The organism is Rahnella sp. CFA14(1/10), assembly GCF_004195095.1.
GTDB classification, from domain to species: Bacteria; Pseudomonadota; Gammaproteobacteria; order Enterobacterales; family Enterobacteriaceae; genus Rahnella; species Rahnella perminowiae.
Genome location: NZ_SEWS01000007.1, coordinates 114,676 through 172,346, shown reverse-complemented (window position 1 = coordinate 172,346; position 57,671 = coordinate 114,676). Strand labels below are relative to the sequence as shown.

43 protein-coding genes, 1 tRNA gene and 4 pseudogenes (2 of these 48 only partly in view) are annotated in these 57,671 nt (G+C 51.2%); 30 read left to right on the top strand and 18 right to left on the bottom strand.

What is annotated here, in order from left to right:
* Positions 1–492, top strand: the 3' portion of a protein-coding gene (locus tag EVX52_RS15435; RefSeq protein ID WP_129954423.1) for a crotonase/enoyl-CoA hydratase family protein. Its footprint begins 375 nt before the window's first position; only the last 492 of its 867 coding nucleotides appear in the window; the start codon falls outside the window, past its left edge; it ends in the stop codon at positions 490–492.
* A gap of 25 nt (positions 493–517) precedes the next feature.
* Here the strand turns inward: EVX52_RS15435 and pdeR are convergent, their stop codons facing one another.
* From pdeR to malT, 4 genes are all read right to left on the bottom strand, one after another.
* Complete coding sequence (pdeR, locus tag EVX52_RS15430; protein ID WP_129991620.1) at positions 518–2,536, bottom strand: cyclic di-GMP phosphodiesterase; 2,019 nt, start codon at positions 2,534–2,536, stop codon at positions 518–520.
* 282 nt (positions 2,537–2,818) lie between these two features.
* Positions 2,819–5,116, bottom strand: a complete 2,298-nt coding sequence (gene bglX / locus EVX52_RS15425) for a beta-glucosidase BglX (RefSeq protein ID WP_129954427.1) — start codon at positions 5,114–5,116, stop codon at positions 2,819–2,821.
* 380 nt (positions 5,117–5,496) lie between these two features.
* The gene (locus tag EVX52_RS15420) at positions 5,497–5,781 is read right to left on the bottom strand and encodes a YjcB family protein (protein WP_129954429.1); all 285 of its coding nucleotides are present in this window, start codon (positions 5,779–5,781) and stop codon (positions 5,497–5,499) included.
* 252 nt (positions 5,782–6,033) lie between these two features.
* Positions 6,034–8,760: an HTH-type transcriptional regulator MalT gene (gene malT / locus EVX52_RS15415; protein WP_129954431.1), complete on the bottom strand. Its 2,727-nt coding sequence runs from the start codon at positions 8,758–8,760 to the stop codon at positions 6,034–6,036.
* Between the two features lie 323 nt (positions 8,761–9,083).
* On the opposite strand from malT, the gene malP reads away from it, so the two are divergent.
* The 3 genes from malP to EVX52_RS15400 all read left to right on the top strand — a co-directional run bounded on the left by malP (position 9,084) and on the right by EVX52_RS15400 (position 16,065).
* Positions 9,084–11,486: a maltodextrin phosphorylase gene (gene malP / locus EVX52_RS15410; protein WP_129954433.1), complete on the top strand. Its 2,403-nt coding sequence runs from the start codon at positions 9,084–9,086 to the stop codon at positions 11,484–11,486.
* 9 nt (positions 11,487–11,495) lie between these two features.
* The gene (malQ, locus tag EVX52_RS15405) at positions 11,496–13,586 is read left to right on the top strand and encodes a 4-alpha-glucanotransferase (protein WP_129954435.1); all 2,091 of its coding nucleotides are present in this window, start codon (positions 11,496–11,498) and stop codon (positions 13,584–13,586) included.
* A 298-nt stretch (positions 13,587–13,884) separates the two neighbouring features.
* A complete protein-coding gene (locus tag EVX52_RS15400; protein WP_129954437.1) occupies positions 13,885–16,065 on the top strand; it encodes a glycosyl hydrolase family 18 protein in 2,181 nt (726 codons plus the stop codon).
* 92 nt (positions 16,066–16,157) lie between these two features.
* On the opposite strand, the gene malG is transcribed toward EVX52_RS15400, so the two are convergent.
* The 3 genes from malG to malE all read right to left on the bottom strand — a co-directional run bounded on the left by malG (position 16,158) and on the right by malE (position 19,877).
* Positions 16,158–17,048, bottom strand: coding sequence for a maltose ABC transporter permease MalG (gene malG / locus EVX52_RS15395; protein WP_129991619.1), 891 nt, complete (start codon positions 17,046–17,048; stop codon positions 16,158–16,160).
* Positions 17,049–17,061: 13 nt separating this feature from the next.
* Positions 17,062–18,606, bottom strand: coding sequence for a maltose ABC transporter permease MalF (malF, locus tag EVX52_RS15390; RefSeq protein ID WP_129991618.1), 1,545 nt, complete (start codon positions 18,604–18,606; stop codon positions 17,062–17,064).
* Between the two features lie 71 nt (positions 18,607–18,677).
* Positions 18,678–19,877: a maltose/maltodextrin ABC transporter substrate-binding protein MalE gene (malE, locus tag EVX52_RS15385; RefSeq protein ID WP_129954441.1), complete on the bottom strand. Its 1,200-nt coding sequence runs from the start codon at positions 19,875–19,877 to the stop codon at positions 18,678–18,680.
* Positions 19,878–20,243: 366 nt separating this feature from the next.
* On the opposite strand from malE, the gene malK reads away from it, so the two are divergent.
* From malK to gdhA, 8 genes are all read left to right on the top strand, one after another.
* On the top strand, positions 20,244–21,353 hold the full coding sequence (gene malK / locus EVX52_RS15380) for a maltose/maltodextrin ABC transporter ATP-binding protein MalK (RefSeq protein ID WP_129954443.1): 1,110 nt from the start codon (positions 20,244–20,246) through the stop codon (positions 21,351–21,353).
* Positions 21,354–21,379: 26 nt separating this feature from the next.
* Complete coding sequence (locus tag EVX52_RS15375) at positions 21,380–22,678, top strand: maltoporin (RefSeq protein WP_165383756.1); 1,299 nt, start codon at positions 21,380–21,382, stop codon at positions 22,676–22,678.
* A gap of 229 nt (positions 22,679–22,907) precedes the next feature.
* Positions 22,908–23,804, top strand: a complete 897-nt coding sequence (gene malM, locus EVX52_RS15365) for a maltose operon protein MalM (RefSeq protein WP_129991616.1) — start codon at positions 22,908–22,910, stop codon at positions 23,802–23,804.
* 168 nt (positions 23,805–23,972) lie between these two features.
* Positions 23,973–24,812 (top strand): AraC family transcriptional regulator, encoded by an 840-nt coding sequence (locus tag EVX52_RS15360; protein WP_129991615.1) that lies wholly within the window; start codon positions 23,973–23,975, stop codon positions 24,810–24,812.
* Positions 24,813–24,863: 51 nt separating this feature from the next.
* Positions 24,864–25,301 (top strand): DUF2000 domain-containing protein, encoded by a 438-nt coding sequence (locus EVX52_RS15355; RefSeq protein ID WP_129954450.1) that lies wholly within the window; start codon positions 24,864–24,866, stop codon positions 25,299–25,301.
* 70 nt (positions 25,302–25,371) lie between these two features.
* Positions 25,372–26,070, top strand: a complete 699-nt coding sequence (locus tag EVX52_RS15350; protein WP_129954452.1) for a phosphatase PAP2 family protein — start codon at positions 25,372–25,374, stop codon at positions 26,068–26,070.
* 63 nt (positions 26,071–26,133) lie between these two features.
* The gene (locus tag EVX52_RS15345; RefSeq protein WP_129954454.1) at positions 26,134–26,619 is read left to right on the top strand and encodes a methylated-DNA--[protein]-cysteine S-methyltransferase; all 486 of its coding nucleotides are present in this window, start codon (positions 26,134–26,136) and stop codon (positions 26,617–26,619) included.
* A 112-nt stretch (positions 26,620–26,731) separates the two neighbouring features.
* Positions 26,732–28,075 (top strand): NADP-specific glutamate dehydrogenase, encoded by a 1,344-nt coding sequence (gene gdhA / locus EVX52_RS15340; RefSeq protein ID WP_129954456.1) that lies wholly within the window; start codon positions 26,732–26,734, stop codon positions 28,073–28,075.
* 697 nt (positions 28,076–28,772) lie between these two features.
* Here gdhA and EVX52_RS15335 read toward each other — a convergent pair.
* The 4 genes and pseudogenes from EVX52_RS15335 to EVX52_RS15320 all read right to left on the bottom strand — a co-directional run bounded on the left by EVX52_RS15335 (position 28,773) and on the right by EVX52_RS15320 (position 32,371).
* Positions 28,773–30,212, bottom strand: coding sequence for a hypothetical protein (locus EVX52_RS15335; protein WP_129954458.1), 1,440 nt, complete (start codon positions 30,210–30,212; stop codon positions 28,773–28,775).
* Positions 30,213–30,575: 363 nt separating this feature from the next.
* Entirely contained in the window at positions 30,576–31,583 is a 1,008-nt protein-coding gene (locus tag EVX52_RS15330; protein ID WP_129991614.1) for a DUF4238 domain-containing protein, read from the bottom strand.
* A gap of 73 nt (positions 31,584–31,656) precedes the next feature.
* A pseudogene (locus EVX52_RS15325) lies at positions 31,657–32,094 on the bottom strand (tyrosine-type recombinase/integrase); the annotation flags it as partial.
* 88 nt (positions 32,095–32,182) lie between these two features.
* Entirely contained in the window at positions 32,183–32,371 is a 189-nt protein-coding gene (locus tag EVX52_RS15320) for a hypothetical protein (protein ID WP_129954461.1), read from the bottom strand.
* A 212-nt stretch (positions 32,372–32,583) separates the two neighbouring features.
* Here EVX52_RS15320 and EVX52_RS15315 point away from each other — a divergent pair, with 212 nt between their 5' ends.
* The 9 genes and pseudogenes from EVX52_RS15315 (at position 32,584) to EVX52_RS15275 (ending at position 38,565) form a co-directional block, all read left to right on the top strand.
* Positions 32,584–33,075: an Hcp family type VI secretion system effector gene (locus tag EVX52_RS15315; RefSeq protein ID WP_129954463.1), complete on the top strand. Its 492-nt coding sequence runs from the start codon at positions 32,584–32,586 to the stop codon at positions 33,073–33,075.
* Positions 33,076–33,087: 12 nt separating this feature from the next.
* Entirely contained in the window at positions 33,088–33,444 is a 357-nt protein-coding gene (locus EVX52_RS15310) for a tlde1 domain-containing protein (RefSeq protein WP_129991656.1), read from the top strand.
* Complete coding sequence (locus tag EVX52_RS15305) at positions 33,441–33,947, top strand: hypothetical protein (protein WP_129954467.1); 507 nt, start codon at positions 33,441–33,443, stop codon at positions 33,945–33,947. The genes EVX52_RS15310 and EVX52_RS15305 overlap by 4 nt, the downstream gene beginning before the upstream one ends.
* Positions 33,948–34,012: 65 nt before the next feature.
* Positions 34,013–34,276 (top strand): hypothetical protein, encoded by a 264-nt coding sequence (locus EVX52_RS15300; protein ID WP_129954469.1) that lies wholly within the window; start codon positions 34,013–34,015, stop codon positions 34,274–34,276.
* A 443-nt stretch (positions 34,277–34,719) separates the two neighbouring features.
* Positions 34,720–34,869: pseudogene (locus tag EVX52_RS25590) on the top strand (hypothetical protein); the annotation flags it as partial.
* 72 nt (positions 34,870–34,941) lie between these two features.
* A pseudogene (locus EVX52_RS25310) lies at positions 34,942–35,091 on the top strand (phage late control D family protein); the annotation flags it as partial.
* A gap of 250 nt (positions 35,092–35,341) precedes the next feature.
* Positions 35,342–37,321 (top strand): alkyl/aryl-sulfatase, encoded by a 1,980-nt coding sequence (locus tag EVX52_RS15285; RefSeq protein ID WP_129991613.1) that lies wholly within the window; start codon positions 35,342–35,344, stop codon positions 37,319–37,321.
* 54 nt (positions 37,322–37,375) lie between these two features.
* Positions 37,376–38,158 (top strand): hypothetical protein, encoded by a 783-nt coding sequence (locus EVX52_RS15280; RefSeq protein WP_129954473.1) that lies wholly within the window; start codon positions 37,376–37,378, stop codon positions 38,156–38,158.
* A gap of 186 nt (positions 38,159–38,344) precedes the next feature.
* A pseudogene (locus tag EVX52_RS15275) lies at positions 38,345–38,565 on the top strand (ogr/Delta-like zinc finger family protein).
* A gap of 207 nt (positions 38,566–38,772) precedes the next feature.
* On the opposite strand, the gene EVX52_RS15270 reads toward EVX52_RS15275, so the two are convergent.
* A tRNA-Ile gene (locus tag EVX52_RS15270) sits at positions 38,773–38,849 on the bottom strand.
* Positions 38,850–38,991: 142 nt separating this feature from the next.
* Here EVX52_RS15270 and mug point away from each other — a divergent pair.
* Together mug and EVX52_RS25385 are read left to right on the top strand one after the other, a co-directional pair.
* Positions 38,992–39,495 (top strand): G/U mismatch-specific DNA glycosylase, encoded by a 504-nt coding sequence (mug, locus tag EVX52_RS15265; RefSeq protein ID WP_129954475.1) that lies wholly within the window; start codon positions 38,992–38,994, stop codon positions 39,493–39,495.
* Positions 39,496–39,771: 276 nt separating this feature from the next.
* On the top strand, positions 39,772–40,407 hold the full coding sequence (locus EVX52_RS25385; protein WP_205952668.1) for a hypothetical protein: 636 nt from the start codon (positions 39,772–39,774) through the stop codon (positions 40,405–40,407).
* Positions 40,408–40,510: 103 nt separating this feature from the next.
* Here EVX52_RS25385 and rpoD read toward each other — a convergent pair whose 3' ends face one another.
* The 3 genes from rpoD to rpsU form a co-directional block, all read right to left on the bottom strand.
* The gene (gene rpoD / locus EVX52_RS15255; RefSeq protein ID WP_129954477.1) at positions 40,511–42,349 is read right to left on the bottom strand and encodes an RNA polymerase sigma factor RpoD; all 1,839 of its coding nucleotides are present in this window, start codon (positions 42,347–42,349) and stop codon (positions 40,511–40,513) included.
* Positions 42,350–42,643: 294 nt separating this feature from the next.
* Entirely contained in the window at positions 42,644–44,392 is a 1,749-nt protein-coding gene (gene dnaG / locus EVX52_RS15250) for a DNA primase (RefSeq protein WP_129954479.1), read from the bottom strand.
* Between the two features lie 135 nt (positions 44,393–44,527).
* Positions 44,528–44,743, bottom strand: coding sequence for a 30S ribosomal protein S21 (gene rpsU, locus EVX52_RS15245; RefSeq protein ID WP_001144069.1), 216 nt, complete (start codon positions 44,741–44,743; stop codon positions 44,528–44,530).
* A 316-nt stretch (positions 44,744–45,059) separates the two neighbouring features.
* Here rpsU and tsaD point away from each other — a divergent pair, with 316 nt between their 5' ends.
* A complete protein-coding gene (tsaD, locus tag EVX52_RS15240; RefSeq protein ID WP_129954481.1) occupies positions 45,060–46,073 on the top strand; it encodes a tRNA (adenosine(37)-N6)-threonylcarbamoyltransferase complex transferase subunit TsaD in 1,014 nt (337 codons plus the stop codon).
* Positions 46,074–46,275: 202 nt separating this feature from the next.
* Here the strand turns inward: tsaD and plsY are convergent, their stop codons facing one another.
* Positions 46,276–46,905 (bottom strand): glycerol-3-phosphate 1-O-acyltransferase PlsY, encoded by a 630-nt coding sequence (gene plsY, locus EVX52_RS15235; RefSeq protein WP_129991612.1) that lies wholly within the window; start codon positions 46,903–46,905, stop codon positions 46,276–46,278.
* Between the two features lie 107 nt (positions 46,906–47,012).
* On the opposite strand from plsY, the gene folB reads away from it, so the two are divergent.
* Both folB and bacA read left to right on the top strand, forming a co-directional pair.
* Positions 47,013–47,369 (top strand): bifunctional dihydroneopterin aldolase/7,8-dihydroneopterin epimerase, encoded by a 357-nt coding sequence (folB, locus tag EVX52_RS15230; protein WP_129954485.1) that lies wholly within the window; start codon positions 47,013–47,015, stop codon positions 47,367–47,369.
* A 185-nt stretch (positions 47,370–47,554) separates the two neighbouring features.
* Positions 47,555–48,379 (top strand): undecaprenyl-diphosphate phosphatase, encoded by an 825-nt coding sequence (gene bacA / locus EVX52_RS15225; RefSeq protein WP_129991655.1) that lies wholly within the window; start codon positions 47,555–47,557, stop codon positions 48,377–48,379.
* Positions 48,380–48,458: 79 nt separating this feature from the next.
* On the opposite strand, the gene EVX52_RS15220 is transcribed toward bacA, so the two are convergent.
* Together EVX52_RS15220 and EVX52_RS15215 are read right to left on the bottom strand one after the other, a co-directional pair.
* Positions 48,459–49,694, bottom strand: a complete 1,236-nt coding sequence (locus EVX52_RS15220) for a multifunctional CCA addition/repair protein (RefSeq protein WP_129954487.1) — start codon at positions 49,692–49,694, stop codon at positions 48,459–48,461.
* A 190-nt stretch (positions 49,695–49,884) separates the two neighbouring features.
* Positions 49,885–50,505: a TIGR04211 family SH3 domain-containing protein gene (locus EVX52_RS15215; protein ID WP_129954489.1), complete on the bottom strand. Its 621-nt coding sequence runs from the start codon at positions 50,503–50,505 to the stop codon at positions 49,885–49,887.
* A gap of 279 nt (positions 50,506–50,784) precedes the next feature.
* Between EVX52_RS15215 and EVX52_RS15210 the strand changes: the two genes are divergently transcribed.
* From EVX52_RS15210 to yjeH, 4 genes are all read left to right on the top strand, one after another.
* Positions 50,785–52,092: an inorganic triphosphatase gene (locus EVX52_RS15210; protein ID WP_129991611.1), complete on the top strand. Its 1,308-nt coding sequence runs from the start codon at positions 50,785–50,787 to the stop codon at positions 52,090–52,092.
* 57 nt (positions 52,093–52,149) lie between these two features.
* Positions 52,150–54,987: a bifunctional [glutamate--ammonia ligase]-adenylyl-L-tyrosine phosphorylase/[glutamate--ammonia-ligase] adenylyltransferase gene (gene glnE / locus EVX52_RS15205; RefSeq protein WP_129991610.1), complete on the top strand. Its 2,838-nt coding sequence runs from the start codon at positions 52,150–52,152 to the stop codon at positions 54,985–54,987.
* Positions 54,988–55,074: 87 nt separating this feature from the next.
* Positions 55,075–56,502, top strand: a complete 1,428-nt coding sequence (hldE, locus tag EVX52_RS15200) for a bifunctional D-glycero-beta-D-manno-heptose-7-phosphate kinase/D-glycero-beta-D-manno-heptose 1-phosphate adenylyltransferase HldE (RefSeq protein WP_129954495.1) — start codon at positions 55,075–55,077, stop codon at positions 56,500–56,502.
* Between the two features lie 101 nt (positions 56,503–56,603).
* Positions 56,604–57,671, top strand: partial view of an L-methionine/branched-chain amino acid transporter gene (gene yjeH / locus EVX52_RS15195; protein ID WP_129991609.1) — the 5' portion only. Its footprint extends 183 nt past the window's final position; the window shows 1,068 of its 1,251 coding nt (coding positions 1–1,068); it begins with the start codon at positions 56,604–56,606; its stop codon lies off the right edge, out of view.

The window sequence follows — 57,671 nt, the reverse complement described above, 5'->3', positions numbered from 1 at the left end:
TCGATGATCGAAGGTACAGCCCTTGGCGGTGGCTTTGAAGCCGCGCTGGCGCACCATTATGTGCTGGCGCAGAATACGGCCCGGATGGGGTTCCCCGAGATCGCGTTTAACCTTTTCCCGGGAATGGGCGGTTACTCACTGGTGTCACGTAAGGCGGGGATGAAGCTGGCGGAGGAACTGATTTCCACCGGCGAGTCGCATACTGCCGAATGGTTTGAAAGCCGCGGACTGGTGGATGTGTTATTCCAGCCGGGGGAAGCCTTCAACGCCACGCGTACATTTATGGATGTTTTGCGGCCAAAGCTCAACGGTATCCGGGCGATGATCCGCGCACGCCAGCGTGTATTGCAATTATCACGTTCAGAACTGATGGATATTACAGAGGATTGGGTGGATGCCGCATTTACTCTGGAGGAGAAAGATCTGAGTTATATGGAGCGTCTGGTCATGCTGCAAAACCGGCATACGGCATCATTGCGTAAAACCGGCTAGCAACAGAGACAGCCCGTCACTGGCGCTATTTCTGTTTTGCTTTATGTTTAAAAATATGGGGTGAAGCACCTGTTTTTTCCTCAAGCCAGTGCTCCAGCTCATTCGCGGGCATTGGCTTGGCGTACAAAAAGCCCTGTTTGCTGTCCACACCGATTTCGTCAATCAACTTTTCTTCTTCCGCCGTTTCCACCCCCTCCGCGACCACCGTCAGTTGCAGCGTTTTTGCCACCGCCACAATCGCCCGCACCAGTGCCTGAGACACCGTATTGTCATTGATGCCACGGATAAAGCTTTGATCCAGTTTGATGCAGTCAAGGGGGATCCTCGCCAGTTGTGACAGTGAAGAATAGCCGGTGCCGAAATCATCCAGATGCACCTGCGCGCCCAGTTTATGCAATTGGTTAATCATGGCGACTGCTGCACTTTCGTCTTCCACCAGGCAGCTTTCTGTCAGTTCGAAATCCAGCAGACAGCCTTTCATACCTGCATTTTTCATGGCATCCGACAATGTGGTGATGAATGAACCGTTGTTGAGCTGGCGTCCGGAAAGGTTTACCGCCACACGCAAATTTAGCCCTTTTTTCTGCCATTCAGTGGCCTGACGGGTTGCCGTTTCAATCACCCATTTACCGATTGGCGTGATGAGCCCCGATTCTTCGGCATAGGAAATAAAGCTCTGAGGCTGGATCAGGCCGCGTTCCGGAGAATTCCAGCGCAGCAGCGCTTCCACGCTTTGCACGTTGCCGTAAAGCGACACTTTTGGCTGATAGTATAAAACCAGCTGGTCTTTCTCAGACAGGGCTTTGCGTAAGTGTGTATCTAACCACATGTATTCAGAGGCTTTTTCATTCATGCCTGATGAGAATACACAGTGTACATTTTTGCCTTTTTCCTTGGCCGCGTACATGGCGGTATCGGCGTTTTGTAACAGTGTGTCGCCGTCAGTACCGTGTTCCGGGCAAATCGCAATACCGGCTGAACAGGCGGTGTACACTTCAATCAGTCCAATACGGAACGGCAAACTGAGCCTGCGCAGCACCCGCTGACTCAGTGCTTCCAGCATTTTTATCTCAGCATGGGTGCTGAGAATAATAAATTCATCGCCACCGAGTCGCGCCAGTTTATCGTTGGGCGACAGGCAATCCTGAATGGCGTCAGAGACAGCCCGCAGCAGATGATCACCAAACATATGTCCGTAGGCATCGTTAACTTTTTTGAAGTTATCCAGATCCAGATAAATCAACCCGACTTTGTTTTCACCACGATCGAGAAGTGCTCTGGCAAGGGATTCCTGCAAGGCATTACGGTTAGCGAAACCGGTGACCAGATCGGTGTTTGCCAGCACGCGTAAACGCTCCTGCGCCTTACGTTCGTCTGTGATGTCAGAGCCGGAGCAAATCAAATATTTTTGTTGTTTACCGCTGCCGCTGTGGACGAATTTATTACGAAACAGGAACAGGCGCTGGCCCTTGACGGTGTTGATCCAGCGTTCCACTTCGTAAGACTGCTGATGCTGGAAAAAACCCGTGATGTTCTGGCGTGAAGCCAGACCTTCTTCCATGGACATGAATAAGTCATAGGCGCTTCGCCCGATAACATCTTCTTCGCGCAGGCCGGTATATTCCTCACTCAGACGGTTAAAACGGTGGACTTTGCCTTCCTGATCGATAATGACAATCACGGAATTGGCTTCGGAAACCACCTGTTCAGCAAAGGTCAGACCGACTTCAAGATCATGGGCGACAGACGCGGTGTCCTGATAGGCGGAGGCCGTACCGGCCCAGGCTTTGCTGTCGGTTTTGCGCCCGACAAGATACAGACATACAGGTGATCCGAACAGGGTGATATCCAGCGTAAAACTTGAGGTGATTCCGGTCAGTTGCCTTATTTTCCCGGCCTGCCATTGTGTCAGGGGGATAGTAATATTGACGACGCCTTTCTCTGCAGATAACTCAAGGGCATTGCTGTCTGAACCCAGTCGCCAATAAGGGCGTGGTGTACCAAAATGCAGGTACAGAAGGGAAGCATCTTGAGAGTCGGCCATGAATGTTTCTCCGCAAAGAACGCTATACGCCGCCAGTGTGGCGACAGGCGACAGTCAGCACAGACGGAGCTTACTCTGTTCAGCTCACCCGCAACACGCCATAAAAAACGGATAGGCGCGGAATGGCGTAACACATTGAATTAAAGGTTAGCAACTGTCGGTTATATATCCAGTAACCGGACAGATATTACTGCTCAGAACAGGCGGCCTCCGTTGCCGGACTACCGCCTGAAAGAGGAAGCTTTGCGATTGTGTTCCGGGCCCGGTTACAGGCCCGGAAAGTTATTTCAGCAGGAAACTGGTTTTTTTCACATCCTGCGAATCTAACCCCACAAATACATTGAATTTTCCTGGCTCTGAAGCCCATTTCAACTTGTCGTTGTAGAAACGTAAATCTTTTTCGTTGATCGCAAATGTAACGGTTTTTTCTTCACCCGGCTGCAGGTTGATTTTCTCAAAGTTTTTCAACTCCTTAACCGGACGGCTGATCGACGCCGTCACATCCTGCAGGTACATCTGAACGATAGTGGCACCACTGACTTTACCGGTGTTTTTCACCGTCACGCTGGCCGTCAGCGGGTGGCTGGCATCCATCGTCGTGGACGACAAACTCACGTCAGACACACTGAAACGGGTGTAGCTCAGACCATAACCGAACGGGAACAGCGGGCCGTTGGTGATATCAAAATAACGGGTGGTGTATTTATCCGGATGTTGCGGATTAAACGGACGGCCGGTATTGAGCACGCTGTTATACAAAGGAATTTGCCCGACAGAGCGCGGGAAGGTCATCGGCAGTTTGCCTGACGGATTGTAATCACCAAACAGAACGTCGGCAATCGCATGTCCCCCTTCGGTGCCGCTGAACCAGGTTTCCAGCATAGCGTCAGAAATTTCGTTTTCCCACGTCAGGGTCAGAGGGCGGCCATTCATTAACACGATAACCAGCGGCTTACCGGTGGCTTTCAATGCCTTGAGCAGGTCCCGCTGGCTTTGAGGAATGTTGATATCTGAACGACTGGACGCTTCGTGTGCCATGCCTTGTGCTTCACCGACGACGGCGACCACAACGTCAGCTTTTTCGGCCGTTTTCACCGCTTCGTCAATCATATCCTGCGGTTTGCGCGGATCGTTGATTACCTGTTTCTCGTAAGAGTTCAGAAAATCGACCATAGCCTGATCGTTAGTGACGTTGGCTCCCCGGGCATACAGGATGGTGCCTTTATCGCCGAGTACATCTTTCATGCCTTGCAATACCGTCACAGCCTGCGCCGCTTTACCGGCTGCAGACCAGCTGCCCATTACGTCACGTTTGCTGTCAGCCAGGGCGCCAACGACGGCAATCGTGCCTTTTTTCTGTAACGGCAACGTTTGATTGTTATTTTTCAGCAGTACCAGCGACGTTCGCGCCACTTCGCGTGCCTCCTGGCGATGCAGACGGCTCTCGGCATTGGTGTCCGCCGGGTCGCTCGACTGCGGGCCTAAATGACGATATTCATCGACAAACAGCCCCATATCCCATTTTGCGGCCAGAACATCGCGAACGGCGCGATCAATATCTTTTTGGCTGACCAGACCGTCGGCGAGTAAGCCTTTCAGGTATTTACCGTACATATTGTCGGCCATGTCCATATCGACACCGGCTTTCAGCGCCATCGCGGCAGCCTGACGATCATCTTCGGCCACGCCGTGTTTGACCAGCCCGCCAATAGCCCCGTGATCACTGACGGTCAGGCCCCTGAACTGCCAGTCGTCGCGCAGAATATCTTTCAGTAACCAGGTATTCGAGGTGGCGGGAATGCCGTTAACGCTGTTGAGCGCCACCATTACACCGCCGGCACCGGCATCCACTGCCGCTTTATACGGCGGCATGTAATCATTGAACATGCGGGTCAGGCTCATATCGACGGTGTTGTATTCACGACCGCCTTCGACAGCACCGTACAACGCATAGTGCTTGACGTTTGCCATGACGGCATCAGGAGCAGACGGATCTTTGCCCTGATAACCGGTAACCATTTCATGCGCGAGGCGCGAGGTCAGATAGGTATCTTCGCCGAAACCTTCTGAGACACGCCCCCAGCGCGGATCACGGGTAATATCGACCATCGGTGAGAACGTCATGTTCAGGCCATCGGCTGCCGTTTCCAGTGCCGAAATGCGTGCGCTGGTGGCAACTGCCTGCATGTCCCAACTCGCCGCCAGACCGAGGCTGATAGGAAAAATGGTGCGCTGACCATGCACCACATCATAGGCATAAAACGGTGGGATTTTCAGGCGGCTGTACTGCACCTGATCCTGCATACGGCGAATATCAGGTTTCGTTACAGTATTAAACACGCCACCGACTTTACCGGCGCGGATGTCAGCCATAATCGCTTCTTTTTGGTACTCAGGCCCCACAGTGACCAGATTCAGCTGACCGATTTTTTCATCAAGGGTCATTTTTTTCATCAGGTCAGCAATGAACGCGTTGCGTTCTTTCACCTGATCCTGAGGTATGCCCGTTGTTTCAACGGCGAGAGAAGAAGCAGAACTTACCAGTAACACTAACGCGCCAAGCATGTGATGCGTATTCATCGGAATTCCTTCAGCCATAAACAGGGGAGCTAAATCAGAGAAAATTCAGCAGCCTGAAGCAAACAAAGCAATGATCATTCTAAGAAAAGTATAGAGTGAGAATCTAATACGTCCGTTCAACTATTAGCAATGAATAGTTTAGACGCCAACACAATATCTTTTTACCTTTCGGGACATCCCGCAATTTACAGGTAATCAGAATGATAGATACAAAAAGACCTTTGATGCATCACGCAAATTTTTATATTTAGGATTACATGACATCTGGCTGAACAAATAAGCATCAAAAGTCTGGCGGGGGAAGCGCGTGGATAATACAAAAGGGCAGCACATACGGCTCTGCCCTTTAATATTCAGGAATATCCGCTAAGGACATCAGACTAATAGTAGTAAGACATATCGGTCGGGGTTTTACTCATGACATCAAAGAAAACGTCTTTGGTGTTTGCCCAGAACTGCGCGATGGCAACGGCGTTGTAGCTCATGCCCATCAGGCTCATGACAAAAAAACAGGTCACGGTCAGACCGATACCGCTGCAAACGAATGCCATGGTATTGCGGCTGGACTGGCGACAAACAATATTAAGCTGGCTGGTGCAGAACATCAAAAAGGCGCTCAGCAATTCCCAGCGCATCATTAAAATCCCGGCAGTTAATGTACCCATCGATAAAATCCTTACTCACTACAGCCGCTTGCACGAAGCCAAAAAACAGCCGGAGGACTGCTACAACAGGCGGGCAATGGGCTTTACTGAAGAAATGGTGAATTACAATTATGTGACGACGGTCACATTATATCACCGGATTTTATTTTTGAGTAAAAAATGTGCGCTAATGAAAAATAGGCATAACACATCAACTTATTTTGATGATGTGTTATGAAAGCGGCTAAATCGCGATGTCTGCCGACGGGATAATTACGCGCCGTAGCCCATGACTTGTAACAGATGCTGAGCCTGCTGTACCGCTTCCTGCCGGTGTGCGACGCCCAGTTTCTGGTAGAGATTACGGATATGCGTTTTGATCGTCGTCGAGGCTACATCCAGCTCACCGGCAATCTGGTCATTACTGTAGCCGGAGTAAATCAGCCCCAGAACCTGCCATTCGCGCTGAGTCAGCGGGCTGGTGCGGATAAGTTCCGGCACCTGCGGATGGGTCAGTAGTTTGTTCACAAAGCCTTCGTCGAAATGGGCAAACTTATGGCGGTGATGCTGGTTAATTTCGCGCAAAATCTGTTGGGCGCGACGCTGTTCCAGCTCCGGCAACAGATTAAGCTGGATCAGCTGGCGCAGTTGTTGCGCCATCATTTCCCCTTCAATGACGAAATGGCTGATAAAACCGGTGCGGTTCGCCAGTGACAGCGCTTCGATCAATACCTTTTGGGCGTCACTTCTGCGCCCGGTTTGCCAGTAAAGTAAGTTACTCAGCAGTAAATTGCGGTTGAGATCGCTGGTCAGGCGCAGCTGCCGGGCATTCAGATTCAGTTCATCCAGCACCACTTCTGCTTCATCAAACTTTTCCAGCAAAATTTGTACACGGGCGATGTTGCGCCACTGACCTTGCTGAAAATGGTTATCCGCCATATCCGGTTTACGCGCCTGTTGCAGCCACTGACGTGCCGCGTTTTTATCGCCAATCATCTGCCAGTAAATCACACGTGGCTTATCGGTATTGGTCAGCCAGTCGATGTGATACTGACCCGTTTTCAGCAACGCTTCACAGCGCTGCAAATGGTGATGGGCATTGTCGAGCTGGCCGCGTGCCAGCGAACATTTCGCCAGCATCGCCAGACATTGCAACTGCTGCTGTGGCTGGAAGTTGGTCAGCACATTAAGCCCTTCACGCGCGGCTTCTTCCGCATCATCGAGCCGCGACCACGACCACAAAAGTTGTGAACGTAAACGCAGTAAAAATTCGTGCATCGGCAATTGTTCCAGATGCTGTTCGCGTACCAGTTCAAAAGCGCGATCCTGCATCTCAAACGCGGCCTGCAAAAAACCCTGAGCAATCAGGATCTCACTCTGTTGCAGCAGCGCCCATAAAGCGTAGTGATAGGCTTCGTAACGGCGTGCGATTTGTTCGGTCTGTTGCATCAGCGGCAGTGCGCGGGTGAGATCCCCTTTGCAGTGCTGGATTTCACCGGTGACGGATGTCGCCACAATGCGGCTGTAATAGCTTTCATAAGGCAGATAACGCAGGGCCTCAGCGGCCAGTTTTTCCGCTTCATCCTGTCGTCCGTCGTTGATGGCCACCTGTGCACGCAGCGCATCAAACTCGGCTGCCTGCGCCTGTTCCATCACAATATTACGCTGTTTCATTTCGTTTTCAGCGCGAGCCAGCAGCACGTCGACTTCAGCATAACGGTGCTGGCTTTGTGCCAGCCATGCCTGTAACAGCACCAGCTTAGGATTCTGAATCAGCCGGTCGTAAGGCAGGGCGGCCAGACATTCTTCCAGCAACGCCAGTTCGCTTTGATTAAACAGCGCCCAGGCGTGTTGCAGCAGAATATCGCGCAGCAGATGAGTGTCTTCGGCACCCAGCGCATGATGAATCGCTTCGGCAGGGAAACCTTGTGCCAGCCAGCCTTCGGCGGCAGCGCGATGAATAGCGGGCAGCTCAGACGCCAGTTCCCACTGACAGCGCTGCCGCAGGAAGGTGGCAAACAGCGGGTGGAAGTTAAACCATTCGCCGCTGTCATCCATGCGATTAATGAATAACCCCTGGCGCTCCAGCTCCTCCAGACGTTGCTGACCATTTTCACTGCCGGTCAGGCGCACAATCAGCGCATCGTTCATCGAGCGCAACAGCGAGCAGCGCAGGAGAAAATCACGCGTCGGTGCATCAACGCGATTCAGAACTTCATCCACCAGATATTCAGAAAGATGGCTGGCATTCAACCCGGCCAGCTTACGTGCGGACTGCTGGGTCGAATGCTGGGAAGAGTGCGAAGACTGCCGTGCCGATAGGGCAATCAGTTGCAACGCGGTGGCCCATCCTGCGACTTCGTCACATAACCGGCTACTGTCCGCCTGCTCAATCGGGTCTTTCAGCCGGTTATCGAAAAATTGCTGTGTTTCCGGATGCGTAAAGGCCAGATGCGAAGCGTTGAGCTCCAGCAGTTGCTCGCGTACACGCATATTGGCGATGCCCAGCGGCGGCAGGGTGCGTGAAAGCACCACCAGTGAAAGATTTTCCGGCTGATGGCGCAGGAAAAAACGCATCCCTTCATGAATGGCATCATTGGAAATCAGATGATAATCATCGATGACCAGCAGCAACGGGCTGTGCCAGTCGGAAAGTTCCACAAAAAGCTGGGCAAACAGCGCCGGCAGACTGGCGTACTGATGCTTCAGACTCAGCGCTTCGCTTTTGACGCAATGTCCGCCGCAGGCCTGCTGCACAGCAGCAATCAGATAGCAGGCAAAGCGCTCCGGCTGATTGTCGCTTTCATCAAGAGAATACCAGCCCAGATCGCTTTTGCCTGCTGCCCAGTGCGCCACCAGCGTCGTTTTCCCATAGCCCGCCGGACTGGCGACCAGGGTCAGACGATAATTCGGCGCAGTCGAGAGCTTCGTCAGCAGACGTTCCCGAACTACTGTATTTTGCTGCCGCACCGGGCGGCTTAATTTTGAAGGGATCAGCATTTTTTTCGATTCTTTTGACAGAAAGGGACAGAGGGGTGTTATTTATTTCACAGCGTGTAATTAATCACTTTTTCTAAAGTCCTCCTTTGAAACATTGATTGCAAGAATGTTACGTTTTTACATGCCGTTAAGTTGCTCTGCATCACACTTCTTAATACAAATTTTCAGGCGTTTGCCCTGAACCTCCGTCTCCTCCGGCTACGCCCCGTTTCTCCTCCCTGCCTAATCTTTACCGGGATGATGCCGCTGACCGATACACACGTCAGCATAGTGATAATCAACATCAGGCTTTCCCTACAAATTCCCCGATAAAGAGGCATGAAATGCAGGTGACTTTAGATAAGACGCAATTTTTAGCCGCGCTGAAACGCCAGTGGCAAGGGTTCGGTTTGCAACAGGCACAGGATATGACACCGCATCAGTGGTGGCAGGCTACCAGTGCCGCATTATCTGAACAATTGAGTGCGCAGCCTGCGGCAAAAGCGACAAAACAGCCTCAGCGCCACGTTAACTATATCTCGATGGAGTTCCTGATCGGGCGCCTGACCGCAAACAATCTGATCAATCTCGGCTGGTATGACACGGTCAGTCAGGCGCTGAAAGAGCAGGGGGTTGAACTGGCCGATGTGCTGGAGCAGGAAACCGATCCGGCACTCGGCAATGGCGGGTTAGGCCGTCTGGCTGCCTGTTTCCTCGATTCTATGGCAACCGTCGGGCAACCCGCGACCGGCTATGGTCTGAACTATCAGTATGGTCTTTTCCGCCAGTCGTTCAGCGAAGGTAAGCAACAGGAAGCGCCGGACAGCTGGCATCGCGAAAGCTATCCGTGGTTCAGCCACAATAGCTCGCTGTCTGTAGATGTCGCGTTCGGCGGCAAACTGACGAAAAACGAAAAGGGCGTTCAACGCTGGCAGCCCGCGTTTACCCTGCGGGGGGAAGCCTGGGATCTGCCGGTGGTCGGTTACAAAAATGGTGTCACCCAACCGCTGCGCCTGTGGCAGGCCACTGACGTACATCCGTTCGATCTGACGTTGTTCAATGACGGTGAATTTCTTAAAGCCGAGCAAAAAGGCATTGATGCGGCCAAACTCACCAAAGTGCTTTATCCGAATGACAATCATGACGCCGGTAAACGCCTGCGCCTGATGCAGCAATATTTCCAGTGCGCCTGCTCGGTGGCCGATATCCTGCGCCGCCATCATTTCCTTGGCCGGAAAATTGAGGATTTACCGAAATTCGAAGTCATCCAGCTCAATGATACGCACCCGACCATTGCCATTCCTGAGCTGCTGCGTATTTTGCTCGACGAACATCAGCTTGACTGGGATGCGGCCTGGGCGATCACCCGTCAGACATTCGCGTACACCAACCACACACTGATGCCGGAAGCGCTGGAATGCTGGGATGAAAAACTGGTGCGCAGCCTGCTTCCCCGCCATTTCTCGTTGATCAAAGCCATCAATGCCCGCTTTAAAAAGGTGGTCGAAAAACAGTGGCCGGGTGACAAAGCCGTATGGGAAAAACTGTCAGTTCATCAGGACAAACAAGTGCGGATGGCGAATCTGTGCGTGGTCAGTGGTTTTGCGGTGAACGGCGTGGCAGCGTTGCATTCCGAACTGGTGGTCAAAGATCTGTTCCCGGAATACCACCTGCTGTGGCCGAATAAATTCCATAACGTGACCAACGGCATCACACCGCGCCGCTGGCTGAAACAGTGTAACCCTGCGCTGTCATCGCTGATTGATGACACCCTGAAAACGGAATGGGTGAATGACCTCGACGCGCTGAAAGGGCTGGAAGGTTTTGCCGACAACAAAAAGTTCCGTCAGCGTTATCAGGCCATTAAGCGTGAGAACAAAATCAAACTGGCGCATTACGTGCAACAGACAATGGGACTGACGCTCAACCCTGATGCCATTTTCGATGTACAGATCAAACGCCTGCATGAGTACAAACGCCAGCACCTTAACCTGCTGCACATTTTGTCGCTGTACCGCCAGTTGCGTGATAACCCGGAAATGGACCTGGTGCCGCGTGTCTTCCTGTTCGGCGCGAAAGCGGCACCGGGTTATTACCTGGCGAAAAATATTATCTACGCCATCAATAAGGTGGCGGAAAAAGTGAATAACGATCCGCTGGTGCGTGACCGCATCAAAGTGGTATTTATCCCGGATTACCGCGTATCCGTGGCTGAACTGATGATCCCGGCAGCCGATGTATCCGAGCAGATCTCAACAGCGGGCAAAGAAGCATCTGGTACCGGCAACATGAAACTGGCACTGAACGGTGCGCTGACCGTCGGCACCCTCGACGGTGCGAACGTTGAGATTGCCGAAGAGGTGGGTGAAGACAATATCTTCATCTTTGGTCATACCGTCGATCAGGTCAAAGCTTTGCAGGCGGAGGGGTACGATCCGCTTAAAATTCGCAAGAAAGACAAGCACCTGGATAAAATTCTCAAAGAACTGGAAAACGGCTTCTTCAGCAATGGTGACAAGCAGGCGTTCAGTCTGATGCTCGACAGCTTGCTGGGCGGCGGCGACCCGTATCTGGTGCTGGCCGACTTTGCGGATTACTGTGCGGCACAGCAGAAAGTGGACGCGCTGTATCGCGATCAGGATGAATGGACGCGCAAAACTATCCTCAACACGTCCCGCGTAGGGATGTTCAGTTCCGACCGTTCGATCCGCGATTATCAGCAGCGGATCTGGCAGGCGAAGCGATAAGGAGCCGGCATGGAGAACAAAGCACTGGAGCAGGCCGCCAGGGAGGCGGGGATCGCCTCTGGTTTTATTAACGCGCACGGTAAACAGCAGGCGATCGCCCCTGAGACCAAGCGTGAGCTGTTATCGGCGATGGGCTGGGAGGCGGGACACAGCCGCCCGGTGACCACACCGGTACCGTCGGTCAAAGTATTTGTCACGGGCAGCCGTCTGGCATTACCGGTCAGCGGTGAAGGCGAATATGCCTGGACACTGAAGCTGGAAAGCGGCACGACGCAAAAGGGGCGGATCAGCGGCAAAATGACACTGGCGCTGCCGGGTAAAATTCCTGCCGGCTATCATCAGCTGACGTTGACACAGGACGCGCAACAGTGGGATTGCCGGGTCATTGTGGCACCGAAACGCTGTTATGAACCGGATGCCCTGCTGGCCGGTAAAAAACTGTGGGGCGCCTGCGTACAGCTCTATACGTTGCGCTCGGAAAATAACTGGGGCATCGGTGATTTCGGTGACCTCAGTATGATGCTGAAAAATATCGCTCAACGCGGCGGCGCATTTGTCGGGCTTAATCCGATCCACGCGCTGTATCCGGCGAACCCGGTGGCTGCCAGCCCCTATAGCCCGTCTTCCCGCCGCTGGCTGAATGTGATTTATATCGACGTCAGTGCGGTAGAAGATTTCAGGCAAAGCGATGCGGCGCAACAATGGTGGCATCAGCCGCTGACGCAGCAACGCATACAGGCGGTGCGCGCGAATGACCGGGTGGATTACGCTAACGTCATGCCGCTGAAATTAGAAGGGTTACGGCTGGCTTACGCGCATTTCCTGGGGCGTAAGCCACAGGATCCGCAGGTGAAGTCCCTGGGTAATTTCGTCAAACAGGGCGGTGAAAGCCTGTATCTGCAGGCTGCCTTTGATGCATTGTACGAGTATCTGGCGAAAGAAAGTGATGTGGCGCTTGGCTGGAACCGCTGGCCGGAAAAATATCATGATGCCCGGGGCCCGGCTGTGAGGGCATTCTGTGAACAGCATGCGCAGGATGTGGAGTTTTATGTGTGGTTGCAGTGGCTGGCGGAAACGCAGTTTACGCAGTGTTACCACACCAGCCAGCAGTACGAGATGCCGATGGGGCTTTACCGGGATCTGGCGGTCGGCGTGGTAGAAGGCGGCTCCGAAACCTGGGGTGACGGCGAGCTGTATTGCCTGAAAGCCTCGGTGGGGGCGCCGCCGGATATTCTGGGCCCGCTCGGACAGAACTGGGATCTGCGCCCGATGGATCCGCATGTGATGGTGAGACGCGGCTATCAGCCGTTTATCGATCTTCTGCGTGCCAATATGACCAGCTGCGGTGCATTGCGTATTGATCATGTGATGACGTTGCTGCGTCTGTGGTGGATCCCGGCTGGTGAAACGGCGGATAAAGGCGCGTATGTACAGTATCCGGTGGATGATCTGCTGGCCATTTTAGCACTGGAAAGTCAGCGGCACCGCTGCATGGTGATCGGCGAAGATCTGGGTACGGTGCCGGTCGAGATCGTCAGTAAGCTGCGCGAAAGCGGTGTGTATTCCTATAAGGTGCTGTATTTCGAACGCGATGAGGAAAACAACTTCCGCGCGCCGCAGTCCTATCCGGTTCAGGCGATGGCAACTATCACCACGCATGACCTGCCGACGCTGCGAGGCTACTGGCAAAGTGACGATCTGGCGCTGGGCAAAACCCTCGGTTTATACCGTGACGAAGCTGTTTTACAGGCGCTGTACGCTGACCGTGCCCGCGCACGTCAGGGGTTGCTCGACGGCCTGCATCATTACGGTTGCATCCCGAAGAAAACCGGGCATAAAGCCGCGCTGATGGAAATGACGCCGGTACTCAACCGGGGTCTGCAACGCTACGTTGCCGACAGCGCCTGCGCCTTGCTCGGTCTGCAACCGGAAGACTGGCTGGACATGGACACACCGGTCAATGTGCCCGGCACCAGCGATGAATACCCGAACTGGCGGCGTAAGCTTTCTCATACGCTCGAAGACATGTTCGCCGACGAGCAGGTGAATAAGCTGATTAAAGATCTTGATAAACGTCGCCGGAAAGTCTCGGTAAATTAAACTGTCATCATTACAAAGAGAGCCATGAGTCATATCATGGCTCTCTTTTTATTGTCTTTTTTATTGTCTTTTTATTTAACTGATAAGAATAAATTAATTTCTTTCCAAAATGTAAATTACTAATGCATTCATCTCGTGAATCAGTTTTTTATGTGATTAGTTTCCGTAAGTTTTCTGAATTAATTAATTAACAGCCATGATTTAATTTCTCTATTAGTATATGTGCCTGTACAAGCGGTTAATTATTTAATTAAAGCCGGTTAATTTTGTAAAGCATTTAATAATAAAGGAAATTAAAATGGAATTTAATAAAATCAGCAAAGCCATGTTAGGTATGGGGATGCTGGCGGTTGCAGGCAGCGCCTGTGCGTTGGAAGCCTGGAATGGTCAGGAGGGCGGAGACACCATTCAGGTTATTTTTGATGGCTCCGTCTATCAGAATGCCTGGTGGGTGGGGGCAACCAATTGTCCGGTCACTCCGGACGCACCAGAAGGTTCTAACCCGTGGAATTATGTCCGTGATGCAACTCCGGCGGAAATCACGCAATATGGCAACCCGACCAGTTGCGACATTCCAGGCTCCGACACCCCTACTTATCCTGCCTTTAGTGCCGATAAAGTTTACCAGGAGGGGGATATTGTTTCTGCCGGCGAAACCAATTATCAGGCCACGACCACAATACCTGCGAATTCTTTCGCGCCTGATGTCCGCAACCCATGGCAAGCTTATATCCCGGCGAAACCGTGGAATGCTGAAACCGTTTATAATGAAGGCGATGTGGTCACTGTAGGCTCGCAGAGCTATGAGGCCTTATTTTATACAGTAGGTAAGGATCCGGCAGATGTTGCCAATCAGAACCCGGACGGGGTCAATGGCGCACCCTGGAAGCCATTAGACGCATCAACACGATATACCGATGAGGAACTGGCCGCTGCGCCGGTATTCGATGCCTCTAAGCTGTATGCCGCGAATACACTGGTTCGATTCCAAAATCAGCCGTACGTTTCCCAGGCTAAAGTTCAGAAGGTTTCACCAACCGATATCAACACCTGGAAAGCGATTGTCGACTGGACTGGCACGAAAGATCGCGTCGGTACAGCAAAAAGTGACTGGCCAGCGCATGTCTATGCTCCTTATGTTGACTTCACGTTAAACGATATTCCTGATCTGGCTAAACTGGCCACGGAGCAGGGTATTAACCATTTCACTATGGCATTTGTGGTGGCGAAAGACACAGACACTTGTATGCCAACCTGGGGTACAGCATACAATCTGCAAAACTACGCCCAGTATTCAAAAATCAAAGCATTACGTGAAGCTGGCGGGGACGTTATGGTTTCCATTGGTGGTGCAAATAATGCGCCTCTTGCTGCTGCCTGTCACAATATTGATGACCTGAAACAGATGTATGTGGATATCGTTGAAAACCTGAATCTGAAGGTACTGGATTTTGACATTGAGGGGGGGTATCTGGCTGATAGCGCCATCGTTCAGCGCCGGAATACTGCTGTAAAAGCGGCACAGGATCAATGGAAAAAAGACGGTAAGAAAATCGCAGTCTGGTACACATTGCCTGTTCTGCCTACCGGTCTGACGGCTGAAGGCATGTACGTGCTGAACGATGCGAAAGCGAAAGGCATCGAACTGGCAGGTATTAACATCATGACCATGGATTATGGCAATAGTATCTGCCAGTCCACAGGTACTGAAGGTCAGAATATTCATGGTCATTGTGCGACTTCTGCTATCGACAATATGTTCCTTCAGCTGAAAGAAATTTACGCCGATAAAACTGATGCGCAAATTAACGCCATGATGGGCACTACGCCGATGATCGGGTACAACGATGTGCAAGGTGAAACCTTCTATCTGTCAGATGCCAACATTGTGATGGAACAGGCGAAAGAACGTAATCTCGGGATGATCGGTATCTGGTCTATGGTCCGCGATCAGCCAGGACCTGCGGGCGTTGTAGAGGCCACCCATAGTGGTCTGACCGAAGAACAGGCACCGAAGTATGCGTTCAGTAAGGTGCTTTCACAGTTTGCTCAACCAGACGCACCGGATGATACCTGCTGCCATCAATGGGAGGAAAATGGCCATTATGGTGAGCGTGGCAATATCTATGTTTACGACAACCCTTATAACCATCAGACTGAATATTTCTCCGCCGCCAAAACCGGCCAATATTGGTATTTCCCAACCAATAAAACCAACAATGCTGACTGGATTTATTTAGGCACTGATAAGGAAACAGCAAAAACCAATAACGAATCGTTAATGGGTTATGCACAGTGGGGAGAAAACGATCGTAAAGCGAGCCTGGGAACGACGTTTATTTACAGTAATCCTTACAACGGTCGCCTTGAGTTATTTACCTTGAAAGCGACAGGAAACGATGGCCGTTATTGGTACTTCCCAACTAATAAAACCGACAATACTTACTGGAAGTATGAGGGAGAAGTCGCCTTCAAATAAATTGTCGGTGTAATAAATAAAAAAGGGCGGCCATTCGGCCGCCCAAGACACAGGGAATTGCTCAAGTATTACAAAGCGCATTAGCCTTACCGTTAACCTTTCACTCCCCCTGCCGTTAAGCCGCCCACCAGCCAGCGTTGAGCAATCAGGAACACTGCCGTAATCGGAATGGCAGACAGAATCGCCGCCGCGGCAAAGTCACCCCACAAATAATTTTGCGGATTCAGATATTGCTGCATGCCGACCGCCAGCGTGTAGCTGTTGACGTCACGCAGCAGTAACGATGCCACCGGCACTTCGGTAATAGCCGCGATGAACGACAGAATGAACACCACCGCCAGAATAGGTACAGACAGCGGCAAAAGCACCAGACGGAATGCCTGCCACGGGCTGGCACCATCCAGCGCGGCCGCTTCTTCCAGCGAGCCGTCGATGGTTTCGAAATAACCTTTGATGGTCCAGACGTGCAGGGCGATACCGCCCATATAGGCAAATATGACACCGCCATGCGTATTCAGCCCGAGAAACGGCACGTACATGCCGAGACGGTCAAACAGGGCATATAACGCCACCAGTGACAGCACCGCCGGGAACATCTGGAAAATCAGCATCCCTTTGAGCAGCGAACTTTTACCGCGGAATTTCATGCGGGCAAAGGCGTAGGCGCAGGTGGTAGAAAGCGCGACGATGCCGACAGCGGTAATCCCGGCGATCTTGACCGAATTCCACAGCCACAACATGACCGGAAACGGCGGTGGCGTGATGCTGCCGTCGCTGTTGGTGACGGCAATCCCGAGTGCCAGTTTCCAGTGATCCCACGAGACCTGATCCGGGATCAGACTGCCGGTGGCAAAGTTACCCGGGCGCAGCGAAATGGCGAATACCATCAGCAACGGGAACAGGATCAGCGCCAGAAAGCACAGCAGTAAAAGGTGCGTCATCAGCAATCTGACTTTCTGCGACTTCGGTTTAACCATGGGCATTGTCTGTTTCTCCTTAGTCGAATTTCATGCGTGATGCTTTCAGGTTCACGATAGCCAGCGCACCCACCAGCAGGAAGATCAGCGTGGCAATCGCCGCCGCCAGCCCGAAGTCCTGCCCGCCGCCGCCTTCAAAGGCGATGCGATAGGTGTAGCTGACCAGCAAATCGGTATGACCCGCTGGCGTAGTGGTGCCGAGCATGTCCGGCCCGCCGTTGGTCAGCAGTTGGATCAGTACGAAGTTATTAAAGTTAAACGCGAAACTGGCGATCATCAGCGGCGTCAGCGGTTTGATCAACAGCGGGAGCGTGATGCGAAAGAAGTTCTGCATCGGCGTCGCGCCGTCCATTGCGGATGCTTCGTAAAGATCGTCTGGGATCGCTTTCAGCAGGCCCATGCACAGGATCATCATGTACGGATAACCGAGCCAGGTGTTGACGATAATGATCATGCTTTTGGCGGTCCACGGATCGCTGAACCATGCCGGTTTGATACCAAACAGCGCGCTGAGCATCAGGTTTATTTCACCGAAGCTCTGATTGAATAACCCTTTGAAAATAAGAATCGAAATAAATGCGGGAACGGCGTAAGGCAGGATCAGCAGGATACGGTACGCCGCTTTGCCCCTGAGTTCTTCCCACTGTACGACGCAGGCCAGCACCATGCCGACCGCGACGGTGAGCACCACGGTCAACAGGGCGAACACCACGGTCCAGACAAAAATGGACAGGAAAGGTTTCTGGATCCCTTCGTCATGTAGCACGCGCAGGAAGTTGCCCCAGCCAATGCCGACGGTAAAGCCCGGGCTGAGTTTTTCAGCCTGCCATTCGCCCTGGGCGTTTACAGCCTGATAGAAACCGGTGTCCATATTCGGGCGGTAAATCGTGCCGGTTTGTACGTTGGTCAGTTGCTTCTTATCTTCACCGGGTTTGTACAACGCCTGCGTGCCGGAGAACTGGCGCAGTGAGCTCATGCGCAGCATTTCGCCGTCGGGTAATTTCGCTGAGATCAGACCGAGCGCCAGACGGTTTTGTGTCACCACCCGTAATCCGGCTTTTTCAGCCGATGGCGCGGTTTGCGGCAGCATGTCCAGCGTTTGCGGCGCCTGAGCGTTGAAAGCAAAAGGCGGGGAAACCAGCGTCTCGCTGTTATCCGCTGACGTCAGTGCCAGTTGCCATTTATCACCGGCGGGGTAGAGGGCGAAATTCAGCACCTTGCCGCCCTGGAATTCACGTCCCATCAGCACAGACTGTGCGCGCTCAAAGGTCAGCTGATTAGTACTGCTGTAGTTGGTGAAGGCGATTGCGATGGTGCAGATCAGCGGGAACAGCACAAATAACAACATCCCGGCCAGACCGGGGTATACATAGCGCCACGAATAGGCGCGGCGGTTGCCATAAATGTATAAGCCGACACCGGAGAGGATCAGGGTCAGAATGGCAAAAAGGGTTTCGCCCTGCGCATACATCAGCACGATCAGATAACCGGTAAAGCAGGCGAGCAGGGCGATGATCAGCCATTTGAACGCATTGCTGAACGGCCGTTTTTTGGCTCTTGGCATAAGGACAATCCTTGTGGTGGCGGTGTGCAACCCGTGAGTTGCGCACCGTTCATTGAGCTAATGCTTTGGCATTACTTGGTAATGCGTGTTTCTACGTCTTTCAGCGCTTGTACAACGGTTTGTCGGCCATTTACCGCGTTAATGATTGCGCTGCGTTCTGCATACCAGAAGGCGCTCATCTGCGGGATATTTGGCATGATTTCACCGTTCTTCGAGTTAGCCATGGTGGCAGCAATGCGCGGGTCTTTTTCCAGTTTTTCCTGATAAGACTTCAGCGCCACGGCACCCAGCGGTTTGTCCTTGTTCACCACAGCCAGACCGTCATCAGTGATCAGGTAATTTTCCAGGAATTCTTTCGCCAGTTCTTTGTTCGGGCTGGCGGCATTGATACCGGCCGTCAGTACGCCGACGAACGGTTTAGACGGTTTGCCGTGGAACGTTGGCAGCAGCGTCACGCCGTAGTTGATTTTGCTCTTGTCGAGGTTTGACCATGCCCACGGACCGTCAATGGTCATGGCGGTCTGGCCTTTGTTGAACGCGGCCTCAGCAATGGAGTAATCGGTGTCAGCATTAATGTGCTTGTTTTTCACCAGATCGATAATGAATTGCAGACCAGCCTGTGAACCTGCGTTATTCACGCCGGTGTCTTTAATGTTGTATTTACCGTCTTCATATTTGAACGCATAACCGCCATCAGCCGCGATGATCGGCCAGGTGAAGTACGGTTCCTGCAAGTTCCACATGATGGCGCTCTTGCCTTTGGCGCGTAGCTCTTTATCCAGCGCCGGGATCTCTTCCCAGGTTTTTGGTGCTTCTTTAATGATGTCTTTGTTGTAAATCAGTGACAGCGCTTCAACCGCGACCGGATAGCCGATCAGCTTGCCGTTGAAGGTGACTGCATCCCAGGTGAACGGGAACAGTTTATCTTTAAAGGTCTGATCCGGGCTGATTTCAGCCAGCAGGCCGGATTGTGCGTAGCCGCCAAAACGGTCATGTGCCCAGAAGATGATGTCAGGGCCGCCGCCGGTGGCGGCCACTTGCGGGTATTTTTCTTCCAGCTTGTCAGGATGCTCTACCGTCACTTTAATGCCGGTGTCTTTTTCAAATTTCTTACCGACTTCCGCCAGGCCGTTATAGCCCTTGTCACCGTTAATCCAGATGACCAGTTTCCCTTCTTCTATTTTGGCGAACGCGGAAGATGACAGCACCAGCGTAGCCAGCGCCGAGAGTGCCAGTGTGTGTTTAACAATCTTCTTAATGCTGAGGGTCATAATCCAATCCTTTTGTAGTCGGTTTTTTTATCGTCTGAGACGGAAAAGACAGGGTACGACGCCAGTGTGGATTCAACCTGTCGGCGCTTCATCATCCCCCTCTCTACGCCCCCGTCTCTCAGAATGTGATCCCGCCGACACTCTCAGGCGTTATGTGGCTCATCACTCAAAATTATGCTTCGTTTTTTGCCATTCAGATCACGAATTTGATTTTTGGTATGAACTTTCATCCGTTTACGGGAAACCGTCATCCTCCCTGCTCCTCCCCCATGAAAAACTTTGTTACGGATGATTACGATAACCGGCTAATCCTTCACTCTCCGTTGCATCGAGTTTTCTCGCTGGCAACAAGTACAGGAGTTCAGGATGGCGAGCGTTTCCCTTAACAGCGTGTACAAAGCCTTTGGCGATACCGTGATTTCCAGTGATATCAATCTGGAAATAGAAGAAGGCGAGTTTGTTGTGTTTGTCGGGCCGTCCGGCTGTGGTAAATCCACGCTGCTACGCATGATTGCTGGTCTGGAAGACATCACGTCCGGTGAATTAAAGATTGGCGATAAACGCATGAACGAAGTACCGCCCGCCGATCGTGGCATTGGCATGGTGTTCCAGTCTTATGCGCTTTATCCGCACCTGTCCGTGGCAGAAAACATGTCTTTTGGCCTGAAGCTGGCCGGTGCGAAAAAAACCGAGATCAGCCAGCGGGTGAATCAGGTATCCGAAGTGTTGCAATTGGCGCACTTGCTGGACAGACGCCCGAAAGCGCTTTCCGGCGGACAACGTCAGCGCGTGGCGATTGGCCGTACGCTGGTTGCCGAGCCGACGGTTTTTCTGCTTGACGAGCCCCTTTCTAACTTAGATGCCGCGCTGCGTGTGCAGATGCGCATTGAAATTTCACGCCTGCATAAGCGCCTGAAACGCACCATGATTTATGTGACTCACGATCAGGTCGAAGCGATGACGCTGGCCGATAAAATCGTGGTGCTCGATGCCGGACATATCGCTCAGGTCGGTAAGCCGCTCGGGCTGTATCACTATCCTGCCAACCGCTTTGTCGCCGGTTTTATCGGCTCTCCAAAAATGAATTTCCTGCCGGTGAAAGTCACCGGTGCTGAACCTGCACGTGTGCAGGTCGAGTTGCCAAACCGCCAGCAAGTCTGGCTGCCGGTGGAGGGGACCAACGTTAACGTCGGCAGCAACCTGTCACTGGGTATCCGCCCTGAACATCTTCTGCCAAGCGACGTCGCTGAAGTGACGCTTTCCGGCGAAGTGCAGGTTGTCGAGCAACTGGGTAACGAAACACAGATCCACATCCAAATTCCGGCAATTCGTCAGAACCTGGTGTACCGCCAGAACGACGTGGTGCTGGTAGAAGAAGGTGCAACATTCGCCATTGGTTTGCCGCCACACCGCTGTCATCTGTTCCGCGAGGATGGCACTGCATGTCGCCGGTTACACCCAGAACCTGGTGTTTGAAAGCACGCGATCCCCTACAGGAGAAAATGATGATCACAATGCGTAGTTCTTCCCTGGCGCTGGCAGTGGCTGCTGGCATCCTTTCTACACAAGCAATGGCGGTAGATTTCACCGGTTATGCCCGTTCGGGTATTGGCTGGACCGGCAGCGGCGGCGAACAGCAATGTTTCAAAGCAACCGGTGCAGACAGCAAATACCGTCTTGGTAACGAATGCGAGACGTATGCAGAGTTGAAACTGGGTCAGGAAGTGTGGAAAGAAGGAGATAAGAGCTTCTATTTCGACACCAACGTGGCGTATTCCGTCTCTCAACAGAACGACTGGGAGTCAACCGATCCGGCTTTCCGCGAAGCCAACGTGAAGGGTAAGAACCTGATCGAATGGCTGCCGGGCTCCACCATCTGGGCGGGTAAGCGTTTCTACCAACGTCATGATGTTCACATGATCGACTTCTACTACTGGGATATTTCAGGTCCTGGTGCGGGTCTGGAAGATATCGATCTGGGCTTCGGTAAATTGTCTCTGGCTGCAACCCGTAATACCGAAAGCGGCGGTTCATACGGTTATATTGCCGACCAGCGTAACGAAGTGCCAACCTCCAACGACGTGTTCGACGTGCGTCTGGCGGGCCTGCAAACTAACCCGGGCGGCGTACTGGAGTTAGGGGTGGATTATGGTCGTGCCAATGCGCGTGACGGTTATTCACTGGCGGATGATGCCACCAAAGACGGTTTCCTGGTCACTGCGGAACATACGCAAAGCATTTACAACGGCTACAATAAATTCGTTCTGCAATATGCTTCTGACTCCATGACCGATCCGGGTCAGGGCACGGCAAACGGCCACTCTAATGGCGCAGCCATCAATAACAACGGCAGCATGGTGCGCGTTCTCGATCACGGTGCTATCGACTTCAACGACACCTGGAGCCTGATGTACGTGGCAATGTATCAGGACGTTGATCGTGATAACAACAACGGCACCACCTGGTATACCGTCGGTGTCCGTCCGATGTACAAATGGACCCCGATCATGAGTACCTTGCTGGAAGTGGGTTACGACAACGTGAAATCTCAGCGTACCGGCGACAAAAATGGTCAGTACAAAGTCACCCTGGCGCAACAATGGCAGGCTGGCGACAGCATCTGGTCACGTCCGGCCATCCGCGTGTTTGCCACTTATGCGAACTGGGATGAAAAATGGGGTTACGACACCGATACCGGCACAAACAATGGCTTAGCGATGAATGATACCAGCACCCGTACCTTCAGCCGTGGTAATGACGATGAAGTAACGTTCGGCGCCCAAATGGAAATCTGGTGGTAAATTTTTCCTTCCTCCTTCGCGCTGCCGATGCGTTGGCTGCGCGTCCTCGCCCCGGTCACGTAGTTGTCTACGCTCCCGGGGACTTGGACGCTTGCCGCCTTCCGGCAACCCGAAAGAGTTTGGAAAAATGGCAATGTAAGCTTTAAAAATCGCAGTAAAGAAGATGTGCTGGCTGGCGGATTGTCGCTGATGACCGCCAGCCTTCATGGTGATTTCAAAGGAACCAATAATGAAAAAGAATCTGCTGTCACTGTGTCTGTCGCTGAGCCTGTTGGCTGCTGTCCCTGCGGGAGTGAATGCTGCGCAAAATGATGCGAATACGGCACCGGCTATTTCCAGCCAGACCTTACGCAACCTTTCATGGACGCCGCTGGTTCCGCCAATGACGCAGGATGTCACGCTGGGCACGTCCAGCGCTGAAATTAATCAGGGTGAAATTCAGGGTGCCGTCGGGGCTTTCGCATTACCTGCTGACCGTGGCTCGCTTGAAATTACACTGACCAGTATCGCGACCGGTAAAACCGTGTATGCGCCGAATGTTCTGGTGCTGGATGAGCAGATGCGTCCGGCGGCATTTTATCCTTCCAGCTATTTCCCGTATCAGAAACCGGGGATCGTATCGAGTGACCGTCTGGAAGGCACACTGAAACTGACGCCGGCGCTGGGTCAGAAACAAATTTATTTGCTGGTGTACACCACCCGTCAGGATCTGGCAGACACTACGCAGATGGTCAACCCGGCGAAAGCCTTTGCGGCAGGGGTAGGTAATGCGGTGCCGGATATCCCGGATCCGATTGCCCGTCACACGCCAACCGGCACGCTGAGCCTGAAAGTGACCGCTGAGCAAAAAACCGGCAACGTGATGATCGGCCAGATCTTCCCGTCATCCGCACCTGCAGCGGCAGCACCGGTCGTCGTCGGCAGCACACAGGCTCCGGCACCTGCGGCAGCCCCGGCAAAACCGTCTGAGCCAATGCTCAGTGATTCCGAAACTTACTTTAACGACGCGATTAAGAAAGCAGTGAAAGCAGGGGACGTTGATAAAGCCCTGAAACTGCTGGACGAAGCTGAACGTCTGGGTTCCAAAACCGCCCGTAAAACCTTTATTGAAAGCGTGAAGCACTAAGCTTTTCAGCGCATCCCCCGAGAAGAAGCTGGCAGTTTTTGTTAGCGCCTCCCCCTGCGAAGGGGGAGAAAACCGCCCAAGCCCGGTCATCCCGATACCCGTTTGCCTTCATTTCTTTTTCTCCCTTCTATTTGTTACCCTGTTGTTAATTCATTCAGCGGGGGATTTATGGTGTCTGCAAACTGGGTCGATTTATCGAAAGATAAAGACAGCGGGATCGAGACGATCCACGCCCATTTCGAAGGCCATGCTTACGATCCTCACTGGCATGACAGTTATCTGGTCGGTGTCACCCAGTACGGTTTGCAGCAGTTCAGCTGCCGCCGCCAGAAGCACCAGAGCCTGCCGGGTAAAGTGTTTATGCTCGAACCAGGCGAAATTCATGACGGCGATGCCGTGCAGCCCGGCGGTTTCACCTATCACATGTTGTATCTCGATCCGCAATGGCTGTGCCGTGAACTGGCGGCACGGCGTGATTCCCTTTCTTCGGCCGGTGATCCGAGTTTCGAAAATACCTTAGCGCAGGATCCGCAACTGGCACTGGCGACGTCGCAGGCATTTCAGGCGCTGCATGGTAAAGACCTGCGCATCGTGCGTCAGACCGCGCTTGACGCGCTGCTCAGCGCGCTGGGCGGTCATCTCACCTGGCAGCCGCCGCGCTCACAAGGCGTTGCACCGTGGTCACGGGTGGCGCATCAGGCACGGGAATATCTGCATGCCCATCTGCACGAAGATATCGGTCTTGAGCAACTGGCGGCAGCGACCGGCGAAAGCCGTTTTGTAGTCAGCCGTGCGTTTAAAGCTGAATTTGGACTACCGCCGCATGCCTACCTTATTCAGCTGAAACTGACCCGTGCCCGCGAAGGTCTGGCGCGGGGACACACACCGGCAGCGGTGGCGGCGGATTTAGGCTTTGCCGATCAGAGCCATCTCGGGCGCTGGTTCCGTCGTGCATATCAGCTCACGCCTGCGCATTACCGGCGTTTATGCACAAATCTTCCAGATTGAGAAAAAGCGACAGGCTAAGCTCGGCACTCAACTGAACCGGAGCCTGTCATCATGAATACGTCTGCAACAATTCTGCCCCCGTCCCCGGAACGCTGTGTGATTGTGATCAATCAGCAACTTGCCGCCGGACACGCCGCCAATGCCGCCGCCGTACTGGCCCTGACGCTCGGGCAACGCCATCCGTCGCTGGTAGGCGCACCACTGGTTGATGCCGATAACCGCGAGCATCCGGGGCTGATCCCGATTGGTATCAGCGTGCTGGTTGCCGACAGCGAACAGCTCACGCAACTCCATCAGCATCTGCTTAATGACGACGAAATGGATGGTATTATTTTCCCGGTCGGGGGACAGCAGACCACTGATTATGCTGCCTTTCGCGAAGCTGTGTCTGTTGTAGCGACGGACAATCTGCAACTGCTGGGTATCGCGCTGGCGGGCAAAAAGAAAGTGGTGCGTAAACTGACCGGCAAACTCGCTTTGCTCGGCTGACGCCTGTCATTTAAGTGTCACACTTGTTCTCTACTCTCCTGATATTCAAACTAATATCAGGAGTTTTCCCGTGCGTAAGACCCTCGTTGCTCTGCTGCTTTTCACCCTCGGTTCCACGTTTGCCGTCCAGGCTGCTGACGAAGCCAAACCCTTTATCACCAGCCAGGAACTGGATCTGACCAAATATCTGCCCGCGCCACCGGCGGATGATTCGGCGCAGACCAAAGCGGAACTGAAAGAATTGCTGGAAATTCAGGCCACCCGTACACCGGAGCAGGAAAAAGCGGCGATTGCCGATGCTGAGGAAAACGTCTGGCGTTTTGCCGATGTGATGGGGCCGGACTTTGATGCCGCAAAACTGCCGAAAACCGCGGCACTGTTTGATCGTATTGTTGCGACCGAAGATGTGGTGGACGATCACGCCAAGAAAGCCTTTAACCGCCCGCGTCCTTACATGCTGGATGAACAGATCCATCCGCTGCTGAAAAAATCCAAATCCGGCTCATGGCCTTCCGGTCATTCGACTATCGGTTACCTGATGGCGACCGTGCTCGGTGAAATGGTGCCGGAAAAACGTAATGCGCTGTTTACCCGTGCAGCCGGTTATGCCGAAAACCGTCTGGTGGCTGGTTTCCATTACCGTTCTGATACCGTGATGAGCCGCACCGGTGCTGCGCTGATTGCCCAGAAAATGGAAGAGCAACCGGATTTCAAAACCGAATTCGACGCGGCGAAAGCGGAAGTTCGTGCACAGCTTGGTCTGAAATAATTTTCGTCAGTTCCTGCCTTTCCGGTAAAGTATGGGGCGTAAAACTTGCAAAGGAAGGGACTGATGGAATACAGATTCAAGCGGATGGCATCACCGGTCGGGTTACTTACACTGGCGGCGAAAGGCGACAAGCTGACCGCCATTTTGTGGGAATGTGAAATCGACGGACGCGTGCCTTTGGGCACGATGCTGGAAGACCCTGCGTTTCCGATTCTGCTGAAAACCGAACAACAGCTGAACGAGTACTTTGCGGGTGAACGTACACGTTTTGAGCTGGATCTTGATTTCACCGGCACCGAATTCCAGAAAGAAGTCTGGGCGGCGTTGCTGGAAATTCCTTTTGGTGAGACGCGCAGCTACGGCGAAATCGCCCGACGCATCGGTCGCCCGAAAGCGGTTCGCGCCGTGGGTGCTGCCAATGGTCGCAATCCGATTTCTATCGTGGCGCCCTGTCACCGGGTAATCGGTTCTTCCGGCAAATTAACCGGCTTTGCCGGCGGACTGGAGAACAAGTTGTTGTTACTGAAGCTGGAAGGCCGTAAATCGTAAGGTTTTTATTGGGGAATAAATTGCTTGATGTCCGCTTGTTAGTCGATGCATAGTCAAAAAATAAGCAGTAAATAAAAAAGACAACATCACCTACAGACGGAGTTTTAAATCAATGGATCAGATTCAATCCCTCGGACAGTTTTTATCCTCAGTCCAGCAACGCGACCCGCATCAGGTCGAATTCTCTCAGGCCGTACGTGAAGTCATGACCACGCTATGGCCTTTCCTCGAACAAAATCCACAATACCGCCGTTCTGCATTGCTGGAACGTCTGGTTGAGCCGGAACGTGTCATTCAGTTTCGCATCGCGTGGGTGGATGACAAAAACCAGGTGCAGGTCAACCGTGGCTGGCGTGTGCAGTTCAGTTCAGCCATCGGCCCCTATAAGGGCGGGATGCGTTTCCACCCGTCGGTCAATTTATCGATTCTCAAATTCCTCGGCTTCGAGCAAACCTTCAAAAATGCGCTGACCACGTTACCGATGGGCGGTGGCAAGGGCGGCAGCGATTTCAATCCGAAAGGCAAAAGCGAAGGCGAGATCATGCGTTTCTGTCAGGCGCTGATGCTGGAGCTTTACCGCCATCTGGGGCCGGATACGGACGTGCCTGCGGGCGATATCGGCGTCGGCGGGCGTGAAGTCGGATATATGGCGGGGATGATGAAAAAGCTCTCCAACAATACCGCCAGTGTTTTCACCGGCAAAGGCTTGTCGTTCGGTGGCAGTCTGATCCGCCCGGAAGCGACCGGTTACGGGCTGATCTACTTCACCGAATCGATGCTCAGACGTCATGGCCTGGATTTCGAAGGCATGCGCGTGGCGGTGTCCGGTTCCGGCAACGTCGCGCAATATGCCATTGAAAAAGCCATGTCACTGGGCGCACGCGTGATCACTGCATCTGATTCCAACGGCACCGTGGTTGACGAAGCCGGGTTCACCCCGGAAAAACTGGCACTGCTGACGGAAATCAAAGCCAGCCGCGACGGTCGCGTGGCAGATTATGCACAGAAACTCGGGCTGACGTATCTCGAAGGCCAGCAACCGTGGAATGTGCCGGTGGATATCGCATTGCCTTGCGCCACGCAAAATGAGCTGGATGCATCAGCGGCGCGTGTGTTGATCGCCAACGGCGTGAAAGCGGTGGCCGAAGGTGCGAATATGCCGACGACAATTGAAGCGACTGATCTGTTCACCGATGCCGGTGTGCTGTTCGCGCCGGGTAAAGCGGCGAATGCGGGTGGCGTAGCGACCTCGGGACTGGAGATGGCGCAGAACGCCGCCCGTCTGAGCTGGAAAGCCGATGAAGTCGATGCGCGTTTGCGCCACATCATGCTGGATATTCACCAGTCGTGCGTCGAGTACGGCGGCGAAAGCCAGCAGACGCAGTATGTGCGCGGGGCGAATATTGCGGGCTTCGTCAAAGTGGCAGATGCCATGCTGGCGCAGGGCGTGCTGTAAGCCAGAGTGTCACCTGAAGGACAATGAATTTAGCCAATAAAAAAGCCGACTTGAAAAAGTCGGCTTAGTCATTTGATTTTAAATCTAAAATTTGGTGGCCCTTGCTGGACTTGAACCAGCGACCAAGCGATTATGAGTAACAAAAAAATCCTAGTAAAATCATGTATTTATTTTAATAAACAATGATATAGCTTGCCAGTAATTGCCTGTGTTTGCCGTGATACACCAATTGAATCGCCATTTTATCGCCATTGTTTTCTATGTCTCATGGAGACGATGCGCTACGGTTAGACGGTCAGCTTTGTGCTGTGAATTCAACTGGTCGATGCAAACGTTGACCAGTCAGTAGGAGTTGAAAGGTCTGCTGTCATCGGACCTCAGCAGCCAGGCCCGAAACGCATTTTTTCGCTGTTCGACGAAGTCTATCGGCTCGGCGTTTAGCGGAGTTGGGCTGACGACCCGGCCTGTCGGGGCCAATGGGTTTGAAACGCAGTTGACACTGATCTACCAGATGACTAATCCGGCGTAACAACTGCAGAACAACAATAATAACGTCTGTTTGAATATCAACCATAGCAATAAGGCATAGAAAATCGTCAGAAAGCGCAGGCTAAGCGGGATGATCGGTTCATCAGCACCGGTTTGCTCCGGCCCGAAGGGCCGTTCGCTTTAGGAGATATGGAGCAACCTCATCAGACTAGCCTTTGTCATTAGACTGCGGAATAAGATCAAGTGTCTTTCTAGGCGTAAATTCATTAATCAGGCACTGATAAGTTATTTGGGCCACATCGCGCCTATAGGCCTGCGCCTGCTCGCTGAGCATGCCTGTCGCTAATAATCGTTTCAGGAAATTACGGGTATTATAGTTTTCATGTTTACTCTTCTGCCAGTCTCTCAATATTTTTACCCGGAATCGTCTGAATTTTAATAACTTCGCTATGCTCGGTTTTGAGTTGCTGTGTATTTTCCTTACTCTGCGCAGACCTGAAACAATTTTGATTCGGTTTAACGCATTTTGAGCACAGGACATCATTTCGATGGCAATATATTGCAGATTCGCGTTCGTATTATTCCAGGAATCTATATCCGCTGAAGGAGGTTCTACATTACGCAGACGATTATCATACTCATCTAAACACTGAAGTAAGCGGTTCCCGTATTTATACATTATCGCGTAACGCTGTAATTTCTCAACCTCACTTGAATCGCCCCAAACCTCCGCCTGCTCAATACTCTGCATAAACTGGTTTTCAATGATGGTGGCCTGTTCATTCTGTTGCTCAGTAAGCCTAGTGTTTGCTTCACGCAGGTTATTTGTGAAGCAATCAACGGTAGCGCTAAGTTGATCGCTAACACCGCGCCTTTTTATCATTGCGCGTAGGTAAGGGTCATTCTTTCTGCCCTGAACAATAGAACTGTATCCATAAGTTCCTGGAGGCAGAGTACTCGTATCTACAAATGCATCAGTAACAACCTTCAAGCGGCATTCTGGCAGTAAAAAATCATTTGGCGATACCGTGTGTGGATGCAAGTCATTAGAGAATAGATCAAGGCCAAGGGTCGAGAAAAAAGTCGCGACCAGCTCTGAACAGAATGCACCCCTAGTGCCCTCATCAACACGGCAGCACTCTACTGTTTGAGCTAAACCTTTCAGGAGAAGATGGTATGGGTTGGGTAACGTCACGGCTTCAAGCAGCCGTGGCACAGCTGAATAAGTTTTAAAAAAATCATTTTTCTGGAGCTGTATTGACGCTTGACACATCTGGGCCTCATCAATATTTTTACACTCAGGGTGACGCAGTAAAACGCAGCTCTTAGGATTATCAGGAATACAATATACCGTCTCAGAGGTCGACAGTCCTTCCTGATAAAGACTCATTGGCATGATACGGGTGAAACCGACTCCGGCTGTGTCAGATTCAGCAAGAAAAAGATCTGTGAAATCAGCATCCCCTCCCGGGATCCAAATAGCGGCGTGAGAATATTGTCCCCCACTCATCATAACAATCAATGAGCTAAATGGGTTGTTCCCCCGCACCAACAGAACGTCACCGGGTTGCAGTTTGCTTTTTCTGAGCAGAGGACCGCTGTCCTGCAATTCGCTGAGGTCAAGCTTAATAGAGGCTGTATTATGCATTAGCTTCCTTGTGGGACGTTAAGTCACTTTCCTGATTAAGTAATCGTAATTTAATTCAACTTGTAAATATAAATACAGCAATTTCTTAGGGGCCCCAGTGGATAAAGCATTTGACTGCCTACACACAGGTTGCGACCCAACTGCAGTGACCTACTCCCAGTTGATTAACACTGGACAATGTTAATAATGCCTACCCGGCGGTGATAACAATTGCGAACTTCCGTTTTTTGCTCATGGCTGACCGAGGTCGTTGTTACCTGTCCCAGATGTGAGTGTCGATGCTTTGGGCGAATACAGTCGATGAGGCCGAGTAGTTCTATCATAATATTCTCCTCCTTCACTTTATCCTTTGTTATGTAAGCGTTATGAAACAATAGAGCGTGGGCCGCAAGTCAGCTCTGGACATTCATCAAGCAACTTTCCTATATGCTCAAAATCATCCTTTTGGCTGAATATGAACTGCTCTGCTCGCCAGACCTGTAAATTATTCAGGTGGGTCAGCCGCCACTCCTCAATATTAACCAGTCGTTTGTCCAGCAAACACTTTAGGAAGTCGAGTCTTTCAAAAATCTTTAAGTCTTTGCCGCCAATGTTATTTACAATACATTTATAGATGAATTTTCGCTCTTCACTGAGAACGTCATTCAGCGAAGGGCAAACCATGGCCAGCATCAGTGTTGAGGACAAGGGGATATATATCTGGATGCCTTTCAGGGCTATTCCTGTATTACTCCTATCGCTGAACTCATTTTCGTTATACAGAGTAACGGGATTATCAGAAATATAAAATGGTTTATCTGCAGTTGTTTCAAACAGCAGCCATTCCTTGTCTATAAGCACTGCCACCTCAAAATCGCAGTTAGCAATTTGACCCAGAAAATTGCCCTTGGTATTTTGCTCAAAGCGCTCTTCGCTGAAATAATCTTCGAACTCACCACTGGTTATGCCTCTTGACTTGAGCGCATTATAAAGCCCCTGTGCTATGTGCTTCTGGTTCTCATACTCACCTCGTGAACGGAGGTGTTGCACAGTGACAAACTGGGCCAGATTGAATTTTTCTTCCTCTGAGAGTCCCTGTATGTTCTTCGTGGAGATAAGCCTCTGGATCACCGACGCACCTCTGCCTTCATAGAGACACAGCAGGGATTCAAGGCTGACAGTCGTGGGCTGTTCGCGAAGATTGTAAAACCGTTTATGAACAGTTGCATCATTCACGCTCATTTTCATAACCCGACGGGTTTGTTTATTAAAAGCGAATATCTGACCGCCCCGTTTACTTTTCTCCGTATTGATGGCGAAATGCTGAAGCAGAAATCTCGGTACGGTGTGCTGCCTGATAACGTCTGTGTGAAGTAATCCCTTATTCTCCATAATGCTCTCCGGTATATAATTAAGGAAGGTCAACTGTTCAATTTATACGCACCTGCTACAGAGCGTTGTGAAATCAGATAATTGTTAAAGGATTAAGCCTTAATGCTTCTTCAAGGTGTTCCGGTGCGAAATGAGAATATCGCATAGTCATTTTGATATCTGTATGTCCAAGCACCCTTTGCAGAACTAAAATATTACCGCCATTCATCATAAAGTGAGATGCAAAAGTGTGACGCAGTACGTGCGTTAACTGACCTGCGGGCAACTCAATATTTGTACGCTCCAGAGCGGAACGGAAAGCGCCGTAGCAATTTTTTAACAATCTCCCTTTTTTCACTTCTGGCAAAGAGTCATAAAGATCTTCACTTATAGGGATGGTTCTATTTTTCCGGCCTTTTGCCTTTGTGTAAGTGACTTTATATTTTGTGACCTGGCTTCTATTGAGTTCTTCTGCTTCTGACCAGCGTGCGCCAGTTGATAGGCACAATTTAACAATACAAACTAGGTCAGGGCGAACAGGCATTTTTTGATCCTTTCTGGATCATGCAAATACATGCAGGTAATGCATGCATAGCCCCTCAAAGAGCTATGCACCGAAATCAATGGATTTTGCCCGCACCGTTTACATCAAAGATAATGGCAAGTAACCCCTCTTTTGCGGTTACGGCCATTTCCGCAATCCAAATGGCAACCATCTCACGTTCATCATGATCGCAATCTGTAGATGTGGCTAATTTGGCAATTAACGCGAACCTCTCCAACAATGCAGCCGTTTGTAAGCCTTCCATTCCCACCTCATTTAACTGAGTATTTATACAGTGTTCTAGGTTTTTTCTGATATGATTTCCATATATTTCTGAATGTTATGCATAGCAATAATCTACCACCTGAATGCTTTGCTGGCAAAATAGACAATCCCTGCCTTGCGGTAAAAGTCCATATTGTTCAAGGGTTTTTTTGGGTGTATGTTTTCCCTACAAAACATAAGGAGTTGTTAACAATGGCTATACCAGCGTATTTATGGTTGAAGGATGACGGTGGAGCAGATATTAAAGGTTCTGTCGAGGTCCGGGGACGTGAGGGAAGTATTGAGATAGTAGGTTTTACGCATGACGTTTCAATCCCCAATGACAACAATACTGGTAAGCCAACGGGCACCAGAATTCATGCACCGTTTACTTTCGATAAGGAAATTGATTCATCGACCCCCTATATCTATAAAGCTTTATGCACCGGGCAGACGCTCAAATCCGCTGAAATCAAATACTACCGTATCAATGATGCTGGGCAGGAAGTGGAATATTTTAATACTCTTTTAGAAAACGTAAAAATTATTGGGATTATACCAATGATGCACGATATTCAATCTGCGTATGGCGAAAAAATAAACCACATCGAATACGTTGAATTGAGATATGAAAAAATCACGTGGAAGTATTTGGATGGGAACATTCAACATTCTGATAGCTGGAACGAACGCGCTACTGCATAAGGAGATGTGAAAATGGTTTGGACATACAAACAAAGTACCGGCGAAATGTTCCACGATGGTGTGCTTGTTGGACAAGGTTATTCCGGCGTTTTGACTAACAAAAACAACCCTGACCGCCAACATGTTAGAGGAATGGGACCTCTCCCACGTGGGACTTATCGAATTGGATCCACGACTGCGTCTAAAGGCCCAATGACCATAGAACTTCACCAAACATCTGGCGATTCTTTTGGCAGGAGCCTATTTCGAATTCATGGTGAAAGAACGCACGGGCCATCAGGTTTCGCATCTGAGGGCTGTATTATCCTGCCGCCATCAGTGCGTCACCAAATCCGAGGGTCGTCTGAATCTCTTGAGGTAGTCAGATGAGGGTTTTTGCTGCACTTTTATTGTTTCCTGTGATGGCTTTTGCTGCGGTTACTCCGCAAAAATTACGCAGTGAAATCCGAAAATATGGCGAAACTGAATTCTCTGAAAAAATATCATCCGATGATTGGAAAACCGCACTTGATAATATTGCCAGCGGTCAAAATGATTGGATATTTTTAGCACCGGATTTAGCGCCGGTGATCAATCAGCAACAGGCAGAACAGCTCTCCGAAGCACTTTATTATGCTATTGCCCCAAATGTTAAAGAGACATTGAACACTCTCGCCATACTCGATAAGCACAAATATAAGCATCAGCAAGGAAGCGTTCTATCCTGTGTTTCCCCGTTAAATAAGTCTAAAGAAGAAGTGATGCGTATTTATAATGAAACACGTCTGGCATTGCTAGATGTTCCTGGAGTTGAATCCGCAACCTGTCTATGGTCACTGGAAGGATGGATGGAACAGGTTAAACAGGAAGATGCCTCAAAAACCAATAAGTAGTCTATGGCAGAAGAACATGCCTTAAATCGTGTCCTTTATTGAGGAATTATTAAGATTATGGTTGGATGAAGTGGGTTAAGTTTTTTTTTGCGGCCTTAGGCTATCTGATTGCGTTCTTCGTATTGACGGTCATCTTTAGCCAGGTGATTGACAACTTCATCACTGAGGGCGCAATGCACCACTTTGCATGGTTCTTTGGTATCTACGATGCAGAGGGAATATTAGACCTATACCTAAATATAGCGATGAGTGTTTCAGCCTTGCTTGCTGTAGGAGTAATTTATTTATTTCACTTACACATCCGGCTGCAGTTAAAAGCTTCAGATTGAAATACTCAGTAAATGAACTAAAACGCCCACCAGGGCATTTCTTTTAGCTAAACTCCGGCCAATCCTCAACCATTCCGAAATGTAATTCTGTATCACCTATTTTCAAGGTAGCCCCGCTGCTTAATACCTCCTACTCCCAGCGCGCAGCAGTGATTTTGCTTTTCATCAATTCTCGCTCAATTTCAGGCAAACGTGCCCGTTCTTCTGTCGTCAATCTCGCCGATGGAGCAACATCCCGGGCTTTCGTTGGGTCAAAACTTCGCTGTAACTTACTCACCTTCGGTGTTTCTTCCCTTATACGCGCCACAATCGCCCTCACGGCGGCTGTGTCTGTCCAGTCAATAACTCGCAGGTTGTCAGAATTGGACGCTGTAGCAGTGCTCCCAGCCTGGCCACCGGTGCTGTGGATCAAAGACATTCTCGTTAACACGGTGCTGGCCAATATGTATCTGGCGGCGGCCAGCGGCGCAATGCTGCGGATGTTGGCCTGGGGCGTAAACCTCACGGCCAAACCGGCGACGGCGGCAAAGGGTGCCATTCATTTTTACAAAGAAGATGCCCGCCATGCGGGCACCGTGGCGGCGGGTACGGTCATTCAGACCAAGCGCATTAACGGCGTGACCTACGCGGTCACGGTGGATGCAGACACCACGCTGGCGGCGGGGCTGTCCGGCTTTAAATCCGTGATCGACGCGCAGCACTAGATAATCAGCAAGGTGACGCACAGCCTGGGCGGCAGTGGCTTTGTGACGACGTTGAATCTGGAGGTATTGCTGTCAGATGTGAGTTATGAGGCTGCGGAAAGCAATGATTAGTAAAAAGAATGTAACTCTTATTTATCTGAAATTTTAAATGATACTTACTTCTATTTCGGTTAGAAAAGTTTTTATATCTAAATAGTTGTATGTTTTTTATGTCAAAAAATTGCTAAATGTAAGTTCGCGATTATTCTTAAAACGAGTCATGAAAATTTAGTCCGCAATCGTTATATCCCGCGTGAGGTATATCGAGTGCGGATTATTGAACAAGCCCCATATGGGGATGATTACTTTTTGAGGATAAGGAATGAAACTTAAATTGATAGTCAAAAGCCTTGCTCTGGCAGGCTTACTTTCATCAACCACACTCACACCACTCTTTGCACAAGAAGCCCCAAAAGATGCGACGGCGGCCACCAAACAAACTAATGACGCACTTTATAATCAGCTTCCTTTCTCCGATAACACCGATTTTACCAACGCACATAAAGGGTTTATTGCTGCTTTGCCGACGGATGTGATCAAAGGCGCACAGGGGAATGTCGTCTGGGATCCGCAGAAATATGCATTCATCAAAGAAGGGGATAAGGCGCCTGATAGTGTCAATCCAAGCCTCTGGCGGCAGTCACAGTTAATCAATATCAGCGGTCTGTTTGAAGTCACGGATGGCGTTTATCAGATACGTAATCTCGATTTGTCCAACATGACCATTATCGAGGGTAAAGAAGGTATTACGGTGGTTGACCCGTTAGTGTCGGCAGAACCCGCCAAAGTGGGCATGGATTTGTATTATAAGAATCGCGGGCAAAAACCTGTTGTCGCAGTGATCTATACACACAGCCACGTTGACCACTATGGCGGCGTGCGTGGTGTGGTTGACGAAGCGGATGTGAAATCCGGTAAAGTAAAAATTTATGCCCCTGCCGGATTTATGGATGAAGCCGTATCCGAGAATATCATGGCCGGTAATGTCATGAGTCGCCGTGCGAGTTATATGTACGGTAACCTGCTGAAACCAGATGCAAAAGGGCAGGTAGGTGCGGGGCTGGGAACCACCACATCGGCGGGAACAGTTACACTAATCGCACCAACCAACTACGTTACTAAAACGGGTCAGAAAGAAACGATTGATGGCCTGACCTACGATTTCATGATGGCTCCTGGTTCTGAAGCCCCTTCGGAAATGCTGTGGTATATCGAGGAGAAAAAACTCATCGAAGCAGCAGAAGATATCACGCATACCTTGCATAACACCTACTCGCTTCGTGGTGCCAAAATCCGCGATCCGCTGGCATGGTCAAAATATATCAACGACGCCATTAATCGCTGGGGTGATAAAGCAGAAATCATCATGGCTCAGCACCACTGGCCGACGTGGGGTAAAGATAACGTCGTTAATCTGATGAAAAGTCAGCGAGACATGTACCGTTACATCAACGATCAGACACTACGCCTGGCGAACACCGGCCTGACGCGTGATGAAATTGCGGCGAACTTTAAACTTCCTGACGGTCTGGCTAAAACATGGGCGAGCCGTGGCTATTACGGTTCTGTGAGTCATGACGTTAAAGCTACCTACGTGCTTTATCTCGGCTGGTTTGACGGCAACCCTGCAACACTGGATGAACTGCCACCAGAAGAAGCGGCGAAGAAATTTGTCGATTACATGGGCGGTGCGGATAACATCCTGAAAAAGGCCAAAGAGGATTACGATCAGGGGAATTACCGCTGGGTTGCTCAGGTCGTGAGTAAAGTGGTCTTTGCTGATCCGAAGAATGAGGCTGCCCGTAATCTCGAAGCTGACGCACTGGAACAATTGGGCTATCAGGCTGAGTCAGGGCCATGGCGTAACTTCTATCTTACCGGCGCGCAGGAATTGCGTAATGGCGTACAGAAACTGCCAACGCCGAATACAGCAAGCCCGGATACGGTAAAAGCCATGTCACCGGAAATGTTCTTTGATTACCTCGGTGTTCACATTAATGGCGAGAAAGCAGCGAATGCAAAAGCCGTGTTTAACGTTGATTTGGGCAGTGACGGCGGCAAGTACAAACTGGAGCTGGAAAACGGTGTCCTGAATCATACTGCTGACGCAGAGGCAAAAGATGCTGATGCAACTATTGTCCTGAACCGCGATACCCTCAATAAAATCATCCTGAAAGAAGAAACACTGAAACAAGCTGAAGATAAAGGCGACGTGAAAGTGACCGGCAACGGTGCAAAACTGGATGAAATGCTGGGCTATATGGATAAGTTTGAATTCTGGTTCAATATCGTCACACCATAAACCAAGCTCCCCTGTGGTGTCTTCACCGCAGGGGAGCTAATTTCAGGTGGTCTTATGCGTAGGATATTAATACCCTCACTTTTAAGCCTCACTTCGGGTTATGCCCTTGCTGCCGAAGAGCATGGGGCGGATGCTGCGCAGGCGAATAACCCCTTAGCCAATATGACTGCATTCAACATGCAGAACTATTATATTGGTGACGTCAGCGGCACGGATAAAGATGCTAACCAGTTCTGGTTTCGTTATGCACAGCCGTTTTCTCTTGGAGAAAGTAATTGGCTGCTGCGTGGTTCTTTGCCCATCAATACTTACCCATCCCCTCCTGATGGCGGCCACAAAACCGGCACCGGTGACCTTAACCTTTTCGCTTCATGGTTGATCGACACGGGTAACCCTGCTGTCAGCTTTGGCTTTGGCCCACAAATTACAGCGCCCACTGCGAGCGATGATTCACTGGGTACGGAAAAGTGGTCTGCGGGTCTGGTTAACGTGCTGTTTGACGCCAGTTCGCCGAAGTTTCAATACGGGTACCTGGCTTCCTGGCAGCATAGTTTTGCCGGAAAAGATGATCGCAGCGATATTCATCTCGGAACATTTCAGCCATTTCTCTTCTATCAGTTAGGGGGCGGTACTTATCTTCGTGCGGCACCTATATGGGCTTATAACTTCCAGAACGACAGTTATAGCGTGCCTATGGGGCTGGGGATTGGGCAGGTCATCAAGCAGGAAAAAACCGTCTACAACTTTTTTATCGAACCACAGGGCTCAGTAGCTGATCATGGGCCTGGTCAGCCCAGGTGGCAAATTTTTGCTGGACTGAACTTACAGTTTCTTTAGCTTGTCTGTACAACGGAAATTTAAAGGCGGAGGACTGACATTGTCGCTTGGGTAGGAATCCCCTTATATTTTTACTCTTTGAGTCTAATAAATTGAATGTGTAAATCACTGGAATGTCAGATGTATGTTTTGCGGGATAATATACAATGATTTCATATGATTAAAAATGATTACATGGTGATTGAAATGATGCGCTGCCCGAGATGCCAAACGCCACCCACGCCCGTTCAAGCCGTTACCTGAGCGCGAACACTAAAGAGCGTTATCATCAATGTCAGAATATTAATTGCAGCTGCACGTTCAAAATCCATGAGTCGCTCGCTGACATCATTGTGGAGCCGGGAACAGTTCACGCCGTTCAACTGCATCCAGATAAACATCAGCAGCAGTCCTTCCAGATGCACTGAAAACACATTTCAACAGAAGCTCGCGAATGCGGTTTTTTTATGGAGAACAAATTGAGGTGCGCAGGTTGGAGGTGGATATCAACAATTCAGGGTCAAAACCACGAGGCAGATTTTTTCTGGTGAGGCAATTTTGAGGCAATGATATTGAGAAAAGAAAAAGCCATCTTCTGATAGGTGGCTTAATTATATGATTTTAAAGATAAAATTTGGTGGCCCTTGCTGGACTTGAACCAGCGACCAAGCGATTATGAGTCGCGTGCTCTAACCAACTGAGCTAAAGGGCCGAGGTGCAGGATTATACGGTAAACTCTGCTTACAGGTCTATATGTGTTCGGTCTGTATGCGCGTTTTGTGCACAGTTTTAGTCTGTTGTGTTCACAGCTTTTTTTACCTATAACTCAGGTAAATACATCTTAAGGGATAATAATGATTACAGATATTATTGCCACGGATCTTTCTGTTGTGTTTTGCGGCATCAATCCCGGCCTGTCCACTGCTCATCATGGTTTCCATTTCGCTAATTCCAATAACCGTTTCTGGAAAGTTATCTATCAGGCTGGTTTTACCAGGCGTTTACTGAAGCCTGAAGAAGAACAGCATTTGCTGGATACCAGGTGCGGGATCACGATGCTGGTGGAACGTCCGACCGTTGAAGCAACGGAGTTGGTTCGCGATGAATTGCGGGAAGGGGGCGCAGCGCTGACGGCGAAAATTGAGCACTATCAGCCGCGTGCGCTGGCTGTTTTAGGTAAACAGGCATTCAGCAAAGCATTTGGTATCAGCAAAGTTAACTGGGGGCGTCAGACGCTGAAAATCGGTGACACAGAAGTCTGGGTGTTGCCTAACCCAAGCGGTCTGAACCGGGCGACGCTGGATGAGCTGGTATCGGCATACCGTGAACTATTCTTATCAATACAAACCACAGCATAACGCTATGGCCTCTCCCTCTTATCCCCTCTGATATAAAATATCAATATGTCGGTATTTTTTAAAAATAATCTTGTTTTTGGCTATTTTTACGAACCATTTCACTATTAAAGCAGCTTTATTCTCTCCCGGTTCCTCATGAATACATTTGGATATTTAATGTAAGAGGAATGCTTCCCCCGTGTGAATACGCTCAACTGAACTAAAACTTATTCCATCGCCTCATTCGGGGTGAGCAGCAAAGCAGTCGGGCAATGTGATTCTTCAGGAGCAGGAGATATGGCTAATGTTGAAACAGAAGAAAGACAGGAGAATCTGGAGGAATGGTTCGAATTATTTTCAGGACTACCGCTCCGGCATTCGGAAAGAGAAGCAAGACTAATCAACTTTTGTGAAAAGAACCGTGTCAGCATTATGTCGGTGATGCCCTGGATAGCGTCGGAGTTTGCTGAACACGGGGGATTTTCCGGATTATTTCATTTTATTCATCTCCACGGAGGGAGAAAAATATATATGCCCAAAGAGGCGGAGAAGTTTCATCAGATCTACGGGATTAATATTCCGCAAAATAAATATAACAGAATTTATAAAAAAATTGATTCTTCTGGATATCTGGATACGCCATCCAACTGGGGTGTGTTTATCGCTATTCGCCGGGCAGCAATGCAGGTGGCGATGAAAGAAGATATTCCGGCAAAACTACTCACACAAACTTATAAAGGGAATGTCTATATTGATGCCTGCGAATCTGCAGATAATACGGAGGATCTGCTTAGCTTCGCCGAAACGTTTTATCTGGATTTTCATGCAGATCATCAGACATCAAAAGTATTGGGTATTACCGGTGTGAGTCAGGGGATGATTCCCTTACCTGACGACTCAAAATGGATTGAAGTGGATCCGGAACTCAGTTAGCAGAAAATGGAAGTAATGATGACTTCAGTAAGATGCAAATGAAAAAGCCCCGCCGTTTCCAGGGAAAGGCGGGGCTTTTTATTGGCTGACAGCCTGAGAACGATTAATCGTCCAGGAAGCTGCGCAGCACTTCGGAGCGGCTTGGGTGGCGCAGTTTACGCAACGCTTTCGCTTCGATCTGACGGATACGTTCACGGGTAACGTCGAACTGTTTGCCCACTTCTTCCAGCGTGTGGTCAGTGTTCATATCGATACCGAAACGCATACGCAGAACTTTCGCTTCACGTGCGGTCAGGCCAGCCAGAACGTCATGTGTTGCAGAACGCAGGCTTTCAGACGTTGCAGAATCCAGTGGCAGCTCGAGGGTAGTATCCTCGATGAAATCGCCCAGATGCGAATCTTCATCGTCGCCGATTGGCGTTTCCATGGAGATTGGCTCTTTCGCAATTTTCAGCACTTTGCGGATCTTATCTTCCGGCATCAGCATACGTTCAGCCAGCTCTTCCGGCGTTGGTTCACGGCCCATCTCTTGCAGCATCTGACGGGAAATACGGTTGAGCTTGTTGATGGTCTCAATCATATGTACCGGGATACGGATGGTACGCGCCTGGTCGGCGATGGAGCGGGTGATAGCCTGACGGATCCACCAGGTCGCATAAGTTGAGAACTTATAACCACGGCGATATTCAAACTTATCAACGGCTTTCATCAGGCCGATGTTACCTTCCTGGATCAGGTCAAGGAATTGCAGACCACGGTTGGTGTATTTCTTCGCGATAGAAATAACCAGACGTAAGTTTGCTTCAACCATCTCTTTTTTCGCGCGACGGGCTTTCGCTTCGCCGATCGACATGCGACGGTTGATATCTTTAACCTGTTCGATAGTCAGGCCAGTCTCTTCTTCGATCTGACGCAGTTTCATCAGACCGCGCTGCACGTCTTCGGTGACTTCTTTCAGCTTTTCAGACCAGGGTTTACCCATTGCCAGAGCTGCATCAAACCAGGTATCACTGGTTTCGTTACCGGCGAACAAATTGACGAAGTTTTTCTTCGGCATTTTGCACTGCTCAACGCACACTTTCATGATCAGACGTTCCTGCATGCGGACGCGATCCATCATGGAACGCATGCTGTTGACCAGGAAGTCGAACTGTTTTGGCACTAAACGGAACTGTTTGAACACATCGGACAGCTTCAGGATTTCTTCTGCTGCGCTCTTGTGGCTACGGCCGTTTTTCTTGATGACCAGACGCGTTGCTTCATGCTGTTCACGCAGTTCGGTGAACTTCTGGCGAGCCAGTTCCGGATCGATGCTGTTGTCGTCTTCAGCGTCGTCGTCTTCATCTTCGTCTTCGTCGTCGTCATCCTGCTCTTCAGTGGTCAGTTCAGAACCCACATGAGTTGCCGTTGGCGCGATTTCTTCTTCAGCGTTCGGGTCAACAAAACCGGTAATCAGATCAGACAGACGAACTTCGCCTGCTTCCACACGGTCATATTGCTCTAACAAATAAGTGATAGCTTCAGGATATTCGGCAACGGAGCACTGAACCTGATTGATACCGTCTTCGATACGTTTGGCGATGTCGATTTCGCCTTCACGGGTCAGCAATTCAACGGTACCCATTTCGCGCATGTACATACGCACAGGGTCGGTGGTACGGCCAATTTCTGATTCAACGCTGGAAAGTACCTGCGCCGCCGCTTCTGCAGCGTCTTCGTCGGTATCAGGACGGTTTTCGGCCAGCATTAAATCATCGGCGTCCGGTGCTTCTTCAAGTACCTGGATGCCCATGTCGTTAATCATCTGGATGATGTCTTCGATCTGGTCGGAATCGACGATATCTTCCGGCAGATGGTCATTGACCTCAGCATAGGTCAGATAGCCTTGCTCCTTACCACGGGTGACAAGTAGCTTAAGCTGTGACTGCGGGTTTTGCTCCATAAGACGGTATCCACACTTCAGAGTATTTGGGTTGGTGTCGGTCGGATAACATCGCCAACAATAACGTTAGGGGCGTTTATTGTGCCGCGGCCCACCAGGGCGGCTCTGCGCAGGGCCGTGCCCCGCTTTTTATCGGCACTTAAGCCGTTTTTTCGGTTTTACCCGTCGTACTTCGCGTTGCAGATGCGTTGGCTGCTCTTATCGCCCGCGGTATAAACTCATCGGGACTCTTCGTTTGCTGCCTTTCAGTAACGCGAATTACTTGGGGTAATTATATGTTTTTGTTATAAAAGCTTAACTTTTTCTCGCTAATACCTGATTCAGGGAACTGACTTCGGTCCGTTCCTCGGGACTCAGGCCGTGCGTCCTGGCTTTTGCAATCAATGTTTCAAGCCGCTGCTCCAAAATCGAGTCATACAGGCTGGCTAGCGTGGCACGAAATTCCTCTTCGACCATGTCCTCTACGATCATGTGGTTCCATGTCGCCAGAGTTTCAAGCTGTTGGTAGAACTTATTGTCGCGATAAAGTTCCAGTAACTGGCCGGTTGTCAGCCCCGGTTGGGCTAAGCAAGTGGTCACTAACTCGCTGAACAGATCCAGTCCTGGTTGCTTCGCTTGCTCCAAACCTTGCAGTGAGGGTATAAGTGTAGCCAGTTGTGGATTTTGTACCAGTAACCCTATAAGTATACGCATGGTTGTGCGTTTTAGCTGGGGCGCCTGATAGACATTGCTACTTTCTGCCTGTTTAGGCATCAGCTTTTCCAGCTGGCTGTCATCCAAAATACCGAGCTTATTCCCTAACTGTTGGCGCAAATACATCCGTAACGTTTCACCGGGAACCTGGCGTATCAGCGGCAATGCCAGCATGCTCAATTTGGTGCGCCCGTCAGGGCTGCTCAAATCTACCTGCGGCAACAGCGAATCAAACAGGAAAGTGGAAAGCGGCATAGCCTGTTCCATTCGTTGTTCGAACGCTTCTTTACCTTCTTTACGCACCAGCGTGTCCGGATCTTCGCCGTCGGGTAAAAACATAAAACGCAGCTGGCGACCATCATTGAGATACGGTAATGCCGTTTCCAGAGCGCGCCATGCGGCTTCACGTCCCGCGCGGTCACCGTCGTAACAGCAAACCACATTATCTGTGCTGCGGAACATCAGCTGAATATGATCAGCGGTTGTGGATGTGCCCAATGAGGCAACGGCGTAATCAATGCCGAACTGCGCCAGCGCGACGACATCCATATACCCTTCAACCACCAGTAAACGCGGCGGCGTAGGATGCTTTAACTGCGCTTCATACAGGCCATACAACTGACGGCCTTTATGGAAAATTTCGGTTTCCGGTGAGTTCAGATATTTCGGCGTACCGTCACCGAGAACCCTGCCACCAAAGGCAATCACGCGGCCACGTTTATCGCGGATAGGGAACATCACCCGTTCGCGGAAACGATCATAACTGCGGCCATTGTCATTAGTGACCAACATACCGGCATCAATCAGAGACGCTTTATCATCGGCATTTTTACCGAAACGCTTTAATGCGTTGTCCCAACCCGGTGGGGCGAAACCAATGGCGAAATGGCTGATGACGTCTTCACTTAAACCGCGCCGGGCCAGGTATTCCCGTGCGGGAGCTCCTGCAGGCTGTTTAAGTGACTGCTGATAGAACTCGCTAAGCGGTGCCATCAACTGGTAGAGGCTTTGACGCTGATGACGCTCCATCTGGCTCGGACCGGTGCCTGCTTCGTACGGCACTTCCAAACCCTGCATTGTCGCCAGTTCCTCAATGCTTTCGACAAACTCAAGCCTGTCATAGTTCATCAGGAAATCGACGGCGTTGCCGTGGGCACCACAGCCGAAACAGTGATAAAACTGCTTATCGCCATTTACGGTAAATGAGGGTGTTTTCTCATGGTGGAAAGGGCAGCACGCGTGATAGTTTTTACCTTGTTTCTTGAGCTTTACCCGGGCGTCGATCAGATCGACGATATCGATGCGAGCCAGCAAGTCATTGATAAATACGCGCGGAATTCTCCCAGCCATAAGCCCCTTACTCACTAGCCTATAAACGAGAACAAGCCGCGCATTCCTTTCGGAAAGCACGGCCTTCGTATGCTACTACGCAGTCTGCGCGTTCTTAATATTGCAAATCACGCGATTTGGGGTTGCCCCCGAAGATTAATACAGACGAGTGCGGCGTGCGTTTTCGCGAGCCAGTTTCTTGGCGTGGCGTTTTACTGCAGATGCTTTAGCGCGTTTACGTTCGGTAGTCGGTTTTTCATAGAACTCACGACGACGAACTTCTGCCAGAACACCTGCTTTTTCGCAGGAACGCTTGAAGCGACGCAGAGCTACGTCGAACGGCTCGTTTTCACGTACTTTAATTACAGGCATGTGCCTCTCACCTCGATAAAATCGGTTTGTTTGCTGATGTTGTACCAGCACATTTCAAAATGGTGCGGAATTTTACTCCAATTCGCGTCGTCTTGTAAAGCATAACGGCAAATTGAAACAGGCGCTTTCTGCAACCCTTCTGCAACATTGTGCGCTCGCTTTTGCGTCGGGCGGCGATTATATACCAATCAGTCGAAATTGCTCGACATTAATTGGCCTGTGAAGCGAGGAATTCCCACTCCGGTGCAGCACCGGCAGAAGCTTGTGTGCTAAACTGCGCGCCGCGAGTTAGCGCGAAAACATGATGGAAAGAGTGATGCGAGTACTGGGTATTGAAACGTCCTGCGATGAAACCGGAATTGCAGTTTATGACAGCGAAGCCGGTTTGTTAGCCAACCAACTGTATAGTCAGGTAAAACTGCATGCAGATTACGGCGGCGTGGTGCCTGAACTGGCATCGCGTGACCATGTACGTAAAACAGTACCCTTGATTCAGGCCGCGCTGAAAGAAGCCGGGCTGACCGCTCAGGATATCGACGGGGTGGCTTACACCGCCGGCCCTGGCCTGGTCGGGGCGTTGCTGGTCGGGGCCACCATCGGGCGTTCCCTGGCCTTTGCCTGGGATGTACCTGCGGTGCCGGTGCATCACATGGAAGGCCATCTTCTGGCACCGATGCTGGAAGATAATCCGCCGGATTTCCCGTTTGTGGCGCTGCTGGTTTCCGGTGGCCATACGCAGTTAATCAGCGTTACCGGGATCGGCGAATATACCTTGCTCGGCGAATCCATTGATGATGCTGCCGGTGAAGCCTTTGATAAAACGGCTAAATTACTCGGCCTTGATTACCCGGGTGGCCCGTTGCTGTCGAAAATGGCTTCTCAGGGTGTTGCAGGACGTTTTACCTTCCCGCGCCCGATGACAGATCGGCCGGGGCTGGATTTCAGTTTCTCCGGCCTCAAAACTTTCGCAGCGAATACCATTCGTGGCAATGACAGTGACCCTCAGACGCATGCCGATATCGCCCGCGCTTTTGAAGATGCGGTGGTCGATACGCTGGCGATTAAATGTAAACGCGCACTCGATCAGACGGGTTTTAAACAGCTGGTGATGGCCGGTGGTGTCAGCGCGAACCGCACATTACGCACCAAACTGGCTGACGTAATGGCGAAGCGTGGCGGCCAGGTGTTTTATGCACGTCCTGAGTTCTGTACTGATAACGGTGCGATGATCGCGTATGCGGGTATGGTGCGGTTGAAAAGCGGTGCAACGCCCGATCTCGGTGTGACCGTTCGCCCGCGCTGGCCTCTCGCTGAGCTTCCGCCAGTCTGAGTCAGGCCTTCGCCAGTCTGAGCGGGGCTGCGACTGCGTTGCTGCGCCGACCCGAAATGCTCACATACTCAAGTATGCTGCGCTTTCAGCTCTCCTGGCGCCTTGTCTCGCTCCCGCTCAGTCAGGCTTGCTGCGCTGAAAAAACCAATAAAAAACGACCTGCTGAGGTCGTTTTTTTATGTCTGAAGTCTGACGTTATCCGCTATCCGGCTTTATCTTCTTTTGTGGCTTTACGTTTCTTCTTCAGCTTATCCCAGATTTTTCCTTCCTGGCCCCGCCACAGACGCTGGATATTGTCGTGATGACGCAACAGGATCAGACACGAAAGCATCGCAACCGGAAAGGTAAACTCGGGTTTGAACCACCAGACGTAAAAGGGGGCTATCAGTGCGCTGACAATGGCGCCCAGTGAGGAATAACCGCTCAGCAGCACGGTCAGCAGCCATGTACCGGTCATCAGGCCGGTTAAGTCCCAGCCGATCGGGGCAATGGCACCGAACGCTGTGGCAACACCTTTGCCGCCTTTAAAACGGAAGAATACCGGGTAGATGTGGCCGAGACACGCCGCAATCGCCGTCAGGCCAAGATACATCGGCGGAATGTTCAGGCGATATGCCAGCCAGACCGGCAGCATGCCTTTGAGGACATCGAAAATCAGAACAGCCGCTGCAGCCAGACGGCCGCCAAGGCGTAAAACGTTGGTGGCGCCAGGATTGCCTGAGCCCGCCGTACGCGGATCAGGTAAGCGGGCTACCCGGCAGACCAGAATCGCACTGGAAATCGAGCCGCAAAGGTAGGCGAAAATAATCATTCCAAGCGCGGTAGCACTCATAAAGCCGTTCCGTCTAATAAGGGTCGTTTTAATCGCAACATCCATGGATAATACGCATTTTCTGCTGGAAGTGGTATCCGGCTGGGCCAAAAACAGAGAATCGCGTGATGGATATCGTATTTATTGAGCAACTAAATGTAATCACTACTATTGGCGCTTACGAATGGGAACAGACCATTAAACAGAAACTGGTCTTCGATATCGAAATGGCCTGGGATAACCAAAAGTCCGCCGCCAGTGACGATGTGAATGATTGTTTAAGCTATGCTGATGTCAGTGACGCAGTGATCGAGCATGTTTCTTCACAAAATTTCGCGCTGGTTGAGCGCGTAGCGGAAGAAGTTGCGACATTGCTGCTGAGCCGGTTTCATTCCCCGTGGGTTCGGATTAAGCTCAGCAAGCCGGGTGCCGTTGCTCAGGCGGCCAATGTCGGTGTGATTATTGAGCGCGGAAAGCGTTTTTAAATCCTGTCATGGATAAAATTTAAAAAACGCTTGTCTATTTAATGTCATAAAGAAGCGTTAAAAGGAAAGTCCGGGTTGCCGGGGTTTCTTTAATGAAGCGGCTCAGCATGATGCCGCTTTTTTATTGTCTGTTTTGTAAGCATATTTCCCATAGCGGATCTTTTAAAGGGTAGGGTGCGATAATGATCGTCGAAAGTCATTCTTTGCTTGTTGCGGCTATTTTGGGGGTGGTTGAAGGGCTCACGGAGTTTTTGCCTGTCTCTTCTACCGGTCATTTGATTATTGTCGGGAATCTTCTTGGCTTTACCGGGGATACCTCAAAATCATTTGAAGTCGTTATTCAGTTAGGTTCCATTTTGGCTGTGGTTGTGATGTTCTGGCGTCGTTTGTTCAGCATGTTAGGTTTGCATTTCGGTAAACCGCCTGTTCACGAAGGCGCCGGTTTTCGCCGTTTGAATTTATTACATATTATATTGGGAATGGTTCCGGCAACGGTAGTGGGGCTGCTTTTGCACTCTCAAATCAAAACGTTGTTTGAGCCAAAATATGTCATGTACTCGCTGGTTGTCGGCGGTATCTTGCTGATTGCTGCTGAATTGCTGAAACCCAAAAAACCGCGTGCCGAGGGCGTGGATGACATCACCTACGTCCAGGCATTTATGATCGGTGTTTTCCAGTGTCTGGCGCTCTGGCCGGGGTTCTCCCGTTCAGGGGCGACCATCAGTGGCGGGATGTTAATGGGGATTAGCCGTTTTGCGGCGTCTGAGTTCTCTTTCCTGCTGGCGGTGCCGATGATGATGGGGGCGACGGCTCTGGATTTGTACAAGAGCTACAGCTTCCTGAACATGTCAGATTTACCGATGTTTGTCACAGGGTTTGTCTCTGCATTCATTGTTGCGCTGATCGCGATTAAAACCTTCCTGGCGGTGATTAAACGTATTTCGTTTATCCCGTTTGCGATTTATCGTTTCTTCGTGGCAATTGCCGTGTATTTTGTCTTCATTGCCTGATTTTTGCTTGCCCTGAGGCCATAAAAAGCCCCGCACGGTGAATAACCGGCGGGGCTTTTCTTATGAAAAAAGTCAGCGTTTAGCTCGCCGCATCCTGGGTTTGTTTCCAGTCGGCCACCGCCTGAGTACGGCGTTTCTTCAGTTCATCGCGGATAGCCATACCCTGGAAACCGGCATCCAGCACATCTTTATTTGTCACGCTGCGGGCAACGTTAAAGGCTTCTCGCAGGTAATCGCCTTGCGGATACGGATTATTTTCAAAGGTCGTCCGTCCGCGTGCGTCGGCTTCACTGGTCATAATCATCTGCTCAAGCCGCTGAGGTTTGCGCCAGACATCAATGGTATCGAACAGTTTTAACAGGGTTTCCGGACGCAGTTTATTCACGGTATGAATCAAATCATGAAACTCCGCGACCAGTTTCGCTAAATCACGAATGTGTGTCGGCACTTTCAGCCGCTGGCAGAGTTTTTCCACCAGTTTTACGCCTGCCGGGCCATGTCCGTGATGAGCAGGCCAGAATTGCGGCGGCGTCAGGGCCTTACCCAAATCATGGCAAAGTGCTGAAAAACGCACATCAACGTCAGGTGTCAGGGTACTGGCGATTTTCAGTGTCATCAGCGTATGGATGCCGGTATCAATTTCCGGGTGCCATTTCTCCGGCGCAGGCACGCCAAATAACGCATCAATTTCAGGGAACAGAACTTTCAGGGCACCACAGTCACGCAGCACCTGGAAAAAGACCTGCGGGTCCTGCGTTTGTAATGCTTTTTCTGTTTCTTTCCACACACGTTCAGATATCAGGGCTTCCAGCTCGCCGCTTTCCGCCATCTGTTGCATCAGAGCCTGCGTTTCCGGGGCGACCGTGAAACCTAAATGCGCGAAGCGTGCTGCAAAGCGGGCAACTCGCAGAACACGCAGCGGATCCTCGCCGAAAGCATCGGAAACGTGGCGCAGCAGACGCTGTTCTATATCACGCTGGCCGTGGTATGGATCGAAAAGTTCGCCGTCTTTGCTTTTGGCGATGGCATTGATGGTCAGATCCCGACGCATTAAATCTTGTTCCAGCGTCACATCGGGGGCGGCGTAACAGGTGAAACCGTTATAACCGGAGCCCGATTTTCGCTCAGTACGGGCCAGCGCATATTCATCATGAGTCACCGGATGCAGGAAAACCGGGAAATCTTTACCGACCTGCTGATAACCCTTTTCGAGCATGTATTCAGGCGTGGCGCCTACCACGACCCAATCGTGTTCAGACACAGGCAGGTTTAATAAACTGTCTCGGACTGCGCCGCCGACCAGGTAAATCTCCACGCGATAACTCCTGAAATTAGCTTATTCCAACGCATCATGTCGCTGAAAACAGAAAAGGAACCCTGCCTTTATCATAGCAAAGTTGTGTTGTTGATTTCCCGGGCTGATGATTTCCTGACAAAAACAAACACGAAAAGGCACCGGAGTGCCTGAGCAATGACAAGAGATCACGAGTCTTGCGTGGGAGCCTTCAGCTCATCCAGCGATCTTTTTTCCTGCGACGCGGAACCAGATGTGGCAATACCAGCCCCAGCACCAGACCGACACCTGCGACACCACCGCCATACATAAACCATTGTAAAATAATGGTTCTTTGTTTGTCATCGAGCTGGACATTCACGGCATCCACTTTCTTTTTGGCAACGATCAGCTGATTTTTCAGATCCTGATTTTCTTTCTTCAGACCATCAATAATACCGTCACTCGACGAGACTTTGGACTGCATTTGGGCCGTGCGCTGATTCCAGCTGGAATCAATGTTGTTCAGCTTGTCGGTCAGCGTTTTCACCTGTTGTTCCAGATCCGGAACGCGGGTACGCAGGCTCGGCACATTGCTTAACTGATCAAGTGGGATCCAGGCTGTTTTGCCTTTAGAATCAACGATCTCACCGTATTTTGTGCTCTCGTTGACACTGCGCAGGGTGACTTCTTCACCGGCATTCAGAGTGCCTACGATACGATACTGATTACCCGGACCGCTGTGGATATAGGTGATCAAATCGTCGGAGATATAGCGCTTCTCATCAGCGTGAGCGCCCCATGTCATGCTTAAACCAAGCAAAGCGAAACCAATTAGGCGTAATTTCTGCATTATTTCATCGTTTCTTTGTGAATTTAGGGAACGTGAAGTGTGGATCCGTTTTATCGGGATACGTCTTCTGGCAACCGCCACTGTCCGGCCATTGCACTCATACAGGTACTAAAAGTTGGAGACCGATAGTAAGGGCAACAGTGTGACGACGCAACGTATAAACCGGAATGAGAACTATCTTACAATCCCGCAACATGCGGCTTGCGCGCTGTGCTTATGATAGAATTGCAGCGACGCGTTAATCCCTTTTGGCAGCAAAGCATCGGTGTGAAGACTCATATGACCGTAGAAATAGAATTAAAATTTATCGCCACCCCGGCCGCAATCGCCGAATTACCTTCGCAACTCGCTGGTTTTAACAGTGAGCACACCGCGCCTTCAAAACTGACCAACATCTATTTTGAGACTGCGGAAAACTATTTACGTTCGCATGACATGGGTCTGCGCATACGTGGTTTTGACGATCAGTATGAAATGACCATCAAAACCGGTGGCAAAGTGGTGGGTGGGTTACATCAGCGCCCGGAATACAACGTTGAGCTGAAAAAGCCGGTGTTGAAACTCAGCGCGTTCCCGAAAGATATCTGGCCGGAAGGCTGCAAGCCCGCTGCTTTACAGAAAGAACTCGCTCCGCTGTTCCGCACGGATTTTACTCGCGAGAAGTGGGTAATTACTTACGGCGAAAGCGAGATAGAACTTGGGTTAGATCAGGGTGAAGTGGTCGCCGGTGAACTCACCGAACCGCTGGCTGAAATCGAACTTGAGCTGAAAAAGGGTAACACCGCCGATTTACTGGCACTGGCGGCAGAAATCGGTGCTCATGGCGGCTTACGTCAGGGCGGTTTCAGCAAGGCGGCTCGTGGTTATCACCTCGCGAAGGGCAATCCTGCGCGCGACATTAAACCGCTGCCGGTGTTTAAAGCGAAGCCGAAAGCCACGGTTGAACAGGCTATGTCTGCGATGTTCGAACTGGCGCTGGATCACTGGCAATATCATGAAGAACTGTGGGTTCGCGGCGACAAAACTGCACGTCTGAGCGTATTGCAGGCGGTGGAAACCGTGCGTCAGATTTTGGTACTGTTCGGCGGGCTGGTGCCGCGTAAAGCGTCCGCAGAACTGCGCACATTGCTGACTGATCTGGTGCCGGTGCTGGAACAGAAATCGGCGGATGCGCAGGAAATTTGTTATGGCACGGCCTGTCTGAAGTGCAAGTTAGTGCTTACTTCCTGGCTGGCAACCTCAGGCTGGACGCCGTTTATTGATGATAAATCTGCGAAGAAACTGGACGCTTCCTTCAAACGTTTTGCTGACATCATGCTCGGTCGTACCGCAGCGGATCTGAAAGAAGCCTTTGCGCAGCCACTGACGGAAGAAGGTTATCGCGATCAACTGGCGCGCCTGAAACGTCAGATCATTACCTTCCATTTGCTTGCCGGTGCTTACCCTGAAAAAGACGTCGATGCGTATATTGCCGGCTGGGTGGACCTGCAACAGGCCATCGTTCAGCAGCAACACGCCTGGGAGGATTCGGCCCGTTCTCACGCGGTGATGATGGATGCTTTCTGGTTAAACGGACAACCTCGTTAACTGACTGACTAGCCTGGGCAAACTGCCCGGGCTTTTTTTTGCAAGGAATCTGATTTCATGTTGCCACTTTCTTCTGTTTTGCAAAGCCATGCGCAGAGTTTGCTTGAACGCTGGCGTGAACATCCTGACAACCTGCCCCTTCCCGATGATCAACAACTGGCCATTCTGAGCAGCAGTGAATTCGTGACGGACAGTTTGCTGGCGTTTCCGCAGTGGTGGCATGAAATTGACCAAAATCCCCCCCAGGCGCAGGAGTGGCAACTTTACCGCCAGTGGCTGGAGGGATCGCTGACACAGGTGACCGATGAAGCCGGCTTAATGAAAGCGCTGCGTCTGTTTCGCCGGCGTATTCTGACCCGCATTGCATGGTCGCAATCAGCACAAACCAGTGAAGCGAAAGATACGCTTCACCAACTGAGCGAACTGGCAGAGTTACTGATTGTCAGTGCCCGTGACTGGTTATATGAAGCCTGTTGCCGTGAGTTCGGTACGCCGGTCAATGCGGCAGGAGAAGCGCAACGTATGCTGATCCTCGGGATGGGGAAACTGGGCGGAGGTGAACTTAATTTCTCTTCGGATATCGACCTGATTTTTGCTTATCCGGAAAATGGCCAGACCCGCGGCGGACGCCGTGAACTGGATAACGCGCAGTTTTTCACCCGCCTTGGTCAGCGTCTGATCAAGGCACTGGATCAGCCGACTATCGATGGTTTTGTCTATCGCGTGGATATGCGTTTGCGCCCGTTCGGCGACAGCGGCCCGCTGGTGATGAGCTTTCCCGCACTGGAAGATTATTACCAGGAGCAGGGGCGCGACTGGGAGCGCTACGCGATGGTGAAAGCGCGTCTGATGGGCGGTGCGGAGGATATCAGCAGTCAGGAACTGCGAAAAATGCTGATGCCTTTTGTTTTCCGCCGCTATATCGATTTCAGTGTGATCCAGTCCCTGCGCAACATGAAAGGCATGATCGCCCGCGAAGTACGCCGCCGTGGTCTGAAAGACAACATTAAACTCGGTGCGGGCGGCATCCGTGAGATTGAATTTATTGTGCAGGTATTCCAGCTGATCCGTGGCGGACGTGAACCGGCATTGCAGCAACGTGCGTTGCTGCCCACGCTCCAGGCGCTGGAAAATCTGGGCCTGCTGCCGGTAGAACAGGTGTTGCAGTTGCGTAACAGTTATCTGTTTCTGCGCCGCCTGGAAAACTTATTGCAGGCGATAGCGGACGAGCAAACTCAGACCTTGCCGTCGGATGAACTGAATCAGGCGCGTCTGGCGTGGGGGATGGATTACGCCGGCTGGCCGCAGCTTCTGGATGCCGTGAATGCTCACATGCAGGCTGTGCGCTCGGTGTTTAATGAGCTGATAGGCGATGATACGCCAGATGCCGAAGACGATGTGCAACTCGCCCATTTCAGCAGCTTATGGATTGATGCACTGGAGCCTGACGAGCTGGCTCCGCTGGTACCGCAACTTGACGAAAACGCGCAACGGCATGTTTTGCATCAGATTGCTGATTTTCGCCGTGACGTGGATAAACGTACGATCGGGCCACGCGGGCGTGATCAACTGGATTTGCTGATGCCGCGTTTACTGGCACAGGTCTGTACCTATAAAAATGCCGATGTCACGTTACAGCGGCTGATGCAGTTACTGCTTAATATCGTCACGCGCACGACATATATCGAGTTGCTGGTGGAATATCCCGGTGCGCTCAAACAGTTAATCCGTCTGTGTGCCGCCTCGCCGATGGTCGCGACACAACTTGCACGTCATCCTTTATTGCTCGATGAACTGCTCGACCCGCGCACGCTTTACCAGCCGATTGAGCCGGGCGCTTACCGCGACGAACTGCGTCAGTATCTGATGCGGGTGCCAACAGAAGACGAAGAACAGCAGCTTGAAGCCGTGCGCCAGTTCAAACAGGCCCAGCATTTGCGTATCGCAGCCGGGGATATTTCCGGGGCATTGCCGGTGATGAAAGTCAGTGACCATTTAACCTACCTTGCCGAGGCCATTCTCGATGTCGTGGTGCAGCATGCGTGGGAACAAATGGTCGTAAAATACGGGCAGCCCGCGCATCTTCAGCACCGTGAGGGGCGCGGTTTTGCCGTGGTCGGTTACGGGAAACTCGGTGGCTGGGAGCTGGGTTATAGCTCAGATCTGGATCTGGTCTTCCTGCTCGATTGCGCGCCGGAGGTGATGACGGACGGCGAACGCAGCATCGACGGACGTCAGTTTTATCTTCGGCTGGCGCAGCGCATTATGCACTTATTCAGCACCCGGACATCGTCAGGCATTCTTTACGAGGTTGATCCGCGTCTGCGACCTTCCGGCGCATCCGGCATGCTGGTCAGTACCATTGAAGCGTTTGCAGATTATCAGGCCAATGAAGCCTGGACGTGGGAGCATCAGGCGCTGGTTCGCGCGCGTGTGGTTTACGGGGATCCGCAACTGACACAGCAATTTAACGCCACGCGTCGCGACATTCTTTGCCGCCAGCGCGATGGCGACGGCCTGCGTAAGGAGGTCCGTGAAATGCGCGAGAAAATGTATGCCCATCTGGGGAGTAAAAAAACCCACGAGTTTGATCTGAAAGCCGATCCGGGTGGCATCACGGATATTGAATTCATTGCACAATATCTGGTTCTGCGTTTCGCGCATGATGAGCCGAAGCTGACGCGCTGGTCTGATAACGTGCGGATTTTTGAACTGATGGCACGATATGACATCATGCCGGAAGAGGAAGCGCGCCATCTGACGCAGGCTTATGTGACGTTGCGCGATGAAATTCATCATCTGGCGTTGCAGGAACACAGCGGGAAAGTGGCCGCGGACAGCTTTGCTACTGAGCGCGCGCAGATCCGTGCCAGCTGGGCAAAGTGGCTCGGCTGAGGGTTTTTATTCGGCTAACAGGCGCTTGTGATATTATCCGGCGCATTGTATTTACCCGATTTGATTTATCTGTTTTGGAGTCTTGGGATGAAAGTGACTTTGCCTGATTTTCACCGCGCAGGTGTGCTGGTTGTCGGTGACGTAATGTTAGACCGTTACTGGTATGGCCCGACCAATCGTATTTCTCCGGAAGCTCCGGTGCCGGTGGTGAAGGTCAGTACCATTGAAGAGCGGCCTGGCGGTGCAGCTAACGTGGCGATGAACATTTCATCTCTGGGCGCCTCTTCCTGTCTGATCGGCCTGACCGGCGTAGACGACGCTGCGCGTGCCCTCAGTGAGCGTCTGGCAGAAGTGAAAGTTAACTGCGATTTCGTCGCACTATCCACACATCCTACCATCACCAAACTGCGAATTTTGTCCCGTAACCAGCAACTGATCCGCCTCGACTTTGAGGAAGGTTTTGAAGGCGTTGATCTCGAGCCGATGCTGACCAAAATAGAACAGGCTTTACCGCAAAGTGGCGCACTGGTGCTGTCAGACTACGCCAAAGGTGCCCTGACTGAAGTGCAGAAAATGATCCAACTGGCGAGAAAAGCGGGTGTGCCTGTGCTGGTTGATCCTAAAGGATCGGATTTCGAACGTTACCGTGGTGCAACGTTACTGACGCCAAATTTATCCGAATTCGAAGCTGTTGTCGGTCATTGCAAAAACGAAGGTGAAATTGTTACCCGTGGTATGCAGCTGATCGCTGATTTCGAACTTTCCGCGCTGCTGGTCACCCGCTCTGAGCACGGGATGACCTTATTGCAGCCCGGCAAAGCGCCATTCCACATGCCAACGCAGGCGCAGGAAGTGTATGACGTGACCGGTGCCGGTGACACGGTGATCGGCACGCTCGCTGCTGCACTGGCCGCAGGCAATACGCTGGAGGAATCCTGCTTCCTGGCGAACGCCGCCGCCGGTGTGGTCGTGGGTAAACTCGGTACCTCAACCGTTTCTCCGGTTGAACTGGAAAATGCTATCGGCGGACGTTCAGACGTTGGTTTTGGCATAATGAACGAAGAACAACTAAAAGCTGCCGTGGCGATGGCGCGTCAGCGCGGTGAGAAAGTCGTGATGACCAATGGCATCTTCGACATTCTGCATGCCGGACACGTTTCTTATCTGGCGAACGCCCGCAAACTGGGTGACCGTCTGATCGTCGCGGTGAACAGTGATGCTTCGACCAAACGCCTGAAAGGCGAAACCCGTCCGGTGAATGCGCTGCAAAACCGTATGATCGTGCTGGGCGCGCTGGGCGCTGTCGACTGGGTGGTGTCTTTCGAAGAAGACACTCCGCAGCGTTTGATCGCCGGGATCTTGCCAGATCTGCTGGTCAAAGGTGGCGACTACAAGCCTGAGCAAATTGCCGGGAGTCAGGAGGTCTGGGCGAACGGCGGCGAAGTGCGCGTACTGAATTTTGAAGATGGTCTTTCTACCACCAAAATCATCAATCAAATTAAATCGCAGGACTGATTTCCTCTGTCTGGATCAGGTTATTTGCAACGAAGGGCTTATCTGATAAGCCCTTTTCTTTTTGATTTTTCTATCAACGATGAAACGGAAGTGACTCTGTTGTGAGCGGATTAAAACAGGAACTGAGCCTGGCGCAGGGCGTCGGGCTGCTTTCGACCTCATTACTCGGAACCGGGGTTTTTGCGGTGCCTGCACTGGCGGCGGAGCTGGCGCAAAATGACAGCCTGTGGGCATGGCCGGTGCTCATCCTGTTAGTGTTTCCGATAGCCATCGGATTTGCCGCGCTTGGCCGGCATTTCCCCAGCGCGGGCGGCGCGGCGCATTTTGTCGGCAAAGCTTTCGGACCACATATGGCACGGGTTACCGGTTGGTTATTCCTGTCAGTTATCCCGGTCGGGTTGCCCGCCGCGCTGCATATTGCTGCCGGTTTCTGGCAGGCAGCCTTTGGCTGGAGCAGCACAAATCTGTTGCTGGTGCAGCTTGGTACGCTTTTTTTCATCTGGTTCCTCGGCACACGCAGTGCCGGGTCAAGTGCCAATATCCAGACGGTAATCGCATTGCTGGTGATCGCACTGGTGGCGGCGATCTGGTGGAAAGGGAATATTTCTCTGTCTGAAATCCCGCTGCCTGCGGTGCATGACATTTCTCCATCAAATCTGTTTGATGCGCTGGCGGTGATGTTCTGGTGTTTCGTCGGGCTGGAGGCTTTTGCGCATCTGGCGACCGAATTTCGTCATCCGCAACGGGACTTCCCGCGCGCTTTATTGATCGGCATGCTGCTGGCGGGCGCGGTTTACTGGGGATGTACGGTGGCGGTGCTGAAATTTCATGCCTGGGGAGAAGGGCGGGAAGCCGGGGCCTCGTTACCGGGTATTGTCGTACAATTATTCGGGCAAAAAGCACTGTGGATCGCCTGCATCATTGGCTACCTGGCATGTTTTGCCAGCGTGAATATTTATACCCAGAGTTTTTCCCGGCTGGTATGGTCGCAGGCGCAGGTTAAACCGCAAAGTGCACTGGCACAGCTTTCCGCTCAGCAGGTGCCGGTTGCCGCGCTGAATCTGGTGGTGGGTTGCTGCGTGTTGTTTACATTACTGATTTACTGGTTGCATCTACCGCTGGGCGCGCTGATCACTTACGCTAACGGGATTTTCATCCTGATTTATCTG

Excerpts from the sequence above, each read along its gene's own strand:
- mug (WP_129954475.1), top strand. The coding sequence starts at position 38,992 with ATGATTACAGATATTATTGCCACGGATCTTTCTGTTGTGTTTTGCGGC.
- EVX52_RS15375 (WP_165383756.1), top strand. The coding sequence starts at position 21,380 with ATGATGATCACAATGCGTAGTTCTTCCCTGGCGCTGGCAGTGGCTGCT.
- EVX52_RS15210 (WP_129991611.1), top strand. The coding sequence starts at position 50,785 with ATGACCGTAGAAATAGAATTAAAATTTATCGCCACCCCGGCCGCAATC.
- malP (WP_129954433.1), top strand. The coding sequence starts at position 9,084 with ATGCAGGTGACTTTAGATAAGACGCAATTTTTAGCCGCGCTGAAACGC.
- rpoD (WP_129954477.1), bottom strand. The coding sequence starts at position 42,349 with ATGGAGCAAAACCCGCAGTCACAGCTTAAGCTACTTGTCACCCGTGGT.
- EVX52_RS15355 (WP_129954450.1), top strand. The coding sequence starts at position 24,864 with ATGAATACGTCTGCAACAATTCTGCCCCCGTCCCCGGAACGCTGTGTG.
- EVX52_RS15330 (WP_129991614.1), bottom strand. The coding sequence starts at position 31,583 with ATGGAGAATAAGGGATTACTTCACACAGACGTTATCAGGCAGCACACC.
- hldE (WP_129954495.1), top strand. The coding sequence starts at position 55,075 with ATGAAAGTGACTTTGCCTGATTTTCACCGCGCAGGTGTGCTGGTTGTC.
- malM (WP_129991616.1), top strand. The coding sequence starts at position 22,908 with ATGAAAAAGAATCTGCTGTCACTGTGTCTGTCGCTGAGCCTGTTGGCT.
- EVX52_RS15315 (WP_129954463.1), top strand. The coding sequence starts at position 32,584 with ATGGCTATACCAGCGTATTTATGGTTGAAGGATGACGGTGGAGCAGAT.
- malE (WP_129954441.1), bottom strand. The coding sequence starts at position 19,877 with ATGACCCTCAGCATTAAGAAGATTGTTAAACACACACTGGCACTCTCG.
- folB (WP_129954485.1), top strand. The coding sequence starts at position 47,013 with ATGGATATCGTATTTATTGAGCAACTAAATGTAATCACTACTATTGGC.
- malF (WP_129991618.1), bottom strand. The coding sequence starts at position 18,606 with ATGCCAAGAGCCAAAAAACGGCCGTTCAGCAATGCGTTCAAATGGCTG.
- EVX52_RS15420 (WP_129954429.1), bottom strand. The coding sequence starts at position 5,781 with ATGGGTACATTAACTGCCGGGATTTTAATGATGCGCTGGGAATTGCTG.
- EVX52_RS15285 (WP_129991613.1), top strand. The coding sequence starts at position 35,342 with ATGAAACTTAAATTGATAGTCAAAAGCCTTGCTCTGGCAGGCTTACTT.
- EVX52_RS15215 (WP_129954489.1), bottom strand. The coding sequence starts at position 50,505 with ATGCAGAAATTACGCCTAATTGGTTTCGCTTTGCTTGGTTTAAGCATG.
- malG (WP_129991619.1), bottom strand. The coding sequence starts at position 17,048 with ATGCCCATGGTTAAACCGAAGTCGCAGAAAGTCAGATTGCTGATGACG.
- pdeR (WP_129991620.1), bottom strand. The coding sequence starts at position 2,536 with ATGGCCGACTCTCAAGATGCTTCCCTTCTGTACCTGCATTTTGGTACA.
- EVX52_RS15280 (WP_129954473.1), top strand. The coding sequence starts at position 37,376 with ATGCGTAGGATATTAATACCCTCACTTTTAAGCCTCACTTCGGGTTAT.
- glnE (WP_129991610.1), top strand. The coding sequence starts at position 52,150 with ATGTTGCCACTTTCTTCTGTTTTGCAAAGCCATGCGCAGAGTTTGCTT.
- plsY (WP_129991612.1), bottom strand. The coding sequence starts at position 46,905 with ATGAGTGCTACCGCGCTTGGAATGATTATTTTCGCCTACCTTTGCGGC.
- malK (WP_129954443.1), top strand. The coding sequence starts at position 20,244 with ATGGCGAGCGTTTCCCTTAACAGCGTGTACAAAGCCTTTGGCGATACC.
- malQ (WP_129954435.1), top strand. The coding sequence starts at position 11,496 with ATGGAGAACAAAGCACTGGAGCAGGCCGCCAGGGAGGCGGGGATCGCC.
- EVX52_RS15300 (WP_129954469.1), top strand. The coding sequence starts at position 34,013 with ATGAAGTGGGTTAAGTTTTTTTTTGCGGCCTTAGGCTATCTGATTGCG.
- EVX52_RS15400 (WP_129954437.1), top strand. The coding sequence starts at position 13,885 with ATGGAATTTAATAAAATCAGCAAAGCCATGTTAGGTATGGGGATGCTG.
- EVX52_RS15305 (WP_129954467.1), top strand. The coding sequence starts at position 33,441 with ATGAGGGTTTTTGCTGCACTTTTATTGTTTCCTGTGATGGCTTTTGCT.
- gdhA (WP_129954456.1), top strand. The coding sequence starts at position 26,732 with ATGGATCAGATTCAATCCCTCGGACAGTTTTTATCCTCAGTCCAGCAA.
- dnaG (WP_129954479.1), bottom strand. The coding sequence starts at position 44,392 with ATGGCTGGGAGAATTCCGCGCGTATTTATCAATGACTTGCTGGCTCGC.
- EVX52_RS15310 (WP_129991656.1), top strand. The coding sequence starts at position 33,088 with ATGGTTTGGACATACAAACAAAGTACCGGCGAAATGTTCCACGATGGT.
- bglX (WP_129954427.1), bottom strand. The coding sequence starts at position 5,116 with ATGAATACGCATCACATGCTTGGCGCGTTAGTGTTACTGGTAAGTTCT.
- EVX52_RS15345 (WP_129954454.1), top strand. The coding sequence starts at position 26,134 with ATGGAATACAGATTCAAGCGGATGGCATCACCGGTCGGGTTACTTACA.
- EVX52_RS15335 (WP_129954458.1), bottom strand. The coding sequence starts at position 30,212 with ATGCATAATACAGCCTCTATTAAGCTTGACCTCAGCGAATTGCAGGAC.
- rpsU (WP_001144069.1), bottom strand. The coding sequence starts at position 44,743 with ATGCCTGTAATTAAAGTACGTGAAAACGAGCCGTTCGACGTAGCTCTG.
- malT (WP_129954431.1), bottom strand. The coding sequence starts at position 8,760 with ATGCTGATCCCTTCAAAATTAAGCCGCCCGGTGCGGCAGCAAAATACA.
- tsaD (WP_129954481.1), top strand. The coding sequence starts at position 45,060 with ATGCGAGTACTGGGTATTGAAACGTCCTGCGATGAAACCGGAATTGCA.
- EVX52_RS25385 (WP_205952668.1), top strand. The coding sequence starts at position 39,772 with ATGGCTAATGTTGAAACAGAAGAAAGACAGGAGAATCTGGAGGAATGG.
- EVX52_RS15360 (WP_129991615.1), top strand. The coding sequence starts at position 23,973 with ATGGTGTCTGCAAACTGGGTCGATTTATCGAAAGATAAAGACAGCGGG.
- EVX52_RS15320 (WP_129954461.1), bottom strand. The coding sequence starts at position 32,371 with ATGGAAGGCTTACAAACGGCTGCATTGTTGGAGAGGTTCGCGTTAATT.